Origin of the sequence: Flavobacterium luteolum (genome assembly GCF_027111275.1) — a bacterium.
In the GTDB taxonomy this organism is placed as follows: Bacteria; Bacteroidota; Bacteroidia; order Flavobacteriales; family Flavobacteriaceae; genus Flavobacterium; species Flavobacterium luteolum.
On sequence record NZ_CP114286.1, the window covers coordinates 3,114,259 to 3,171,929 of the forward strand.

47 protein-coding genes and 1 tRNA gene (2 of these 48 only partly in view) are annotated in these 57,671 nt (G+C 34.0%); 25 read left to right on the forward strand and 23 right to left on the reverse strand.

Annotated elements, in window-relative coordinates:
- Together OZP10_RS13430 and OZP10_RS13435 are read right to left on the reverse strand one after the other, a co-directional pair.
- A protein-coding gene (locus OZP10_RS13430) for an exopolyphosphatase (RefSeq protein ID WP_281631336.1) crosses the window boundary here: on the reverse strand, positions 1-280 show its beginning. Its footprint begins 818 nt before the window's first position; the window shows 280 of its 1,098 coding nt (coding positions 1-280); it begins with the start codon at positions 278-280; its stop codon lies beyond the left edge, outside the window.
- Between the two features lie 332 nt (positions 281-612).
- The gene (locus tag OZP10_RS13435) at positions 613-1,149 is read right to left on the reverse strand and encodes a porin family protein (RefSeq protein ID WP_281631337.1); all 537 of its coding nucleotides are present in this window, start codon (positions 1,147-1,149) and stop codon (positions 613-615) included.
- Between the two features lie 433 nt (positions 1,150-1,582).
- Here OZP10_RS13435 and OZP10_RS13440 point away from each other — a divergent pair, with 433 nt between their 5' ends.
- Positions 1,583-2,728, forward strand: a complete 1,146-nt coding sequence (locus OZP10_RS13440) for a helix-turn-helix domain-containing protein (protein ID WP_281631338.1) — start codon at positions 1,583-1,585, stop codon at positions 2,726-2,728.
- Between the two features lie 120 nt (positions 2,729-2,848).
- Here the strand turns inward: OZP10_RS13440 and OZP10_RS13445 are convergent, their stop codons facing one another.
- Entirely contained in the window at positions 2,849-3,613 is a 765-nt protein-coding gene (locus tag OZP10_RS13445; RefSeq protein ID WP_281631339.1) for a ThuA domain-containing protein, read from the reverse strand.
- Positions 3,614-3,881: 268 nt separating this feature from the next.
- Here OZP10_RS13445 and OZP10_RS13450 point away from each other — a divergent pair, with 268 nt between their 5' ends.
- On the forward strand, positions 3,882-4,280 hold the full coding sequence (locus OZP10_RS13450) for a hypothetical protein (protein ID WP_281631340.1): 399 nt from the start codon (positions 3,882-3,884) through the stop codon (positions 4,278-4,280).
- Between the two features lie 174 nt (positions 4,281-4,454).
- Here the strand turns inward: OZP10_RS13450 and OZP10_RS13455 are convergent, their stop codons facing one another.
- Together OZP10_RS13455 and OZP10_RS13460 are read right to left on the reverse strand one after the other, a co-directional pair.
- On the reverse strand, positions 4,455-4,637 hold the full coding sequence (locus OZP10_RS13455; protein WP_281631341.1) for a GIY-YIG nuclease family protein: 183 nt from the start codon (positions 4,635-4,637) through the stop codon (positions 4,455-4,457).
- A 127-nt stretch (positions 4,638-4,764) separates the two neighbouring features.
- Positions 4,765-4,837 (reverse strand) — tRNA-Met (locus tag OZP10_RS13460).
- A gap of 117 nt (positions 4,838-4,954) precedes the next feature.
- Here OZP10_RS13460 and era point away from each other — a divergent pair.
- From era to OZP10_RS13475, 3 genes are all read left to right on the forward strand, one after another.
- Positions 4,955-5,836, forward strand: a complete 882-nt coding sequence (era, locus tag OZP10_RS13465) for a GTPase Era (protein ID WP_177210694.1) — start codon at positions 4,955-4,957, stop codon at positions 5,834-5,836.
- A gap of 242 nt (positions 5,837-6,078) precedes the next feature.
- Positions 6,079-7,389, forward strand: a complete 1,311-nt coding sequence (gene der / locus OZP10_RS13470) for a ribosome biogenesis GTPase Der (RefSeq protein WP_281631342.1) — start codon at positions 6,079-6,081, stop codon at positions 7,387-7,389.
- A 157-nt stretch (positions 7,390-7,546) separates the two neighbouring features.
- Complete coding sequence (locus tag OZP10_RS13475; RefSeq protein WP_281631343.1) at positions 7,547-10,300, forward strand: outer membrane beta-barrel protein; 2,754 nt, start codon at positions 7,547-7,549, stop codon at positions 10,298-10,300.
- Positions 10,301-10,403: 103 nt separating this feature from the next.
- Here the strand turns inward: OZP10_RS13475 and OZP10_RS13480 are convergent, their stop codons facing one another.
- The 8 genes from OZP10_RS13480 to OZP10_RS13515 form a co-directional block, all read right to left on the reverse strand.
- The gene (locus OZP10_RS13480) at positions 10,404-11,147 is read right to left on the reverse strand and encodes a DUF2490 domain-containing protein (protein WP_281631344.1); all 744 of its coding nucleotides are present in this window, start codon (positions 11,145-11,147) and stop codon (positions 10,404-10,406) included.
- A gap of 145 nt (positions 11,148-11,292) precedes the next feature.
- Complete coding sequence (locus OZP10_RS13485) at positions 11,293-13,839, reverse strand: TonB-dependent receptor (protein WP_281631345.1); 2,547 nt, start codon at positions 13,837-13,839, stop codon at positions 11,293-11,295.
- Between the two features lie 248 nt (positions 13,840-14,087).
- The gene (locus tag OZP10_RS13490) at positions 14,088-14,501 is read right to left on the reverse strand and encodes an RrF2 family transcriptional regulator (protein WP_012023964.1); all 414 of its coding nucleotides are present in this window, start codon (positions 14,499-14,501) and stop codon (positions 14,088-14,090) included.
- A gap of 93 nt (positions 14,502-14,594) precedes the next feature.
- Positions 14,595-15,428 carry a TPM domain-containing protein gene (locus OZP10_RS13495; RefSeq protein ID WP_281631346.1) on the reverse strand — a complete coding sequence of 278 codons (834 nt, stop codon included), beginning with the start codon at positions 15,426-15,428 and terminating at the stop codon, positions 14,595-14,597.
- 3 nt (positions 15,429-15,431) lie between these two features.
- Positions 15,432-15,869: a TPM domain-containing protein gene (locus OZP10_RS13500; RefSeq protein ID WP_281631347.1), complete on the reverse strand. Its 438-nt coding sequence runs from the start codon at positions 15,867-15,869 to the stop codon at positions 15,432-15,434.
- A gap of 94 nt (positions 15,870-15,963) precedes the next feature.
- Positions 15,964-16,548: a LemA family protein gene (locus OZP10_RS13505; RefSeq protein WP_111364205.1), complete on the reverse strand. Its 585-nt coding sequence runs from the start codon at positions 16,546-16,548 to the stop codon at positions 15,964-15,966.
- Positions 16,549-16,582: 34 nt separating this feature from the next.
- Positions 16,583-16,915 (reverse strand): MerR family transcriptional regulator, encoded by a 333-nt coding sequence (locus tag OZP10_RS13510; RefSeq protein ID WP_012023968.1) that lies wholly within the window; start codon positions 16,913-16,915, stop codon positions 16,583-16,585.
- A gap of 47 nt (positions 16,916-16,962) precedes the next feature.
- Complete coding sequence (locus OZP10_RS13515; protein ID WP_281631348.1) at positions 16,963-17,940, reverse strand: M23 family metallopeptidase; 978 nt, start codon at positions 17,938-17,940, stop codon at positions 16,963-16,965.
- 276 nt (positions 17,941-18,216) lie between these two features.
- Here OZP10_RS13515 and alaS point away from each other — a divergent pair, with 276 nt between their 5' ends.
- Positions 18,217-20,856 (forward strand): alanine--tRNA ligase, encoded by a 2,640-nt coding sequence (alaS, locus tag OZP10_RS13520; protein WP_281631349.1) that lies wholly within the window; start codon positions 18,217-18,219, stop codon positions 20,854-20,856.
- Between the two features lie 329 nt (positions 20,857-21,185).
- Here alaS and OZP10_RS13525 read toward each other — a convergent pair whose 3' ends face one another.
- On the reverse strand, positions 21,186-22,931 hold the full coding sequence (locus OZP10_RS13525; protein WP_281631350.1) for an ABC transporter ATP-binding protein: 1,746 nt from the start codon (positions 22,929-22,931) through the stop codon (positions 21,186-21,188).
- Between the two features lie 357 nt (positions 22,932-23,288).
- Here OZP10_RS13525 and OZP10_RS13530 point away from each other — a divergent pair, with 357 nt between their 5' ends.
- From OZP10_RS13530 to OZP10_RS13555, 6 genes are all read left to right on the forward strand, one after another.
- Entirely contained in the window at positions 23,289-24,086 is a 798-nt protein-coding gene (locus OZP10_RS13530) for a hypothetical protein (protein ID WP_281631351.1), read from the forward strand.
- A gap of 95 nt (positions 24,087-24,181) precedes the next feature.
- A complete protein-coding gene (locus tag OZP10_RS13535; RefSeq protein WP_281631352.1) occupies positions 24,182-25,141 on the forward strand; it encodes a GSCFA domain-containing protein in 960 nt (319 codons plus the stop codon).
- Between the two features lie 164 nt (positions 25,142-25,305).
- Entirely contained in the window at positions 25,306-30,417 is a 5,112-nt protein-coding gene (locus OZP10_RS13540; protein WP_281631353.1) for a translocation/assembly module TamB domain-containing protein, read from the forward strand.
- Positions 30,401-32,713 carry a translocation and assembly module lipoprotein TamL gene (gene tamL / locus OZP10_RS13545; protein ID WP_281631354.1) on the forward strand — a complete coding sequence of 771 codons (2,313 nt, stop codon included), beginning with the start codon at positions 30,401-30,403 and terminating at the stop codon, positions 32,711-32,713. The genes OZP10_RS13540 and tamL overlap by 17 nt, the downstream gene beginning before the upstream one ends.
- Before the next feature lie 195 nt (positions 32,714-32,908).
- The gene (locus OZP10_RS13550; RefSeq protein WP_198857561.1) at positions 32,909-33,538 is read left to right on the forward strand and encodes a DUF4230 domain-containing protein; all 630 of its coding nucleotides are present in this window, start codon (positions 32,909-32,911) and stop codon (positions 33,536-33,538) included.
- Between the two features lie 271 nt (positions 33,539-33,809).
- On the forward strand, positions 33,810-34,784 hold the full coding sequence (locus OZP10_RS13555; protein WP_281631355.1) for an integrase core domain-containing protein: 975 nt from the start codon (positions 33,810-33,812) through the stop codon (positions 34,782-34,784).
- A 57-nt stretch (positions 34,785-34,841) separates the two neighbouring features.
- Here the strand turns inward: OZP10_RS13555 and OZP10_RS13560 are convergent, their stop codons facing one another.
- The 3 genes from OZP10_RS13560 to OZP10_RS13570 all read right to left on the reverse strand — a co-directional run bounded on the left by OZP10_RS13560 (position 34,842) and on the right by OZP10_RS13570 (position 37,677).
- Positions 34,842-36,605 carry an aromatic amino acid hydroxylase gene (locus OZP10_RS13560; RefSeq protein ID WP_281631356.1) on the reverse strand — a complete coding sequence of 588 codons (1,764 nt, stop codon included), beginning with the start codon at positions 36,603-36,605 and terminating at the stop codon, positions 34,842-34,844.
- 138 nt (positions 36,606-36,743) lie between these two features.
- Positions 36,744-37,190, reverse strand: a complete 447-nt coding sequence (locus OZP10_RS13565; protein WP_281631357.1) for a hypothetical protein — start codon at positions 37,188-37,190, stop codon at positions 36,744-36,746.
- A gap of 76 nt (positions 37,191-37,266) precedes the next feature.
- The gene (locus OZP10_RS13570; RefSeq protein WP_129746285.1) at positions 37,267-37,677 is read right to left on the reverse strand and encodes a group III truncated hemoglobin; all 411 of its coding nucleotides are present in this window, start codon (positions 37,675-37,677) and stop codon (positions 37,267-37,269) included.
- 375 nt (positions 37,678-38,052) lie between these two features.
- Between OZP10_RS13570 and OZP10_RS13575 the strand changes: the two genes are divergently transcribed.
- Positions 38,053-40,470 (forward strand): RICIN domain-containing protein, encoded by a 2,418-nt coding sequence (locus tag OZP10_RS13575; protein WP_281631358.1) that lies wholly within the window; start codon positions 38,053-38,055, stop codon positions 40,468-40,470.
- Between the two features lie 76 nt (positions 40,471-40,546).
- On the opposite strand, the gene ilvA is transcribed toward OZP10_RS13575, so the two are convergent.
- From ilvA to OZP10_RS13595, 4 genes are all read right to left on the reverse strand, one after another.
- A complete protein-coding gene (ilvA, locus tag OZP10_RS13580) occupies positions 40,547-41,791 on the reverse strand; it encodes a threonine ammonia-lyase IlvA (protein ID WP_281634763.1) in 1,245 nt (414 codons plus the stop codon).
- Between the two features lie 343 nt (positions 41,792-42,134).
- Positions 42,135-42,671 (reverse strand): DUF4136 domain-containing protein, encoded by a 537-nt coding sequence (locus OZP10_RS13585; protein WP_111422611.1) that lies wholly within the window; start codon positions 42,669-42,671, stop codon positions 42,135-42,137.
- A 30-nt stretch (positions 42,672-42,701) separates the two neighbouring features.
- Positions 42,702-44,678 carry a urocanate hydratase gene (gene hutU / locus OZP10_RS13590; protein WP_281631359.1) on the reverse strand — a complete coding sequence of 659 codons (1,977 nt, stop codon included), beginning with the start codon at positions 44,676-44,678 and terminating at the stop codon, positions 42,702-42,704.
- Between the two features lie 458 nt (positions 44,679-45,136).
- Positions 45,137-45,322 (reverse strand): C1orf53 family protein, encoded by a 186-nt coding sequence (locus OZP10_RS13595; protein WP_111377387.1) that lies wholly within the window; start codon positions 45,320-45,322, stop codon positions 45,137-45,139.
- A gap of 114 nt (positions 45,323-45,436) precedes the next feature.
- Between OZP10_RS13595 and OZP10_RS13600 the strand changes: the two genes are divergently transcribed.
- Genes OZP10_RS13600 through hemL form a run of 4 tightly spaced genes read left to right on the forward strand, consistent with a single transcriptional unit; the run spans position 45,437 to position 48,969 of the window.
- The gene (locus OZP10_RS13600; RefSeq protein ID WP_281631360.1) at positions 45,437-45,778 is read left to right on the forward strand and encodes a hypothetical protein; all 342 of its coding nucleotides are present in this window, start codon (positions 45,437-45,439) and stop codon (positions 45,776-45,778) included.
- 52 nt (positions 45,779-45,830) lie between these two features.
- Positions 45,831-46,739 carry a 1-aminocyclopropane-1-carboxylate deaminase/D-cysteine desulfhydrase gene (locus OZP10_RS13605; RefSeq protein WP_281631361.1) on the forward strand — a complete coding sequence of 303 codons (909 nt, stop codon included), beginning with the start codon at positions 45,831-45,833 and terminating at the stop codon, positions 46,737-46,739.
- Complete coding sequence (locus tag OZP10_RS13610) at positions 46,732-47,631, forward strand: glucosaminidase domain-containing protein (RefSeq protein ID WP_281631362.1); 900 nt, start codon at positions 46,732-46,734, stop codon at positions 47,629-47,631. The genes OZP10_RS13605 and OZP10_RS13610 overlap by 8 nt, the downstream gene beginning before the upstream one ends.
- 51 nt (positions 47,632-47,682) lie before the next feature.
- Positions 47,683-48,969, forward strand: a complete 1,287-nt coding sequence (hemL, locus tag OZP10_RS13615) for a glutamate-1-semialdehyde 2,1-aminomutase (protein ID WP_281631363.1) — start codon at positions 47,683-47,685, stop codon at positions 48,967-48,969.
- A 45-nt stretch (positions 48,970-49,014) separates the two neighbouring features.
- Here hemL and OZP10_RS13620 read toward each other — a convergent pair whose 3' ends face one another.
- The gene (locus tag OZP10_RS13620; protein WP_281631364.1) at positions 49,015-49,455 is read right to left on the reverse strand and encodes a DUF4890 domain-containing protein; all 441 of its coding nucleotides are present in this window, start codon (positions 49,453-49,455) and stop codon (positions 49,015-49,017) included.
- 286 nt (positions 49,456-49,741) lie between these two features.
- Here OZP10_RS13620 and OZP10_RS13625 point away from each other — a divergent pair, with 286 nt between their 5' ends.
- From OZP10_RS13625 to OZP10_RS13660, 8 genes are all read left to right on the forward strand, one after another.
- Entirely contained in the window at positions 49,742-51,211 is a 1,470-nt protein-coding gene (locus tag OZP10_RS13625) for an MFS transporter (RefSeq protein WP_281631365.1), read from the forward strand.
- 6 nt (positions 51,212-51,217) lie between these two features.
- On the forward strand, positions 51,218-52,267 hold the full coding sequence (locus OZP10_RS13630; RefSeq protein ID WP_281631366.1) for an MFS transporter: 1,050 nt from the start codon (positions 51,218-51,220) through the stop codon (positions 52,265-52,267).
- An 85-nt stretch (positions 52,268-52,352) separates the two neighbouring features.
- Positions 52,353-54,569, forward strand: coding sequence for a molybdopterin oxidoreductase family protein (locus OZP10_RS13635; protein ID WP_281631367.1), 2,217 nt, complete (start codon positions 52,353-52,355; stop codon positions 54,567-54,569).
- Between the two features lie 19 nt (positions 54,570-54,588).
- Positions 54,589-55,158 (forward strand): 4Fe-4S dicluster domain-containing protein, encoded by a 570-nt coding sequence (locus tag OZP10_RS13640; protein ID WP_281631368.1) that lies wholly within the window; start codon positions 54,589-54,591, stop codon positions 55,156-55,158.
- 11 nt (positions 55,159-55,169) lie between these two features.
- Positions 55,170-55,679 (forward strand): QcrA and Rieske domain-containing protein, encoded by a 510-nt coding sequence (locus OZP10_RS13645; protein ID WP_281631369.1) that lies wholly within the window; start codon positions 55,170-55,172, stop codon positions 55,677-55,679.
- Between the two features lie 18 nt (positions 55,680-55,697).
- Positions 55,698-55,949 (forward strand): DUF6755 family protein, encoded by a 252-nt coding sequence (locus tag OZP10_RS13650; RefSeq protein WP_177210660.1) that lies wholly within the window; start codon positions 55,698-55,700, stop codon positions 55,947-55,949.
- Between the two features lie 14 nt (positions 55,950-55,963).
- On the forward strand, positions 55,964-56,983 hold the full coding sequence (locus OZP10_RS13655) for a 2-hydroxyacid dehydrogenase (RefSeq protein ID WP_281631370.1): 1,020 nt from the start codon (positions 55,964-55,966) through the stop codon (positions 56,981-56,983).
- A gap of 27 nt (positions 56,984-57,010) precedes the next feature.
- Positions 57,011-57,607 (forward strand): hypothetical protein, encoded by a 597-nt coding sequence (locus OZP10_RS13660; RefSeq protein ID WP_281631371.1) that lies wholly within the window; start codon positions 57,011-57,013, stop codon positions 57,605-57,607.
- Positions 57,608-57,670: 63 nt separating this feature from the next.
- On the opposite strand, the gene OZP10_RS13665 is transcribed toward OZP10_RS13660, so the two are convergent.
- A protein-coding gene (locus tag OZP10_RS13665; protein WP_281631372.1) for a DUF2135 domain-containing protein crosses the window boundary here: on the reverse strand, position 57,671 shows a 1-nt sliver of it. It continues 2,807 nt past the right edge of the window; just 1 of its 2,808 coding nucleotides falls inside the window; its start codon lies beyond the right edge, outside the window — the gene reads right to left on this strand; the stop codon is cut by the window's right edge — 1 of its three bases falls inside, at position 57,671.

A 57,671-nucleotide genomic window follows, 5' to 3' on the forward strand; every position in this document is an offset into this window, starting at 1 on the left:
GCAATTGGTTGGTAACGATAACACTAGTTTTAGTGATATCTTCTGCAGTAAGTTCTCCATTAGCAGTAATATGGTCAGCAAACGGAATTCTTTCAGTCCAAAAAGAAAGGATTTTATAATCGGCTTTTCTGATGTTGCTTACATCAATAACTGAAACTTTTATGGCTCTACGACCAATTTCGATTCCTGCATAAATGCTTTTTTGTGAAAATGCAGTAACAGAAAAAAATAAAGTTAAAAGGGTAAAAAATAAAAATTTGGGGTTGTGTTTTTTAAGCATTGTGTTGAATTGTAGTTATAATATATTTGTTTTTAAGAGATTATAAAGTTACTTTTTTGTGGTATTGATGTGAAAATCACAATTTTAGAATGAAAACAAATGATTTCATTACGGAATTGCGAATTTAAGAAAACATTTAATAATATAAAATCAGTTATTGAGAAAACCTGATATTAAATTATTGTAAAGAAATAACGGGATTTATTTCGATAAAGTATATTAATAAAAAAAGCTTCAGAGAAATCTGAAGCTTTTTTTAAATCTATACTCATCGGTTATGACAATCTTCTTTTTTGAAGGAGTTCCAAGTATAAAAGCGAGAATATTAAATTTTAGAAAAAGAAGTAGCCAACAGATACTTGAAATACTCCATTTCTATTATCAGTATCAACCTTAGTTATTCCTAAGTTATATCTTGCACCAAAATTAAGTCCGTTTTCTAGTTTATAGCCTATGCCAAAATTAGCGCCAAAATCAAAAGTAGTGTATGAATTTGTTACTTTCACTCCTTCATTTTTAGCAGAAAGCAAAAAGCCAATTTGCGGTCCAGCTTCAAGACTCAATCCTTTTGTTACGTAATATTTTCCCATTAATGGAATATTCAAATAATTCATAGCAACGATATCATTATTGAAGGTATATCCTTGGCGAGAATACATTATTTCAGGCTGGAAGGAAAATTTATCAGATATTGGAATTTCTGATACAACGCCAACATGATAAGATGTTACATAATCAATGTTATTGGTTTTACTTCCATTAACAGTTGAAAAGTTTAAACCTGCTTTAGCTCCAAATTTAATTTCTTGGGCATTAACATTCGCAAATCCTAAAACTGTAAAAACAGCTAGCAATAAAATTTTTTTCATAAAAATTGATTTGAATTATTTGAAGCCAAAATTGATGTAAAAAAAAGTATAAAAGGTTTCAAAAGCTTAAAAGTGGATAAATTGGTACTTATTTACTGATGTTTTTATATCCATTAATGTAATTAAGAAAGTTGTCTCCAGCTAATTTGGTTCTCATTTGTAAAATATAGCCCGCGTATATTTCTAGCTATTCCTTAACTTTTTCTTAGCAACGCGAAACATTGAAATAGAGCTGATTTATTATAGTTTTTAAGCAATAATCAAATGATAACTTGTAATTCAGATCTTATTAATTGTCATTTTGTTTAGTTTTAATTGTAATTCCTTTAACAGTAAATAAAATCAATTAAGTATAGTTTCGTCATGGAAAATTATAGGTAATTACCTAAAAAAAAAGCAGAAACAGCATCGTAACTAAATACCACTATATAGATTGATCTTTACTATTTTTTTTAACACGGCAATTTTTCAAGGAATAGTTCTTGGAGCAATTATTTTAAAATCACCACTATTTAAGAGTAAGGCCAATAGATATCTGGCTTATGCAATATTTGCGCTTTCAGTGCTTATTGCCAATCTCATCTTCGAAATAATTGATCTTTACAGCAGCATGCCTTTTCTGCGTTTTCTGGATGATGTCGAATGGGCATTTCTTTTTCCGGTTCTGATTTTTATGTTTGTTATACATCAGGTAAACCACCCTATTAGAAATTCCAAAAAAATTCTATGGCTGTATGCTCCGTTTCTATATTCAGCTGTTACAAATGTTTTTTATGACTTTGATGCTGTTGCGCATATTTTTACAATTCCGCACTTTTTTAAAAGCATTTTAGAAACTATAGGGAGTTTTGATTTTTATCTTGTTTTGGTATTTATGCCTTTTATGGCTGTTTATACTTTCAGGTTTATTAAATTTTCAAAAGATAAACAGGAAAAGAAATGGATCACTTTTTTATGGTTTTTGGTTTATATATTAATGCTTTCCTGGATGGTGGCTATTCTGATGGGATTGCTTTTTGAATACGATCTTTCATATATTATGCAGATTCTGGCGTTGTTTGCCACATTTTTAATTCATTGTACAGCTTATTATGGTGTGTTCAGATACAGACTGGCTGACAATAAAATAGGAATAGAAGAACGGTTAAATAAAAAAACTGTATTAGATGATGAAATGCTTATCGAAGAAGTAACTCTTAAAAAAGGGAATGATGTAAATGGTTTAGAAATCTTTACAAAAGAAAACCCTTATTTTAAGAGACTGGAAATACTTTGCGAAGAACATCAGATTTATAGAGACAGCAATCTAAACAGAGAAAAAGTAGCAGAACAGCTAGGAATAAGTGCGGGATATGTTTCGCAGCTCGTTAATATGATCACAGGAGATAATTTTGCCAATTACATAAATAACTATCGGGTTGAAGCCGTGAAAGAAATGATTCTCGATTCAGACTATGAAAACTACAGCTTGCTGGCAATAGGATTAGAATCTGGATTTACTTCAAAGACAACATTTCATAACGCTTTCAAAAAATCTACAGGTATGACACCAAATAGTTTTCGGAATACCAATAAATAAGTTCGGATTTCTCTGAAGCTTTTTTGTTATAACTGTGGTATCTGTTTTTAAATTATTATATGCTTTATAAATGATTTATTTGTTGATTAATTTTTCAAGTCTTGCCATCATTTCATCTTTTTATCTGTCAATAGCGTAATTAATTCCTCCAAGCAAATGCTGTAAAAAAAGAGGGTCGCTGTAACTTTCAGAGCTGTGCCCTAAAGCAGTGTAAAATACTCTTCCGCCATCATATTCATGATACCATGCCAAGGGATGATTAGCGCCATGTTTGCCGCCTTTATATGAAGATTCATCAATTTTTATAAGAACGTTTACGTTTGGATTTACACATTTAAAATTGTACCATTCGTCTTTTCGTTCCCAAATTGCAGGAAGATGTTTTGTAGACAAATGTTCATGATCTACAATTATAAGTTTAGCATTTTGTGGTTCAGGATGTCCTTCAAAAATTCCGCCGATCATTTGCGTGTACCAAGACCAATCTGGCTCGCAGTTTGTAGCGGAATGAATGCCTACAAAACCATTTCCATTTTCTATGAATTTTTGTAAAGCCAATTTTTGGTTTTTGTCTAAAACATTACCCGAGGCACTTAAAAATATAACGGCTTGGTATTGCTTTAAGTTTTTTGAATTAATTGCCAGAGAATCTTCGGTAGTGTCTACAATAAAATGATTTTCCTGTCCCAGTTTTTTTATCGCTGCAATTCCAGCAGGAATGCTTTCATGTCTGAAGCCATTAGTTTTAGAAAAAATTAGTACTTTTTTAGTTTTATAAGAAGCGATCTGTTCTGTATTTTTTATATGGAAAGAAACTAGAAAATAGCTTGTTAGTACAATGAAGCTGAATAAAAATGATTTTTTTATTGAAAACGGGTGGTTCATTTTAGAAAAATTTATTTTGGGAAGATAGGAAAAAAATATTTCTGAAGGTTGTATTTACTCCGCTGTCGCAAAATGCTACAAACAAAAAAACAAGTGGTGTTTTTCTTAGTAGCGGGAAGAGGCTCCTCATTTAGTACCAAAAATCATAAATTTAATTATAGTCCTTTTGGCAGTTTGTGGTGGGGAAATTATATATTTGAAAATAAATATTTTGTGAAAGTTATCACACATATAATAAGTTATGTGTAAGCACAAAAAACAGAAACAAATGATTGTCAATACAAAAAAAAGCGATATAGAGAATTCTAAAAAAAGGAATATAATAGTTACAATTTTGCTTTCACTATTTCTAATAGCCGATTTCTATACTTTGAAAACAATTTTAGATTCAAATCCAGATAATGATTTAATTGATCTTGCCGAAAAAATAAATTACTGTTATGTTGTCTTCACGATTCTAGATTTGTTTTTTACATTTTTCCTTTTTAAATGGAAAAAATGGGCATTTTGGGGAACTCTAACAATTAGTGTTTTAACTTTTCTGCTTAATTTATATGTTGGAATAGGAATAATTGTGTCTTTTTTGGGGTTATCAGGAGTAGTACTTTTATTTGTTATGCTTCAATTAAAATCTGGAAATGTTTCAGGTTGGAGAAATCTAGAATAATGAAACCACCTCCAAAAGCATAAAATCCACCTCATAAAAGCACCACAAAGGATTTAGATTTTATCTAATAAAGACTAAAACAAAAAAGCTTCAGATATCTCTGAAGCTTTTTCTCTTAGTAGCGGGAACAGGACTCGAACCTGTGTCCGCCGCGGCGGATATGAACTCGACGGGTTAAATGTTAAGAATTAGATTTTTAATAAACTCTCTTCCAATTCCTGTCTTTAAATATTTTTCTCTTTTAATGGCTTCAAATTTTGAATTGAAGAATTCTACATGAATAACTTCCCACGGCCTGAATTTTGGAGTATAACCTTTTGTTTCAAGGAGGTTATGTGATTTAAATCTTTCAATCAAATTAGAAGTAAAACCAGTATAGGTTTTGTTGAATTTTTCAGCATAAAGAATTTAAACTACAAATTGATCCATATTGCAAATGATATAAAACAAAAAACACCACTTGTTGAAGTGGTGTTTTACTTAGTAGCGGGAACAGGACTCGAACCTGTGACCTTCGGGTTATGAGCCCGACGAGCTGCCTACTGCTCTATCCCGCGATGTTTCGGGTGCAAAGATACGCCGATTTTTGAGAAATCCAACGAAAACTTTAAAAAATGTTTTATTTTCTGTATTGAGTTGATATGACTACCTTTGCAAAATAAATAAAGCAAAAAATGTCACATAAAGCAGGTTTCGTAAATATTATCGGAAATCCAAATGTTGGAAAATCAACATTGATGAACGCTTTCGTTGGAGAACGATTGTCGATCATTACATCAAAAGCACAAACTACACGCCATAGAATTCTTGGAATTGTAAACGGAGAAGACTTTCAATTGGTTTTGTCTGATACTCCTGGAATCATCAAACCAGCGTACGAAATGCAGGAATCGATGATGAACTTTGTAAAATCGGCTTTTGAAGATGCTGACATTTTAATCTACATGGTCGAAATAGGTGAGCAGGACCTGAAAGACGAAGACTTCTTCAAGAAAATCATTCATGCTAAGATTCCGGTTTTATTGCTTTTAAATAAAATCGATAATTCAAACCAAGAACAATTAGAACAGCAAGTTACTTTCTGGAAAGAGAAAGTGCCAAATGCAGAAATTTTTCCAATTTCAGCATTGCAGAACTTCAACGTTCCAGAAGTTTTCGGAAGAATTATCGAATTATTGCCAGAATCACCACCTTATTATCCAAAAGACCAATTAACAGACAAACCAGAACGTTTCTTTGTTAACGAAACCATTCGTGAGAAAATCTTATTGAATTACGCTAAGGAAATTCCATACGCAGTAGAAATCGTAACAGAAGAATTTCATGAAACCGATTCTATTATCCGAATCCGTTCAGTAATTATGGTTGAACGTGACACGCAAAAAGGAATCATTATCGGACATAAAGGTGCAGCACTGAAAAAAGTAGGAACAGATGCCCGAGCTGATTTAGAGAAATTCTTTGGAAAACAAATTCACATTGAGCTTTATGTAAAAGTGAACAAAAACTGGAGAAGCAACGCCAATATGCTGAAACGTTTCGGATATAATCAATAGTTTATAATTGTTTCAAGTTTCAGGTTTCAAGTTAAACGTCAGGTATAAAACTTGGCACTTGAAACCTGAAACTTGAAACAGAAAATAATAAAAACTTAGGTACTAAGAAACTTAGCGTCTCAGCAACTTTTTTTAACTACCTTTGCAAAAAATTTAAATAAGGCATTTTGGATTACAAGTGATTAGGTTTTTAGGAAGCTAAGAATCTGAGATCTAAAGTCTAAAATCTAAAATTCAATAAAATGAGTAATAACATTGTTGCGATAGTAGGAAGACCTAATGTGGGGAAATCAACCCTTTTTAATAGGCTGATACAAAGAAGAGAAGCTATTGTAGATTCAGTATCTGGGGTTACCCGTGATAGAAACTATGGTAAAAGCGAGTGGAACGGAAAAGAGTTTTCTGTCATTGATACCGGTGGATACGTACGCGGAAGCGATGACGTATTTGAAGGCGAAATCCGTAAACAAGTAGAACTTGCTATCGACGAAGCCGATGTTATTATTTTTGTGGTTGATGTTGAAGAAGGAATTACGCCAATGGATGAAACTGTTGCAAAATTGCTTCGTAAAGTAACAAAACCAGTTTTATTGGCTGTAAACAAAGTAGATAACGCAATGCGTGAAAAAGATGCAGTTGAGTTTTATAATCTTGGTTTAGGAGATTATTTCACATTTGCAAGTATTTCAGGAAGTGGAACAGGAGATTTATTGGATGCTTTAATCGATGCTTTTCCAGAAAAACCAGAGGTTGAGGTTAAAGAAGATTTACCACGTTTTGCAGTTGTAGGACGTCCGAATGCAGGAAAATCTAGTTTTATCAATGCCTTAATTGGTAAAGATCGTTATATTGTAACAGATATTGCAGGAACAACTCGTGACGCAATTGATACAAAATTTGACCGTTTTGGTTTCGAATTTAACTTGGTTGATACTGCGGGAATTCGTCGTAAAGCAAAAGTAAAAGAAGATTTAGAGTTTTACTCTGTAATGCGTTCTGTACGTGCAATCGAACATGCTGATATCTGTATCTTAGTGATTGATGCAACACGTGGATTTGAAGGTCAGGATCAAAGTATTTTTTGGTTGGCAGAGAAAAACCGTAAAGGTGTTGTGATTTTGGTAAACAAATGGGACTTAGTAGAAAAAGACACTATGTCTACGCGTGATTACGAAGAGAAAATCAAAAAAGAATTGATGCCTTTTACAGATGTGCCAATTTTATTCGTCTCTGCTTTAACGAAACAGCGTTTATTAAAAGCGCTTGAAGCAACAGTTCAAGTTTATGAAAACAGAAAACAAAGAATTGCAACTTCAAAATTCAACGAGTATATGTTGAAAGTAATTGAAGCGTATCCGCCACCAGCAACAAAAGGAAAATATGTAAAGATTAAATATTGTATGCAATTGCCAACGCAAACACCTCAGTTTGTATTTTTTGCTAATATGCCTCAATATGTAAAAGAACCTTATAAAAGATATTTAGAAAATAAAATTCGAGAGAAATGGGATTTCGCAGGAGTTCCGATCGATATTTACATCAGAGAAAAATAAAAAAAAGAATCCCCTCAAATAGGGGATTTTTTTATGTTTGGTGTCTAGATAATTAAAGGATCAATTTTTTATTGGCATTATATTTGAATAAATGTAAAAAATACAATTAAACCTTTTGCATTTTTTTAAGTCTTACTGATCTAACTAACCTAATTTTATGACCAGAATTTATTCACTTTTGTTGTTTTTAGCTTTTGTATATTCGGCAAATGCCCAAAACAATATCGTTATTAAAGGAACTGTGGTAGATATCAACTCCCAACTTCCTTTAGAACTCGCCACCGTTTATTTTACAACAGTAAAAGATTCAACTATTATTGAATATGCTACAACAGATAAAAACGGAAATTTTATTATCAATACTAAAAAGTATGATAAGCCAGTTTTCTTAAAAGTAAATTATACGGGATACCAAGCTTATTTTGAGGAACAAAAAGGACTTACAGAAAGTAAAGACTTTGGTAAATTGTACATGCTTGAAAATGCGAACGTTTTAAATGAAGTGGTAATTAAAAGTGAAGCACCGCCAATTACCATTAAAAAAGACACTCTTGAATTTAATGCCGGTTCCTATAAAGTTCGCCCAGATGCAAATGTGGAAACTTTATTGAAGCAATTGCCCGGCTTTGATGTCGATAATACAGGAAAAATTACGGTAAATGGGCGAGAAGTCAATCAGGTTTTAGTCAACGGAAAAGCATTTTTTGATAAAGATGGAGCTATTGCCATTAAAAACCTTCCGGCTGATATTATTAAAAAAGTTCAAGTTTCTGATTTTAAAACCAAAAAAGAAGAGCTGGCTAAGCAAGAATCTACTTCTGATTATTCGAGCATAAATATCACAATTGACGAAAAGAAAAATAAAGGCTACTTCGGTAAAGTTCTTGGCGGATATGGTTCGGATGAACGCTACGAAAGCAGTTTAATGATGAACTTTTTCAAAAACAAACAGAAAATAAGTGTATTAGCTTCGGCCAATAATATCAACTCAACCGGATTTGCTATGGATGAGGTTTTTGATAATATGGGAGGCGGAAGAAATACAAAAGGTGGCAGTCAAGGCGCTGGCAGTGGAGGAAAAGGAATTACGCAGTCTACTCTTGCGGGAATTAATTATTCAGATGACTGGACAAAAGATTTGGAGTTCATGAGCAGCTACAATTTTACAAACGCGGTGACTAAAAACGAAAGCAAATCGAATCAGCTTAGTTTTTTACCGACAGGAAATATTTTAACTGAAGCAGATTCTAAAACTAGAAATGAAAATACAGGCAACAAAGTTAATTTTGAGTTAGAATACAAAATCAATCCTACTATGCAGATTGTTTTTGCTCCTAAATTGAATTTATCAGAATCAAATAGCAATTCTTCGTCCTCGACTTCTTCTGAAAATGAAAATGGTGATGCATTGAACGAAAGTACGGCAACATCGCATACTGAAAGTTCTAATACGAGTTTCGCCAACAGTATTAATTTCAACAAAACTTTTAAAAAGCAATCGCGAAATTTAAGTGTAGTTTTTAATAACAATAACACTAAAAATGATTCGAACGGAATCAATATTTCGGAGACTATTTTTTATCAGGACAATAAACCAAACGACGAAAGAAATCAGAATGCAAAAAATACTTCTAAAAGTGATGCTTATTCGCTTGACTTAGAATATACAGAGCCTGTAACGGATTCGCTAAGATTACGTTTTGGAACCGATTTTGATTGGCAAAGTTCGATGAACGATCAAAAGACATTTAATTTTGATGATGCTTCGCAAGAATATTCAGATTTAAATTTATCGTTGACCAATTATACCAAATCAAAGCAAAATTCTATTACGCCAAAAGTGGGTATTACTTGGCAGAAAAGTAAATTTACGCTGAATGTGAATTCGAGAACATCAATTGTGGAGTTTGATAATCATTCTTTTTATTTAAATCAAGCTACAGATTTGAATAAGAGATATATGCTGCCTTACGGAACGGCACAGCTTCGATACAAATTCAACCGCTCTAAAAACTTAACTTTCAAATATGATTATTCTAATGCGCTTCCGTCGGCAACGCAATTAATGCCAGTTGCAGATTTGAACAATCCATTGAATAGTGTAATAGGAAATCCAAATCTAGATCCGATTGAAAAAAACACTGCAGGTATCGATTTTAAGAATTTTGATTTTAGAACGCGTTCAGGTTACAGTTTATTTCTTAAAGGAGATTATTATAATAATGATATTGTTTCTACTTCGATTTATGATGATAGCGGAAAAAGAAATACGACTTATGTAAATATTTCGGGAACTTATTCGGCTTCGCTTGGAGGAAACTGGAATCAGCAAATTAAAAAAGATGCACATACTTTAAGATATGGTCTGCGTTTAAGCGGTAATTATAATTTTGACAAAGGGTTTACAAATGCTGTTATGTATTATGCTAAATCGGTTGTAGTAACGCCAAGTGTTTACGCTTCTTACGATTACGGAGAAGTGCTTTCGATTGCGCCGTCTTATAGTTTATCATACAATGAAACTCGATATGAAAACTATTCAAGAGATGCGACTTCAAACGTGATTCACAGAATTAATTTGCAGACAACATCTTATTGGCCAGCTAATTTAATTTTCGGAAATGATTTCGGATACACTTATAATTCTAATATCTCAGACGATTTCAAGAAGGATTTCTTCCTTTGGAATACGAGTTTATCATACGGATTTCTAGATAAAAAATTGTATGCTAAAGTGAAAGTGTATGATGTTTTAAATCAGAATCAAAGTGCAACAAGAACTATTTCGCCAACTTCTATCCGAGATGAAGAAAATACAGTTTTAAAACGTTATGTAATGTTTTCTTTAGCTTATAAAATTGGAAATTTCGCCGAAAGCAAAAAAGGAGGAAGAAGACAGAGGGGATCTTGATTTTTAGGTTCTAAGATGCTAAGGTTCTAAGGAGCAAAGATTCAAAGGTTTAAAAAATGCCTGTCAAATTAATTTGATAGGCATTTTTTGTATAACTCATAACTCATAACTTTTTCCGATTAATCCTATGATAAACCGTAAATCTGATAATATCACGATCGTAGAAATCTATACCGCTTGCTCGTCTTTGGAGGTTCTTTAAATAACCCAATTCTAAACCAAGATTTGGATTGAAATGATAACGCAAAGCAACGTAAAAACGGTTTTGATCGAAAGTATTTCTTCGGTTGTCTTTTCCGAAATTGAATAAGACTTCATCAGAAATGGTTCCTTTTATGCTTCTTCCTTCTTTTTCCCAAAGAGTAAACATTGATTGTAATCGGTATCTGAATCTGTAAGCAAATGAGAATTCATCTAAAAGTCCGTTTTTGTCTGCTTTTTGAATGAAGCGCTCTTCGAGTTGAAAACGATTATGAAAAGTTATTTTGGCAATATCATTTATTAAAGTAAGATCTTGCTGTGCACGATATTCGGGAATAGAAAAATCAGGATCAATGTTTGGATTCTGGGTATTTACGCTAAAAAAGGCAAATCCAGCACCAAAATCCATCATCTTAGTTGATCTGTAACGAGCTTGAGATCTTATAACAAAAAGATTTTCATGAACAGGATTTACAAAGCTTCGATTATCAAATTCAGAATGAAGAGCCCATTTTTCGGATAATGGAAAAATATTATAATATCGAATCCAGGTCAAAGTCTGCTGGTCGATATTTCTTTGGCTTTGCCCTGTAATGAATTGGCAAACAAAGAGTATGATGAAAAGTAATTTAAAAGATCTGTTCAAAAACTATAAATTCAAGCTGCGAATTTATATAAATGATCTTATTTCTTTCTATTTTAAAATTTGTTTTGAATTTTTTTTTGTGAAATAAAAAAAGAGGCACATTTTTAAATATGCCTCTTTTTAATACTAAAACTAACTAACCACCTTACAGAGAATACTTAAATGTAACTCCGTAAGTTCTTTGATCACCAAGGACTCCAGCATATTGACCTGAGTTACCACCTGCAGGCAATAATTGCTCGTAGTAATCTTTATTTAAAAGGTTTCTTCCCCAAATCTGAATAGATAAACCTTGCGAAGCGCGGAAACCTAAACGAGCATTAAAGATTGCATAACCTTGTACTACTAAATATTTTGAAGCCGAAGGGCTTGAAGAAAATTCAGAACGGGCATATCCGTCAGCAGCAAAGAAGATTTTTCCAGCATTACCAAAGAATCTTGCATTGTCTGAAAGTTCACCTCCAAGAGAACCAGCCCATCTTGAAGCACCTGGCAACTCAGTTCCAGAAACATCTTTGAAGGCAACTGGCGCTCCAGTTTCTTCTAATGGAAGTGGCGCATTTGTAAATTTCACATATTTACCATCTGTATAAGTTGCAGCACCATTAATAGTTAAGTGTGAGCTAATGACAAAACTTGCATCCAATTCTGCACCTCTTACACGCACTTTATCTGCATTCGCAAGATAACCACGGTTTACACCCAATTCAGCTGCTTGAACGTTAGTTTGGAAATCTTTGATATCAGTATTAAAGAACGTTAAGTTGAAAATTGAGTTTTTGAACGGAGAAGTTTTAACTCCAACCTCATAATGATTTACTTTTTCTGGTTTAACTACCGCAAGTTCTGTCATTGGCTGACCAGCTGCATTTGTTGGAAGTCCAGCTACGTTAACCCCAACAGGTTTGTAAGTTTTGGCATAAGTTGCGTAAACATTGATTTTATCAGATGCTTTATAAGTAAGCGTTAAGTTTCCAGAAAAATCTGTATTGTCTGTATTAGAATCAAATGCTTGATCTGAGTAAACTGATTTTTTCAAAGCCAATAAGGCAGGATCTGTAGTTTGAAGACCTCCGTAAGTTTTACGAGAATAACTTGCATCTTTTTTATCAAAATTATATCTCAAACCAGGTAAAATGTGAAATCTCTCTGTAACAGCCCAATCAAGCTGTCCGAATACTGCAGCACTAGAAGCTCTAATTCTTGCATCGGTTTTAATTCCGTAACCTTCAAAAAGGCCTGGTGTTTTCCATAACGGACTCGTTGTACTTTGAGAGAATCTCCATTGTGCATTACCAGATTCTTCTGTACCATCTGTTTGAGAAGTCTGATCGATAAAGAATACTCCACCAACACCACTAATTTTTGATGTCAATTGTCCAGCATAACGAACTTCTTGTGTAATCTGAGTTTGTCTTGTTGGATTCTGAGATTTAGCTAAAACTTGTAATCCTGTAAAATCTCTATCATTTGATGGATCCCAGTTCCAGAAACGCCAAGCTGTTGTAGAAGTAAGGGTTCCGCCTCCAATTTTTGTATCAATGTTTAATGAAACTCCTCCTAAATCTTGTCCAGAACGCCAAGGTGTATCGTGGTCTATTTTACGATCAAAAGCATTTAAACTTGGCAATTGGTAATTTAAATCTTTAATAATAGCATCAAACTGACGGTATGCAGCTCTCTGAGTAGGAGCAACACCAGCAACAACCTGCGCATATCCGTCAGGACGCTGTGTTGTAAGATCTCCTGCAAAAGTAATATTTGTATTTTCAGTAGGAGTCCATAATAATTGTCCTCTAAAACCTTGATTATTCAAAGTGTTTGTTGGTCTTCCAGTAACAATGTTATCGATTAATCCATCGCGTTGTGTTCCAGAGAAAGATAAACGACCAGCAACTTTTTTCCCTAATGCTCCTGTGATAGAGGCTTTAGCTTGTAAAAAAGCATAATTACCATAACTCAATTCGAAATCGGCACCAGTTGTAAAACTTGGTTTGCGAGATGTAATATTGAAAGCTCCAGAAGTTGTGTTTTTTCCAAATAAAGAACCTTGCGGACCACGTAATACCTCAATTTGTTCTACATCGATAAAATCTAAAGTAGTTGCTGCAGGACGAGCATAATACACACCATCTACATAGAAACCAACTCCAGGATCGATACCGTCATTTGTAAGTCCGAATGGAGAACCTAAGCTTCTAATGTTGATTCCGGTATTTCTAGGGTTAGAAGAATACAATTGTACAGAAGGAACCAATTCTTTGATACGGTTTACATTAAATGCTCCCGCTGCTTCAGCTTGTTTTCCTGTTACAACAGAAACGGCAATTGGCACATCTTGTACTTTTTCGATTCTTCTTCTAGAAGAAACAACTACTTCGACAAGTTTGTTTTCTTCACGTAAAGTAACCAATAGTGGCGAAGCTGGGATAGAAGTAATTTCAAGTTCGGCAGTATTGTAGCCAATATATTGAACTAAAAGTGTAACAGGTAATTTTCCTTGTGATTCTATTGCAAATCTTCCTTCAGAATCTGTAATAGCGCTAAAAGTTGTTCCTTTAATTACCACATTGGCTGCTTCTAAAGGAATATTTTGATCTGTAGTTACAACCCCTTCAATTTTTTGAGCAAATGAGATTGAGAACGTTAAAACGGCAAGTATTGTAAAGATATTTTTTATAGATGTTTTCATTTTTATATTAAGTATATGTGATTAGTAGAATTTAAAATTAAATTTTTTTTACCAACACATACACATCATAGATGAAACAGCATTCACGGTTGTGAAATTATAATTATGTTTTTTTTGCAAAAGATTTTGTCCACCTGATTTACTAGAATGTACTTTCATGAGTTAAAATTTTGTAAATGATTAGTTAATTATTTTTGGCAAATATATAATTAATTCTATCGATTTACTAGACTTTAGAAAATATTTTTTTATTTTTTTACCAATGAAGCGATTGTGATGCCTTCCATAGCCTTCAAAGTTTTATCTCTAATTAGCATCAAACCGTGACGCAGACTGCATTCAGACTCGGTTTTACAATCAGAACAAGGCTCGTAAAAATTTAAAGAAGCACATGGCAAAAGTGCAATTGCACCGTCAAATAATCGGTGAATTTCTGCCAGCGTAATGTCATTTTTAGATTTTATCAGATAATATCCACCAAATTTTCCTTGCTTACTGCTCACAAAACGTCCTCGTTTTAGATCTAAAAGAATTTGTTCTAAAAACTTTTTAGGAATGTTAGCGCCATCAGCAATTTCTACCGTTCTAGAAATGTGATTTTCGTCTTGTTCTGCTAAATAAAGTAAGGCCTTAAGGGCGTATTTTGCTTTATGTGATAACATCTATTAATAAATTGTAAAATGTAAATGTATGATTTTTTAAGATTGAAACCTAAACTTGAAACTTGAAACAAAGAAAATTAGAACCAGAATAAATTACCAGCCTCCGCTAGATCCTCCGCCAGAGAAACCTCCACCGCCAAATCCGCCGCCGAAACCTCCGCCTCCGCCGAAACCACCACCAGATGATCCTCCGCCGAAACCTCCAAATCCGCCACTGCTTCTTCCAAGATTACTTAAAATAATAGCGTCAAGCAGACTAGGGCCACCACCGCCATTGTTGCCAGAATTTCCTCCTCCGCCTCTTTTATTTCGAGATAGTAAGATTAAAACAATTACAACAATTACGATAAAAGGTAGAAAAGGAAAGTCTTGCCCTTTTGTTTGTTTGCGTTCGCCTTTAAATTTTCCTTTAAAAACATCAATAATAGCATCAGTTCCTTTATCAAGACCGTTGTAAAAACTTCCAGCTTTAAATTCAGGTATGATAATATTTCTAATGATTGTTCCTCCAATTCCTGCCGTTAGACGATCTTCAACGCCATATCCGGGATTAATTGCAATCTTTCTTTCGTTTTTAGCTAGTAAGATAATAACGCCATTGTCATCTTGTTTTGTTCCTCCAATTCCCCATGCTTGCCCCCATTTTGTAGCTAACTGACTTACGTCTTCTCCCTTTAAACTTTCAATGGTAATCACGACAATTTGAGTTGTAGTCGAGTCTGAATAACGAATTAGTTTCTCTTCTAATTGCGCTTTTTCAGATGAACTTAAAACATTCGCATAATCGTAAACTGAAGTTTGTTTGCTTGGAACTTTGGGAATCTCAAACTGTGCAAAAATAGCATTGCTAATAAATAATGCGATAAACAAAAAAGTAAGCTGAAAAATTCTATTAGAATTTGAGAATTTAATTTGGGAATTTTTCATTGTTTATCCTTTTGAGATTTCGTTAGATAGTTCATTGACATCATCTTCCTGAGAAGGAAAATATTTTTTGAGCTGTTCTCCGGCATTTAAGATGCCATCAACAATTCCTTGTTTAAAATTGCCGGCTTTAAAATGGTTTACCATGATGTCTTTAGTGCAATCCCAAAAATCGTTGGATACGACATCATTAATTCCTTTATCGCCGCAAATCACAAAATTTTTGTCTTCAACTGCAAAATAGAGCAATACACCATTTTTGAGTTTAGTTTCATCCATTCGCAATTCATGAAAAACTTCTAAAGCCCTATCAAAATGGACTTTAGAAGTTGTTTTTTCTATATGTACTCTAATTTCGCCAGAAGTATTATTTTCGGCCATGCGAATAGCTTCAACAATTTCGTGTTCTTCTTCTTTGGTTAAAAAATCTTCTACTTTTGACATGGAAATTATTTTAGTCCCGATAGCTATCGGGATAGATTGTACATTGTATGCTTTTGACTAAATCTTATATTTTAAGAAGCCTAACAGTCTAACTTTAGAATTTTACTTCAACTGGTTTATCAGCTCCAGTAGATGCTTCAAAGTATGGTTTTTCTTTGTATTCGCTCAAGAACCATTTGTTAGGAATAGACAAGATGTAACCGTTGTAAACTTGTACAGCTTCGTTAAAACGAGTTCTAGCCGTTAAAATCTGGTTTTCAGTACTTGCCAATTCGTCTTGCAGTTTCAAGAAGTTTTCATTTGCTTTTAAAGTAGGATATTGTTCAACAGAAACCAATAATCTTGATAATGATGAACTTACTCCGCTTTGAGCTTGATTGAATGCTGCTAATTGTTCTGGAGTTACGTTGCTAGGATCAATTGTTACCGAAGTAGCTTTTGCACGAGCTTCGATTACTGCTGTTAAAGTTCCTTTTTCAAAGTCAGCGGCACCTTTTACAGTGTTTACTAAATTCCCGATAAGATCATTACGTCTTTGGTAAGCCGTTTGAACATTTCCCCATTCTTTATTTACAGCTTGACTGTGTTGTAAAGCAGTATTTTTAATACCAATCGACCAAAATGCGATAATAGCAATAAGTGCTACAATAATTCCTACAGGGATTAACCACTTTTTCATATTTGTTTTGATTTAAGTTTATTTCTATTTTTAATTACAATTCGTTTTTGATGTCGTTCAGTTGCGTTTTTATCGACTCTAATTTACGTATTATTTCGAATTTATCTAACGTTTTCTTCTGACCTTCTTTTAAGTGTGTTTTGGCACCTTCGAGCGTAAATCCTCTTTCTTTTACTAAATGATAGATTAATTGAAGATTGGTAATATCTTCGGGAGTGAACATCCTGTTTCCCTTTGCATTTTTTTTAGGTTTTAGAATGTCAAATTCGCTGTCCCAAAATCGTATCAAAGAGGCATTGACATTAAAAGCTTTGGCTACTTCGCCAATACTGTAATATCTTTTGTCTTTAGAAAGTTCAATATGCATGGTTCGTTTTTTTCTATTTTACATCAAAAATAGTATTTTTTGTACTATTAATCTAATGATTGATTTTCTTGATTTGCCATTTGTGAAATTGCCACATATTCGACAGCCGAAATATTTCCATAATAAAAATTCAACGGATTCACTACTTTTCCGTCTTTATGCACTTCGTAGTGACAGTGCGGACCTTCAGATCTTCCTGTGCTTCCAACATATCCAATCACATCACCACGTTTTACCCTTTGTCCTGGACGACAGTTGTATTTGCTTAAATGGGCATACAGGCTTTCATATCCAAAACCATGCCTGATCACAATATGGTTTCCGTATCCTGAAGCTGTGTTGTCAGCTCTTTCTACAACGCCATCTCCTGTTGCGTAAATTGGAGCTCCTGTATTGGCCGTGAAATCCATTCCATTGTGCATTTTTCTCACTTTCGTGAAAGGGTCAATTCGATACCCAAAACCTGACGCAACACGTTTTAAATTTTCATTTCGAACTGGCTGAATGGCAGGAATGGCTAATAATAAATTTTCTTTAGCTCCAGCTAATTTTAAAATTTCATCTAAAGATTTAGACTGAATTGCCAACTGCTTCGATAGTTTGTCCACTCTTTTTGTTGCATTCAAAACCAATTGAGAATTGTTATATCCTTCTAGAGCTTTGTATTTGTCAGAACTTCTAAAACCAGCTTTTCGAATCGAATCTGGAATTTCAGCTTTGTTAAAATATACGCGATAAATATTATTGTCACGTTCTTCTAATGCCTCTGCGGCATCATCAATTTCGTCCAGTTTTTTATTTAAAATAGAATACTGAAGCTTTAAATTTTCAATTTCGCGTGCCTGTAAACGATCTTTTGGAGTTTCGAAATAAGGGGTGTTAATTAAAAGAACAAAAACTAAAAAACCAAACAGTGCCGATGCCAGTAAAAACAGTAATGCGTAACCTATTTTTATTCTTTTTCTGGTTTTTATTTTTGTATAAGCCAGATTTTCTGGGTCGTAATAATATTTTACTTTCGCCATATTTTAAAATACGCTATTTTTGCACCTTGTAAAATAGGTTAGTCGAATAAAACTGCTAATTGTTTCAGTTATTCGATACTTTTTTACCAGGATTAATGATTAGATATTGGGGCTATTTTATCATTAGATAATGCGCAAAATAGGCAATTTATTGTTTAAAATATAAGTTTTTTAATTTCATTATAAAAAACTTAACGTATCATCAAATGAATAAATTAGTTAATCATCTAGTTATCAAATTGACACATTAAATTGACACATTTTTCTAATTTAAATATGAAATCACAAGACGTACGTAAACAATTTTTAGATTTTTTTGAGAGTAAAGGGCATACTATTGTTCCTTCAGCTCCTATTGTTCTTAAAGACGACCCAACCCTAATGTTCAATAACTCGGGGATGGCCCAGTTTAAAGAATTTTTCTTAGGAAACGGAACTCCAAAAAGTCCAAGAATAGCCGATACACAAAAATGTCTTCGTGTTTCAGGAAAACACAACGATCTTGAAGAAGTAGGTATTGACACGTACCACCATACAATGTTCGAAATGTTAGGAAACTGGTCTTTTGGTGATTACTTTAAAAAAGAAGCAATCAACTGGGCTTGGGAACTATTGACAGAAGTGTACAAGATTCCAAAAGAGAATCTTTATGTTTCTGTTTTTGAAGGAAGTAAAGAAGATAACGTTCCGTTTGACCAAGAAGCTTGGGATATATGGAAGACTTTAATCGACGAAGACCGAATTGTTTTAGGAAATAAAAAAGATAATTTCTGGGAAATGGGAGATCAGGGGCCTTGCGGACCTTGTTCTGAAATTCATGTTGACTTACGTTCTGAAGAAGAAAAAGCACTGAAACCAGGAAAAGGAGAAGTTAATGGTGATAACGCTCAGGTTGTTGAAATCTGGAATAACGTATTCATGGAATTCAACCGTAAAGCAGATGGTTCTCTAGAAAAACTTCCAGCACAGCACGTAGATACCGGAATGGGATTTGAGCGTTTGTGTATGGCATTACAAGGAAAAACATCAAATTATGATACTGATGTTTTCATGCCTTTAATTAGAGAAATCGAAACGATTACAGGTGCAAAATATACAACTAATGATGTAACAGGCATTAGTGAAGAACAAAATAAAATGAATATCGCGATTCGTGTAGTTGCAGATCACGTTCGTGCTGTAGCTTTTGCTATCGCTGACGGACAATTGCCATCTAACACGGGTGCAGGATATGTAATTCGTAGAATTCTACGTCGTGCAATTCGTTACGGATTTACTTTCTTAGGAACAAAAGAGCCGTTTATCTATAAATTGGTTGAAACTTTAAGCGAGCAGATGGGAGATTCTTTCCCAGAAATCAGAACGCAGAAAGCACTTTGTTCTAATGTAATTCGTGAAGAAGAAAACTCATTCTTAAAAACTTTAGATCAGGGATTGATTCTTTTAGATGCTGTAATTGTAAATAACAACGGAGATACTGTTGATGGTAAAAAAGCATTTGAATTGTATGATACTTACGGATTCCCAATTGATTTAACAGCCTTGATTCTTTCTGAAAGAGGATTGAAACTGGACGAAGAAGGATTTCAGGAACAATTGCAACTGCAAAAAGAAAGATCTCGCGCAGCGTCTAAAGTAACTGCTGGTGACTGGAATGTGCTAGTAGAAGATGATATTCAGGAGTTTGTTGGATATGACAGATTATCTCAGCAAGTAAAAATTACAAAATATCGTAGAGTTGAAAGTGCAAAAGATGGTGAAATTTTCCAATTGGTTTTCAATGCTACCCCATTTTATGGAGAAAGCGGAGGACAAACGGGAGATAAAGGATATCTTGAAGCTCAAAACGGAGATATCATTTATATCATTGATACGAAGAAAGAAAATAACCAAACAATCCATTTAACACAATCGTTACCAGAAAATATTACAGCAACTTTTAATGCTGTTGTTGATGCAAACCAGAGAGCTAAAACTTCGTCAAACCACTCGGCTACGCACTTGTTGCACCAAGCTTTACGTAAGATTTTAGGAACTCATATTGAGCAAAAAGGTTCGATGGTAAGAAATGCTTCATTGCGTTTTGACTTTTCTCACTTCGCTAAAGTAACTGATGAAGAATTGGTTGAAGTAGAAAATTTCGTAAATGCAAGGATTCGTGAGAGTTTGCCATTGATCGAAAAAAGAGCTATTCCGAAAGAGCAGGCACTTGAAGATGGCGCTATTGCTTTATTTGGAGAGAAATACGGAGATTTAGTTCGTACCATTAAATTTGGAGACTCTGTTGAATTATGTGGAGGAACGCACGTTGCAAATACATCTGATATCTGGCACTTTAAAATTGTTTCAGAAGGTGCAGTTGCAGCTGGAATCAGAAGGATTGAAGCAATTACTAGTGAAGCAGCAAAAGAATATTTTGAATCGCAAGCGGTTTCTTTAAGTGAAATTAAAGAAGCGCTTAAAAATGCTCAAGATCCAGTAAAATCAATCTTGGCATTACAAGACGAAAATGCTCAGTTGAAAAAACAATTGGAAGCTTTATTAAAAGATAAAGCTAAAAACATGAAAGCTGATTTGGCAAAAGAATTGCAAGAAATCAATGGCGTTCAATTTTTAGCAAAACAAGTTGACTTAAATCCAGAAGGAGCTAAAGACTTGGCTTACGAATTAGGTGGTTCTTATAACAACTTATTTGTAGTTTTCGCTACAGCTCATGAAGGAAAACCAATGTTAACTTGTTACATTTCTAAAGAAATTGTAGCAGCCAAAAACCTAAACGCAGGACAAGTTGTTCGCGAATTAGGTAAATATATCCAAGGTGGAGGAGGAGGACAGCCTTTCTTCGCAACGGCAGGAGGTAAAAATGTTGATGGAATTGCTGAGGCTTTAGCTAAGGCGGTGGATTTTGTGAAGTAATTAAAGATGCTAAGGTTCTAAGAAGCTAAGTTTTTATAAAAGTAAACCCGACAGATTTTTAAAATCTGTCGGGTTTTTATTTGTAGTATTCTCTCATTTTATGTCATTTCGACCAAGGAGAAATCTTCGCGAGAAGCTCGACAAAGATTGGATTCCCGTTGCGGAGTTACTTGTGGAGATTTCTCCTTCGTCGAAATGACAAATAATGTGTGTAAAAGATTACCATTTATAGTATTTTATATTTGTTATTTCGACGAAGGAGAAATGACTAATAAGGCATAAAAAAACTTAGAACCTTAGCATCTCAGAACCTCAGAACCTAAAAAAAACTATTTACGCTCCCCAATCTGCTGGCGCCACATTGCATAATACAATCCTTTCTCCACAATCAAATCTTCATGTTTGCCTTGCTCAATGATTTTACCTTGTTCTAGAACAAAAATTCTATCAGCATGCATCACAGTTGATAAACGATGCGCAATTAAAACCGTAATTCTATTTTTATCTGATATATTTCGAATAGTATCATTAATTTCTTCTTCAGTAATAGAATCTAAAGCAGAAGTAGCTTCATCAAAAATCAATAAATTCGGATTTCTAAGGATAGCTCTTGCGATAGATAGACGCTGTTTTTCTCCACCCGAAACTTTAATTCCGCCTTCACCGATTGTGGTGTTTAAGCCATCTTCCGCACGTCTGAGTAATTTATCGCAACTTGCACGCTTTAGTGCGTCGTATAAATCTTCGTCGGTTGCGTTTGGCTTAACAAATAACAAGTTCTCGCGAATTGTTCCTGAGAATAATTGAGCGTCTTGGGTAACGAAACCAAGTTGTTTTCTTAAGTCTAATAAATCAATTTCGGTTGAATCGATATCATTATACAAAACCTGACCTTCTGCGGGAGTATATAATCCAACTAATAATTTTACTAAAGTCGTTTTTCCAGATCCAGACGGACCAACAAAGGCAACGGTCTGGCCTTGTTTAATTTCGAAATTGATGTTCTCAACTGCCTTAAATTTGGCTGTTTTATGCTGAAAACTTACATTTTCGAAAAGCAGTTTCTGAATTGCACCAATGTGTTTTGGAGTTTTCGGACGGAATTCTTTTGGAGCATTCAATAAGGTTTTGAAATTCTCCATTGAAACTTTAGTCTCATTTAAAGCAATAATAAAGTTTCCTAATTCTTGTAAAGGGCCAAAAATAAAGAAGGTAAAAAAGACCATTGTCAATAAATCTCCAACGATAATTTTTCCTCCAAACAAGAAATAATACAAAGCAAAAACCACACAAGTTCTTAGGAAATGAACCGTTGTTCCTTGGATGAAACTTAAACTTCTAATGAATCTGATTTTCTGTAATTCTAATTGAAGAATCTTAAACGTATTTAAATTTAAACGTTTTTCTTCTTGATACGTCAAACCAAGACTTTTTACTAACTCGATGTTTCGTAAACTTTCCGTTGTAGAACCTGCCAACGCATTGGTTTGATTCACAATTTTTCGAGAAACAATTTTGATCTTTTTTCCTAAATACAAACTCACCAAAGCAATAATTGGCGCTGTAATTAAAAAGATAATTGAAATTCTAAAATCAATTCTTGCAACATATACGATTACGAATATAAATCCGATAATAGTTTGAAAAATTAAAGAGATAGAAAGCGTAATCAGTTTCTCTGAATCGATTCTAACTTTTGTCAATTTGCTTAAAGTTTCACCACTTCGCTGATCTTCAAATTCTGCATAAGGAAGATCAAGAGATTTTTTGATACCGTCAGTATACATTTGCGCACCAGTACGCTGAATAACCACATTGGTAAAATAATCTTGGAAATTTTTGGTAATTCGAGAAATCATGGCTGCACCAAGCGAAAGACCAAGCCAGAAAGCTAAAGATTTTATAAATCCGATTTCGTTTCCTTTGTATTTTGCCAGTCCGACACCACAGTCTTGCATTAATTTACCTGTAATTACAGAGTCAGACAAACTGAAACAAATGTTGATAGTAGCCATTATCAAAGCAAAAAATAAGAGCATTTTGTGTCTGATAATGTAAGTATATAGTAATTTCATATAAGATTTTAAAAAAATGGAAGATGCAAAAGTAAGGAATTGTTTTAGTTTGTGAAGTTCATTTCTGTTATTAAAAATATATTTTTTTACAGATAAAGTTGTCTATGGAGTTTTAAAAGTTTTTTTAGTGTTTCAATTTTTTTATTGAAAATTAAATAATGCATAAAAGCGTAATTTTTTTTTTGAAATACTTGGTTTTTTAGAAAAAAAACTCATTAAATAGTTTTTTTATATTGTTTAATACTAGTGTTTTAAGAATTATCTTAATTGTAAACTGTACTTTGATGTGGAATCACGTAAGGTTTTAATATTTGGTTATAGTACGTTTGCGCCATTAAGAATTTTAACCAAATCAAAATGAAAAAAATTTTATGCTTTTTTGGTGCTTTAGCACTAGTTTTAACATCTTGTTCAAGTGATGATAATCAAGAAGGAAATGTTATTTTGCCAAAAACAATTAAATATTCTAGTGTAGGATATCCTTCAGAAAATTCTACTTATGTAGCAACTTACAATGGTACTAAAATTGTAAGCATGAAAGATGAAACAGGAAGAACTGATTATACTTACGATGGTAACCTTGTGGTAAAAGAAACTAATTATGATACTGAAAGCGGTAAAGATATTATTAGCGACGTAACAACGTATAAATATACAAACGGAAAACTTACAGAGTATGTTTATGCAGAAGGTTTTTCGACAGCATTTCCTAATGGTGAATACAATAGCAGAATAGTATTTACGCATAACGCAGATGGAACAGTAAAAAGAGAGCGCTACAATATAAATGGCACTATAGAGAAAAAAAGTGTTTATTCTGAAGTGTTAACTTTTGCTAACGGAAATCTAGTTAAAAGTGTACAAACAGATTCAGAAACAGGTAGTGTATTTACAGCTCAATATGAATATGACAATAAAAACAGTCCATACAAAAACATTACAGGATTCAATTTGTTAATAGATCATAGCGAAGGTGAAGGCTCTGTATATAGTTCTGTGAACAATATTGTTAAGTATACAGCATCTTATTCAAATGAAACTCCAAATGTATACAAAAGCGAAATCGTATATGATGCAAATAATTTCCTTTCAAAAGTTACTAATTTCAAAAGAGACGGAATCACACCTGCTGAATCTTATGAGTTTACTTATTAATTAAAAGCATTATTATAATTATAGAAACCAAATACTTTTGTATTTGGTTTTTTTATTGCTTAAAATTGATGAAATTCGTGTTTAAATTAGAAATCATGCAATTCAGAACTCAAATACCCGTTTCAAAAAGTAATAATCCGATCAATTACGATTCGAAAATACTTTCTATAGGTTCTTGTTTTGCTGAGAACATGTCTGAGAAATTTGACTATTTTAAATTTCAGAATGAGACCAATCCGTTTGGAATTATTTTTAATCCCGTTTCTATCGAGAAATTATTTGATAGAGTTTTGAAACAAGAATGGTTTGAAGAAAAAGATGTTTTCTTTTATAATGAGCGTTGGCATAGTTTTGAAGTTCATTCAGATTTAAGCAACTCTGATCGTCAGGAATTATTAGAAACGCTAAATAAAGCAGTAACAGAAACGCATAAACAGCTTAAAGAAGCCACGCATATTATTATCACTTTTGGAACTTCATGGATTTACAGAAATCTCGATAAAGATCAAATTGTAGCCAACTGCCATAAAGTGCCTCAGAAACAATTTTCTAAAGAATTACTATCGGTCGAAATAATTCAAAAAAGTATTCAAAACACAATTGAAGCTGTTCAGGCTTTAAATCCTAATATAAATTTCATTTTCACTATTTCTCCGGTTCGCCATATAAAAGATGGCTTTGTAGAAAATCAGTTAAGTAAGTCACATTTATTTACAGCTTTACATCAAGTTTTAAAAACTCATAATTCAAAACTCATAACTTATAGCTATTTCCCTTCCTACGAAATCATGATGGATGAACTTCGTGATTATCGTTTTTATGGCGAAGATATGTTGCATCCAAATCAGATTGCGATAGATTATATCTGGAAGCTTTTCAGTGAAAATTATATTTCAGAAGAAAGTGCTTCCGTGATGAAAGAAGTAGACGAAATCCAGAAAAGTTTGCGTCATAGGAGTTTTAATCCAGAATCAGAACAGCATCAAAAATTCTTAGCAAAATTACAGCAGAAAATAGAAACCCTAGGTGAAAAACTTCCGCATATAAAATTTTAGAAAAACTTCGAGCCTCTGTGCCTTCGTGGCAAAACAACAATAAAATTTTAGAATAATTGCTGATAATTATGTAAATTGTTGTGGTTTAAATTTTACATTTTTGTAAAATGTGCAACCCTGCTTTTTTCAGAAGCAATTTTAATCTAATTCGATTTTATTGACGTATGAATAAGAAACCTGTTTACATTCTTAAAAAAACACTTCGTATCCTAATGTGGTGCGTGGTTTCTGTGATTGCGTTATTATTGCTTTTAATAATCTTAATTCAGGTTCCGTCGGTTCAGAATTTCGTTAAAGACAAAGCAATTACTTATCTTGAAGGTAAGATCAAAACCAAAGTTTCTCTAGATAAAATTCTAATTAAATTTCCTAAAGATGTAGTTCTGGAAGGTTTTTATTTTGAAGACCAAAAAAAAGATACTTTGTTGGCTGGTAAACGATTAGAGGTCGATGTTGATCTGTTTAAATTGGTAAGCAGCGAACTCGAAATTAATTCGGTTTCATTGGAAAACGTAAAAGCTAATATTTCTAGAGATAAAAATGGTGTTTTCAATTTCGATTATATTATTAAAGCATTCGAATCAAAAGAACCAAAAGTTGAAGATCCAAATGCTAAACCCTTTAAAATTTCGGTTGTCAAAGTAAATCTCGATCAGGTTAAATTCAATTTTAAAGATGATTTTTCGAAGAATGATATCAAAGTGAACTTAACGCATTTTGATACCAAATTCAAAAAGTTCGATCTCGATAAAATGGATTTTAATATTCCGAGTATCAATCTGAACGGTTTAAAAGTAGTTTTAGATCAAGATGTTGTGGAGAAAATTGCAGAGGTTTCGGTTAAAACTGTTGATACGATTTCGAAAAGGCCAGATTTCAAATTGGCTTTAGAAAAAATTACTTTATCTAAAATCGATATTTTATACGATAACAAAGATTCTAAACTCAATTCAGGCATTCGTTTAGGTAATTTGAATTTAGCGGTAAGCGAAATTGATCTGAACAAACAGCTTTTGGATTTTGATACTTTCGAAGTTAAAAACCTAAGTGGAAATCTAAGATTAGGAGTAAAAGACAAGCAAATTGAAACTCCCAATTTAGACACAACAGCCATAAAACAAGTGGGTTGGAAGGCTAAACTTAACAAAGTTAATATTGAAAATATTGCCTTCAAGTTTGATGATATGCAGTCAAAACCAAAAACAAAAGGAATTGATTACGCGCATTTAGATTTGAACAAATTCAATTTTAAAGCTGAGAAATTGTATTATGGAAATGATACGATTTCAGGAAATATAAAAACCCTTACCGTAAACGAAAAAAGTGGTTTACAGATTCAGGCTTTTAAAACCGATTTCTTTTACGGACCAAAAAATGCTTCGCTGGATAATCTGTATTTAAAAACACCACAAACTCTTGTTCAAGATAAAGTTAGAGCCGAATACAAATCGTTAGAGTCACTTCAGAAAGATTTAGGAAATCTGGCTATTGATGCCAATTTGAAACAATCTAAAATTGGCTTCAAAGATATTTTATTGTTTGTTCCAGATCTACAAAATACAAATCCATTTAAAAGTAATCCAAATGCGATTTTGTATGTGGATAGCCGTGTTAGCGGAAAAGTAAAAGATCTAAATATTTCAAAATTTGAAATGAGCGGAATTGGTTCTACAAAAGTTTCCCTTTCGGGAAAAATTGCTGGATTGCCTGATGCGCAAAAAGCGTATTACGATTTAAATATTAAAAAGATTTCGAGCACGGCAAAAGACATTAATATGTTTGTGCCAGCGGGAACAATTCCGAAGAATATTCAAATTCCTTCACAACTAAGTTTACAGGGAAAATTTAAAGGATCGGTTCAGAATTTCAAAACCAATCTGTCTTTAAATAGCAGTTTCGGAAATGCAAAAGTTGATGCTTTGTTTGATCAACGTATTAAAAAAAGAGAAAAATACGATGCAGAAGTCTATCTTTTAGATTTCGATTTAGGCCGTTTAATTAAAAACGATTCTATCGGAAAAATTACGCTTAAAGCGAAAGTCAAAGGAACTGGTTTAGATCCGAAAACGGCAAATGCAGCGATTGATGGTTTGGTGCAAAAGGCGGTTTTTAATCGATATACTTATAAAGACTTGGCTTTAAAAGGAAATATCGAAAACGGTTCTTTTGCAGTGCAATCTGGAATGAAAGATCCGAATCTTAATTTCGATTTAATGGCAAGCGGAGATACAAAAGATAAATATCCGACTGTAAAATTAAAACTGAATTTAGACATCGCCGATTTAGACAAGCTCAATTTGCACGCAGGCCCAATGAAACTTCGAGGAAATGTTGATGCTGATATAACCAATAGCAATCCAGATTTCTTAAACGGAAAAGTGTTTTTGTCGAATATTCAGATTTTGCAAGGTGCAGAACCAATAGTTCTAGATTCAATTCGTGTTTTGGCTTTTGCAGATAAAGATAGCAATTCGATTAAAATTTCGTCACAGTTTTTAAAAGCCGAAGTAACCGGAAAATACAAATTGACGACTTTGGCAAACTCACTTCAAAAATCATTATCAAAATATATTGATCTTAAAAATCCAAAAGTCAACGCAGAATCAGACGAACAAAGATTGGCTTTTATGCTTAAAGTCGATAATGACCCCGTACTTTTTAAATTACTGCCAAAATTAACTGGATTAGAGCCTTTTACTATAAAAGGGAATTATAATAATCAGACAGATTCTTTGACCGTAAATGGAACGATTCCGAGAATTGTTTATGGTGGCAACACAATTTCTGACGGAAAAATTAATATAGAAGCCAAAGAAAATGCGCTAGAATATTTAGTTTCTGTTGCAACAATCGAAAGCGGTTCTTTAAAAATTCCGTTTACAAGTCTGTCTGGAAATGTGCAGAATAATATTCTGACTTATGCGCTTGAAGTTCAAGATGCAAAACAAAAGCAGCAATATTTTATAGCGGGTGAATTTAAAGCAGAAGATTCTAAAAATATTGTAAAACTCGATGCAGACAGCTTTATTTTAAACTATGATAAGTGGAATGTCGATCCAGAAAATGCGATTGAGTTTGGTGAAAAACGACTTTATGTCAATAAATTCAATTTGAGTAATAACGGAAACGAATTAAAAATTCAATCTCAAGGAACACAAGACAATGCACCGTTGCAAGTCGATTTTGTAAATTTCAAAATCGAAACCATTATGAATATGGTTAAAAAGGATGAACTGCTAATGCAAGGTCTGATAAACGGAAATGCGTTGGTTGAAAATGTGATGACAAACCCAACTTTTACTTCAGATCTAAAAATTGATGATTTTAGTTTTAAAGGCTCAAAAGTTGGTGATTTAGAAATAAAAGTAGATAATAAAACTGCCAATACGCTTGCTGCAAATGTGGCCTTGAGTGACGAAGGAAATGACTTAAAACTTACTGGAGATTATTTGTTAGATACTGGAAATTTTGATTTTGATGTAGTGATTAATAAATTGAATATTAAAAGTATTCAAGGCTTCAGTATGGGAAATATTACTGAAGGGCAAGGCTTTTTATCAGGTAATTTTAAATTGACAGGAAATACTTCAGCTCCAAAAGTTAATGGAGAATTGATTTTTAATGATGCTGGTTTTAGAGTGACACAATTGAATTCGTATTTTAAAACTAAAAACGAAAAAATCACTTTTAATGATGGTACCATTTCATTTGATAAATTCTCTCTTTTTGACGAAAATGACAATGAATTGTTTGTAAATGGAACTATTCAATCTCCAGATTTTGTCAAATATAATTTCAATCTGTTGGTTGAAGCAGACGATTTTAGAGCGATTCATTCTAAAGAAAAAGACAACGATTTATTTTACGGAGATTTATTCTTAGACACAAAACTGAATATAAAAGGAAACTTGGATAGTCCGGTTGTTGACGGAACGATTAAAATCAATAAAGAGACCAAGTTTACTGTTGTTATGCCACAGTCAGATCCTTCAATTGCTGATCGAGAGGGAATTGTAGAGTTTGTTGATGAAGACAATATGTATTTGAAACAAACGGTTGATATGCAGAACAAACTGAATCAGTCAGAATTGAAAGGAATGGATGTAAATGTGGCCATTTCGATCAATAAGGAAGCAGAATTAACCTTGCTGATTGATAAATCTAATGGCGATTACTTGAACTTAAAAGGAGAAGCAGAATTAGTCGGCGGAATAGATCAGTCTGGAAAAACAACTTTAACAGGGAAATATGAGTTTTCGGATGGTGCTTATGAAATGAATTTCAACGGAATCAAAAGAAAATTTGATATTCAGAAAGGAAGTTTTATTACTTGGAACGGGGAACCAACAATGGCAACTTTAAATATTACAGCTATTTATAAAGTAAACACAGCACCAATTGATTTGTTAGGAAGTCAATTGAAAAGTCAACCTCAAGCTGTACAAAATACCTACAAACAAAAACTTCCTTTTCAGACTTTATTGAAAATGAATGGAGAATTGATGAAACCGGAAATCTCATTTGGAATTGTGCTTCCTGAAGGAAATTACAATGTTTCTTCAGATGTTGTCGAAATGACACAGACAAAACTGAAACAATTAGAGCAAGATCCTGCAGAGTTAAACAAACAAGTTTTTGCGCTTTTATTATTGAACAGATTTGTAGGCGAAAACCCGTTTGCGAGCGAAAGTGGCGGTGTAAATGCAGAATCTTTTGCCAGACAGAGTGTGAGTAAAATACTTTCGCAGCAATTAAATAATCTGGCGGGAGATCTTATTGAAGGATTTGAAGTCAATTTTGATTTAGAATCTACAGAAGATTATACAACAGGAACCATGCAGAACAGAACCGATCTGAATGTTGAAGTTTCTAAAAAATTATTGGATGATCGATTAAAAATTACTGTCGGAAGCAGTTTTGGTGTCGAAGGACAAGAACGTGCCAACGAGGATAGCACCAATATTGCGGGAGATGTAGCATTAGATTATCAATTAACAAAAGACGGTCGATATATGGTTCGAGCTTATCGCAAAAATCAATATCAGGTTGCAGTTGAAGGACAAGTTATCGAGACAGGAGTTGCATTTGTTATTACGATGAGCTACAATAAATTTAGAGAACTATTTCATCGTACCGAAGCAGAAAAACAATTGATTAAAGAAGAGAAAGTCCGTAAAGAAAAAGAGAAGCAAAAAAAGAAAGAGGAGAAAGAAAAAGAAAAACTGCAAGAGAACGAAGACGAAAAAACTATTGAAGGAAATGAGCAAAAGACATAATCATAGAAATATATATTTAAAGTATATCGTGCTACTTTCCTTGTTTTTTGTTTTAGGATGCAGTAATACGAAATACCTTCCCGAAGGAGAGTTGCTTTATACAGGCGGTTCTGTTACCATAAAAGATTCGATCATGAAAAAGAAAGATCGAAAAGCATTGGAAACAGAATTGGAAGGTTTATTGCGCCCAAAACCAAACAAACAAATCTTCGGGTTGCGACCTAAATTATTGATATATAACCTTGCAGGCCAACCCAAAAAAGATAAAGGAACAAGATATTGGCTTCGTAATAAAGTTGGAGAACCGCCAGTGCTTTTCAGTAAAGTTGATTTGGATTATAATGCTTCAGTTTTACGAAATTTTACAGAAAACAGAGGTTATTTTAAAACCCGCGTCAGTGCCGATTCGACTGTTCGAAATAAAAGAGTGACGGCAGAATATACGGTTACGCCTAGAAAACAGTACATTATAAAAAGCGTTACATTTCCAGATGATTCTTTAAAAATGTCAAAAATTATAGCCAAAAGCCATCGAAGAAGTCTCCTGAAAGTTGGAAATCCATACGATTTGGATGTGATAAAAGCAGAAAGAGAAAGAATCGATGCTAGGTTAAAAGAAAAAGGCTATTTCTATTTTAATCCAGATTATATTTTGGCAAAAGTAGACAGCAGCAAAGGCGATCACGAAGTACGAATTAGACTGGTTATAAAAGATGATACGCCTGTAAAAGCTTTGACCGCTTATAAAATTGATAAGATTTTTGTGTATCCGAATTATTCTCTAACGAATGATAGTGCGGTTTATAGAAAAAGGAATATCACACAATATAAAGATTTTACAATAATTGACACGACAGATACTTTCAAACCAAGAATTTACGATCGGACGATTTATTTCAAAAAAGGAGATGTGTACAATCGAAAAGATCATAATTTAACTTTAAACCGATTTGTAAATCTTGGAACTTTCAGTTTTGTCAAGAACGAATTTAAGCCTTCAGATTCTATTCCGAATGCTTTAGATTCTTACTATTTCTTGACACTTTTACCCAAAAAATTTATTCGTGTTGAAGTGATTGGAAAAACCAATTCTGCAAGTTATACTGGTACAGAATTAAATTTAAACTGGAACAACCGTAATTTTCTAAAGGGTGCTGAATTGTTTACGGCTTCTGTTTTTGGCGGCGCCGATTTTCAGTTGGGAGGAACTAATAAAGGGAAAAATATTTATAAACTGGGAGGTGAAGTTAGTTTAACTTGGCCAAGATTTATAACACCTTTTCATATTGAAGGAAATAGTGAGTATGTGCCAAGAACCAAAGCGACTTTGCGTTACGAATATCAAAAAAGAACACAACTGTATGCTTTGAATTCTTTTAATACTTCTTTTGGTTACATGTGGAAAGAAAACATTCGTAAAGAACATCAATTGAATGTAATTGATGTGACTTATGTAAGTCCGAACCATGTAACGCCAGAATATATGGAAGATATTAAGGATGATCCAGCATTAGGAAAAGTGATTGAAAAGCAGCTGGTTTTTGGGCCAACTTACAATTACACTTATACCAATACCATGAAGAAGCGTAAAAAGAATACGATCTATTTTAATGGTGAATTGGATTTGGCGGGAAACTTAACAGGTTTGCTTACAGGTGCAGATTATCCGAACAAGGTTAAAACCATATTTGATGTTCCGTTTAGCCAATATGTCAAAATCAGATCCGATTTCAGGCATTATTTAAAATTGGGAAAAGAAAGCGAATTAGCCAGCAGATTGATTGTTGGAGCGGGATTTGCCTATGGAAATTCGAATACACTTCCAGCATCTAAACAATTTGTAGTAGGGGGAACCAATAGTATTCGAGCTTTTAGAGCTAGAACTTTAGGGCCGGGAAGTTATGTTATTCCACCAACGACAAATGATAATTATACGCCTGATCAATCAGCCGATTTAAAACTGGAATTTAATACCGAATATCGTGCAAAGCTTTTCAGTATTGTAAGAGGTGCAGTTTTTTTGGATGCTGGTAATATTTGGTTGTTACACGCTGATCCGAACAAACCGGGAGCAGAAATCTCAAAAGATTTTATGAAAGAAATAGCTGTTGGAGCAGGAGCAGGTTTACGTTTCGATTTATCCTTCTTGATTTTAAGAACCGATTTAGCTATTCCGCTTCGAAATCCTGCTTTACCAGATGGGCAACGTTGGGTGATTGATGATATTAATTTAGGAAGCAGCTCCTGGAGAAAAGATAACCTGATTTTGAATATTGCTATTGGATATCCATTTTAAATTTATTTGCTGGGATCGATTAGCCACAAATTCACGAATTATTTTTAATTTGTTGGTTAGCTCTAGGCCGAATTTTTCGAATTTGATTTGTGAAATACTTCCATATTTTTAACCCAAAGGAATTAGCGAAAATTCGTGAATTCGTGGCAGAAAAAGAAAAAAATGAAGTAAATTGGTCTAAAATATTTTAGAGGAATGCAAAATTTGATCAAAAGAATTATAGGTGTTGGAGTTATCGTTTTAATAATTGTTCTGGGGTTTAAATATTGCCAGTTCAAAAAAGAAGATGACTCAGATATTCAGTATAATACCAATTTAATTCAGCAACAGATTCTTAACGTTGGAAAATTAGTTGTTACCGAAGGGCATTTTTCAGAAGTCATCACTTATAAAAATCAGCAAAAGTATTTAATGGACATGATTTCTTTTGAGAAAAAAGCACTCATTGTGGTCAATGCAAACGTAACGGTTGCTTATGATCTGCATCAAATGAAATATGATATTGATGAAAAAAATAAAACCATTACGATTTTAAATATTCCAAAAGAAGAAATTACTATAAATCCAGATATTCAGTTTTATGATGTTGAGCAAAGCAAACTGAATCCGTTTACTGGAGACGATTACAATAAAATCAACAAATCGGTAAAAGCGAATCTGGCTAAGAAAATCGAAAATTCTACCCTTAAAACAAACGCCCAAAATAGACTAATAAGCGAATTATCTAAGATTTTAATCATGACCAATTCAATGGGCTGGAAACTGCAGTACAATGGAAAAACTATTGAGTCTGAAACGGAGTTAACGCAAGATTTGAAATTGTAAGATGAGGTTCAAAGAGGCAAAGGAACATAGTGACAAAGTTTTTTTTGCCACAGATTAAAGGATTAAAATGATTTAGCACCAAATTCTTGGATAGTTTTCACAAACAGACTTTCCACAATTTTGTCATTTCGACGAAGGAGAAATCTCCACGAGAAGCTCGACAAAGATTGGATTCTCGTTACGGAGTTACTTGCGGAGATTTCTCCTTCGTCGAAATTGTAAATGTTAGATAATTCGGTAACAAAATTTAACTTTAATAAATTTTGTTACGATGAGAAATAATAGTCAGGATTCGACATTAGAGCGGAACTATTTAGAGAAATATCGTTTTCTAATAAAAGAATATGAACAGGTAAAAAGCAAAACTCATCCGCTTTATAAAAAAGCAATGGATTTTTATACAGCCAATGACACCTGCAGAAAAAGTTTTTTAAAGTATTACAATCGCTATAAGCAGAGCGGAAAGCCAATAGATTTACTGCCCCAAAAGCGGGGTCCAAGATATAAAACCAGACGCCCTTTGCCTTTTATAGAACAAAAAGTAATCGAATTAAGAGAAAAAGGAAACAGCAGATATGAAATTGTTAGTATATTGAGTCCCAAATTAGGAAAGCATACGCCTTCCTATTCAGGAGTTTATAATATTTTAAAACGTCATAAAATAAACAGATTAACTCCGAAGATTAAAAAGAATCATCAGAAAATAATCAAGGAAAGAATGGGACAGCTGGGTCATATTGATTGCCATTATTTAAGCAAAAGCATAATTCGCGGAGAAAACAAAAAGCTTTATTTAGTCTGTGTAATTGATGATTACAGCCGGATTGCCTGGGCAGAATTAGTTTCAGATATTACCAGTTTAACCGTAATGTTTGCTTCATTAAAATGTTTAAATATCTTAAGCAGCCATTATGAAATAAAATTTGAAGAGATATTATCTGATAATGGAGCTGAATTTGGACCTAAAACAAGCAAGGTAAAAAACAATCATCCTTTTGAAAGAATGCTAATGGAATTAGGCATAGTGCACAGATATACAAAGCCATATAGACCACAGACAAATGGTAAAGTCGAAAGGTTTTGGAGAACTCTGGAAGAGGATTTATTGAGAGACACAGATTTTGATTCTCAAGAAGAACTAAAAGAGGAATTGCTCCAATATTTATATTATTACAATCATGAAAGACCACATCAGGGAATTGATGGAAAAAAGCCAATCGAAATGATAAATCCGTTACCGAAATAAGTAACTTTTACAGAAATGACAAACGGTACGTTTTACTTAGTAAAAAAACTTCGCGTCTTAGTGCCTTTGTGGCAAATTATCAAAAATCAAATCCAATCCTCCAGAAATTAAATGAGCAATCTCAGGGCGTTTTTCTTTCAATTGATCCAAATAAACCAAAACTTCCTGTAAAAGCTGTTTCTCATCTGAATCCTTCAAAAGTTCTGCAATTTCAACAGACAATAACCAGTCGTTTGAATGATTATTTTTTAGCTTTTCAAAAACAGATTTTAATTCGTTTTTAGAAGATTTATTCGTTCTAATTTCACGAACAGAAGCATACAAATGCTCCAATTCATCACGTTCATTAGTATGTTTTGCTTTGATCGTTTTCGTTGACGGAACAATATTAATTAAGTCGAAACTATTTACATCGGCAGGTCCTGAGAATGCAGAAATCACTTTTTTACCAATTGCCATATCATAATTACCCCATTCAGGCTGAAATAAAATGGTTTCTCCATGAGTTACGGTGCAATTTCTAAAACTGATTAAAATGATTTCTCCGTGTAAGTTTCGAGATCCTGTGATAATTTCACCTTCCACAATAATATTGCCTTCAAATTCTAGTTTTACAGTTTCATTTTCTACGATACTGTAAGCCTGCAAATCCTTAGGACTCATATCTTCAATTGCGAGATTAAAACCTTTCAATTTCCCAATCGGACTTCCAAAACCATGTGGATGCGTTAAAGTTCCATGTCCAACTAATTCTTTTTCACGGTAAGAAAGAGCCGTTTTTCCAGTGGTCTGAATATAAACTGGTTTTCCTTCTTCTTCAATAACATTTGTAAAAACTCCCGAAATCTGTAAACCTGTGCTTAATTCAATAGTTCCTAAAGCATTCGATTGAATTAGTTTTTGAATTCCAGAAAGCCCTCCAGTTCGTAGAGCCATTTTATTGGCAAATTCTTCTAGAACTAAACTTAAATAAGAAAAATTTGGAGTGACATATAATTGTGGCTGTAATTGTGTAATGTCAAAATTCTGATTTGCAGCCGAAATATCATAAGGTATTTTCTTTACATTATCGGTCATACAGTGGGCACTTTCTCCAATCGAAGAAAGTAATCCAGCGCCATATATTTTCGGGTTTTCAACCGTTCCGATCAAGCCGTATTCAACAGTCCACCAATGCAGGTTTCTTATTTGAGCCATTTCAGACAACTCTCCCATATCATTTTGCAAATCGGCAACCGCTTTTTCAGCTTCGTCGATTTTTTCCTGTGGCGTATCTTCTGCTTCTTTTAAAATAGAAAGCAGACGAATTGCTTCATACATTTGATAATCCTTGTGTGAGGAAATCGCTTTGCATCCAATTTCACCAAAACGTCTCAAATATTCCGCATATTCAGGATTTGCAATAATAGGAGCGTGGCCAGCACCTTCGTGAATAATGTCTGGAGCAGGAGTATATTCAATATGTTCCAATTGTCTAATATCTGAAGCAATAACTAGAACATTGTAAGCCTGAAATTCCATAAAAGCATTTGGCGGAATAAATCCGTCAACGGCAACTGCTGCCCAACCAATTTCGCTTAGAATTCGGTTCATGCCGTACATGCTCGGAATAGAATCAATTTCGATTCCTGTTTTACGTAAACCTTCCAAATAAGAATGATGCGCTACTTTAGAAAGATAATCTACATTTTTACGCATAACATATCGCCAAACCGCCTGATTGATAGGAGTATAATCGCTATAATCTTGAGGTTTAATAAATTGCTGTAAATGTTTAGGCAATCGCTCTAATAACGGATTGGTTTCAATGTTTGGATTCATTTCGAAAACGTTGTAGATTAAAATGTAAAATTACGAATTTACGGCTCGTTTTTTTATCATCCATCACAAAATTTTTATTCGAAATTGATTTTTATTGCATTTTTGTAGATTTTGAAAAAGTTGAAATAAAATGATTTACTAGCAATCATTATTTTCATAATTCACTTTTTCCATTGTTTTCTCGAAGTTTTCAAGCTCTTTTTTAGTCATCGAAGCTTCTTTGAGATCCACTTTTAATTGTTTTTTAGCATCAGGGCTAATCCATAAACCAGTAAAAGAATTTCCTAATTTTTGTAAAATCAAAACACCACTAAATCCTTGTTCAACTAAAACAAATTCATTTTCTTTTTTTCTGTTTTGAGTAACATTAAGTTGAATCCAGTTTTTTGATTTATTCTGACGATACATGGAAGTATACATTAAATCGGCTGTACAAGGATTTTCTTCTGTTTTAATGTAAACTGTTATTGGTGTTTTTCCGTCAACGGTTCCTTTATATAAATTAGAAGCTGACGTTTGTGATTGTGCTGATAATTGATTTAAAAATGAGAAACAGATTGTAATAAAGAAAATTACTTTTTTCATAAATAAAAGAATATAGATTTGGGTTTAATTCATTTTATCAAATATAAAGTTCTGCTTTTTATTTGAAAGAAATTTTTTAAGATTTTTTTATTGCATTTCTCATTTCATTTTCTGCATTTCTAAAATACTCAATTTTATGGCTGAACATAAAAGCCATATTGGTGGCACGCATTTTAGCTTCTTCTGTTATTGGACCAGCAAATTGCGAATCGATTGTCGAATTAAAAATGGCAATCCAGCGGTCAAAATGGGTTTTGTCTACTGGTAATTGTTTATGTGGAGGAAAAGGTGTTCCAGAATAAGCGCGAACATCAAATAGAATAGTCTGCCAGAAATTGTACATTTTTTGTAAATGAGGTTCCCAACGGTCTTGTAATTTATCATTAAATATCGGCCCGATTAAATCGTCCTTTCTAACATTTGCATAAAAGCTGTTAACCATTTGCTGAATGTCTTCTATTGTCGATATATCTTTTAAAGCTGTCATTTTATTGTATTTTAAGTAAACTGCAAAAATACAATATATCTTTCTTTTACGTCCCTGATAATTGTCATATGCCCTTTAATTGCTAGATAAAATCAATTTTGTAAGGATTTGTATAGATTTTTTATTTTATGATGAGTTATTTCGATTTTAACAGGTAAGTTTTTTATTATTTTTTGTTTTTTAAATTATTGTTTTTCAGTATTTTGAAAAACAATAAGATTGGTTTTTGTTATATCTGTTTTTTTAATTTGATGTGTATTTGTAAAGTTAAAATAATGAGAATGTTGTAAAAATACTCATAATATTGTGATGTTTTAGTAAAATAAAACTGAATAAATAATAAAAAACTAATTATCAAACCAAAACCACAAAAGAATGCACAAAACTACTCAAACACCTACAAATCGGGTAAGTAAAGCGTTGAAACTATTATGTTGCGGATCGCTTTTATTCATGAACAGCTTAAATGCTCAGACGGTAACTCCTTTTATGACTACAGGAGATCAAACTAAATTATTACAGCAGCAGGCAACAGTAAGTTTCGGAACCAATTCTGGAACCAATCCTTCTACTGTAACAGTAACTGCAGGAACAACTTACCAAACTATGGACGGATTTGGTTATACTCTTACCGAAGGAAGCTGTGAAGTTATTTCTGGAATGGCAGCCACTCAGCAAAACCAATTGTTGAATGATTTGTACAATCCAACAACGGGATTAAATGCAAGCGTAGTTCGCATTAGTATTGGCGCTTCAGATTTAAGCAGTTCTTCTTACAGCTATAATGAAACGTCAGGAGACACCAACATGAACAATTTTAGTTTGAACGGATCTGATTTAACGTATTTAGTTCCAATCATTAAAAAAATCTTACTGATTAATCCCAATATCAAAATTTTAGCAACTCCTTGGTCAGCACCACGTTGGATGAAAACCAATGGGTCTTGGGTTGGAGGTTCATTGCAAACACAATATTATGCTGCTTATGCGAAATATTTCGTAAAATACTTTGATGCTATGAAAGCACAAGGTATTAATATTTGGGGAATTACACCACAAAACGAACCAGAAAATCCGAACAACGAACCAAGTATGCTGATGAATTCTACGGAACAAAAGAATTTTATCAATCAACAGCTTGGACCACAAATGGCTGCTGCGGGCTATGGAAACATAAAAATTATTGCTTTTGACCACAATTGCGATAATACAGCTTATCCGATTGATGTTTTAAACAATAGTTCTTATGTTGATGGAGCGGCGTTCCACTTGTATTTAGGTAATATCTCTGCTATGTCAACAGTAAAAACTCAAACCAACAAAAACGTGTATTTTACAGAACAATACACTGGTTCGGGCGGAAGCTTTAGCGGAGATTTTGGCTGGCACATGCAAAACGTTGTTATTGGAAGTACAAACAACTGGTCTAAAACAGTTCTAGAATGGAACGCTGCAAACAATTCAAGTTTAGGGCCTCGTACTCCTGGCGGATGCAGTACTTGTTTAGGTGCTATTACAGTTAATAATAGTACAAGTTATACTAAAAATGTAGCGTATTATATTATTGGCCAGATTTCTAAATATGTGAAACCGGGCGCAGTGCGAATTGGTTCTTCAAGCACAAGCGGAAGTATTTCTTCAGTTGCATTTAAAAATCCTGATGGGTCAACCGCACTTGTAATTTATAATTCAGGCGGATCATCAAATACGATAAAAGTAGTTTCCGGATCATCAGCATTTAATTATGCAGTTCCAGCATCTTCTGCGGTTACTTTTACTTGGGGAACATCAAATCCAGTTGCGGTTACAGGAGTTAGTGTAAGTCCGACTTCTGCAACACTCACAGCGGGTCAGTCACAGCAATTAACAGCGACAGTTTCTCCTAGCAATGCTACAAATACTGCAGTAAATTGGAGTTCAAGTAATACATCTGTTGCAACTGTAAATTCAAACGGATTGGTTTCTGCAATTGCTGTAGGAAATGCGACAATTACTGCAACTACTGTTGATGGTGCTAAAACAGCAACAAGCGCAATTACTGTAACGGCTGGCTCAACAGGATTTCCTGGATATTACAATATTATTTCGAGAAACAGCAACAAAGGTTTAGATGTTGCAGATAATGCTACGACAAGCGGAAGCAGAATTCAGCAGTATGACATTACAAATGGAGGAGGAAGTAACCAAAGATGGAAATTTGTTTCTGATGGAAGCGGTAATTATTATATCATCGTAAAATCGACGGGAATGTATTTGGCAGTTGAAAATAATGGAACAGCTGACGGACTGAAAGTACAGCAGAAAACTTTTTCATCTTCAAACGAATTTAAATGGACAGTAACAAGTTTAGGCACTGGTTATTATAAAATTATAAACGTAAACAGCGGTAAATCGCTTGACGTTGAAAATGTCTCTACAGCAAATGGCGCCAATATTCAGGTTTGGGCTTATACAGGAGGTTTAAATCAGCAATGGCAATTGGTGCAAGTAGAATCTTCAGCAGCAAAAAGTGCTTTAGCCGCGCAAACGCCTGTAGTTGAAAATACAAGTTCAAACGATATGACCATTTTTGTAAATGAAGTGGATGATTCTTTAAAAATTGATACTAATCATGAGGGAGATGCTGAAGTGCAGGTTTTCAATATTACTGGACAACCAGTTTTAAAGAAAAATGTAAAATTTGTAAAAGGAAATCAAGCTGAAGTAGAAATTTCTAGACTGCCAAAAGGTGTTTACATTGTAAAAGTTACTGATAACAAAGGTTCCTATTCGAAAAAAATATTAAAGCAATAATTAAATCCAAACATTCAATTAGTAATTTGATTTGATTTTAAAAGGCTGTCGTCCCATCTGACAGCCTTTTTTTATTTTATCCGATTAATTGAGTAAACAAATCCTGATTGTCATTTAGATATTGAAATTCAAAACCGTTTTCGGTCATTTTCAGTTTAATTGGCATAATATCATTTTTGTTTTTCAATTCTAAACCAACAACTACAGAACCTACTTCGCGGCTATTTTTCTTCGCAAATTGAAAGTAAGTGATGTCATCATCTGGCCCTAAAATATTATTTACAAATTCTTTCAAAGCTCCTGGACGCTGTGGAAACTGAATCATAAAATAATGCATTAAACCTTCATATAATAAAGATCGTTCTTTTATTTCGGCAGTTCTTTCAATGTCATTATTGCTTCCGCTTACAATACAGACTACATTTTTGCCTTTAATTTTATCTTTATAAAAATCCAAAGCAGCAATTGTCAACGCACCCGCAGGTTCAACCACCATTGCTTCTTCATTATACAATCTTAAAATTGTGGTGCAGACTTTTCCTTCTGGAACTAGAATAATATCTTCTAAATTATATCGGCAGATTTCAAAAGTTTTATCGCCAACTTGTTTTACAGCTGCGCCATCTACAAATTTGTCTATAGTTTTTAGAGCCGTATTTTTATTTTCTTCGATTGAAGTTTTCATCGAAGGAGCACCTTTTGGTTCAACTCCAATGATTTTTGTATGCGGACTTAAATGTTTAAAAACTTCAGACAATCCCGATGCTAGTCCACCACCGCCAATTGGAACAAAAACGTAGTCGATTGGTTCTTTAAAGCTTTCAAGAATTTCTAATCCGACAGTTCCCTGTCCAGCGATTACTTTTTCATCGTCAAAAGGATGAATAAAGGTTTTATGATTTTTGATCGCGTCTGCGGTTGCAGAAGCATAAGCATCATCAAAAGTATCTCCTGTAAGAACAATTTCAACAAACGATTTCCCGAATAATTGTACTTGTTTTACTTTTTGTTTTGGAGTTGTTTTGGGCATATAAATTTTGCCTTTTATGTGCAGTAAATTACAGGAATAAGCAACACCTTGCGCGTGATTTCCAGCACTGGCGCATACAATTCCGTTTGCTTTTTCTTTTTCATTTAACGACGAAATCTTATTGTAAGCCCCTCTAATTTTATACGAACGAACAATTTGCAAATCTTCTCTTTTTAATAAAATGGTCGATTCAAATTCGTCTGATAGATTTAAATTCTGGGTTAGAGGTGTTGCAGCAACTACATTTTCGAGCTGCTTTTGGGCATTAAGTACTTCGTTAAATAAACTCATCATGTTTTTGTTTTTAATTTTTTTGCCACAGATTTAAAGGATTAATATGATTTTTTAATCTGTGAAAATCTGTGAAATCTGTGGCAAAAAAATATTTGTTTTAAACTTTCTTAAAATAAAAAACCTCCCAATTGGGAGGTTCTTATAAATTATATTTTACAAACTTATATAGCACCTCGCCATTATTGCTGAATTGCAATAATGCTAATAATAGCGATAATAATGTTGTTAAAGTTTGTCATTTTCTTTACTGATTGAAGCGCAAATGTATTAATTATTTCTGAAAAGTTCGCAACTATTTAAAGTTTTACAAAAACTAAAAACTGACAACTGCGACTGAAAACTATTTTTTAACTGGCGGATATTGAGCTAAAATTTTGCCTACAAACTCGGCAATTTTTTCATCTTTTTTATCGATGTTTCTTGTTAGAGTTCCAACACCTTCACCTTGCCAGATCATTTCTTTCTTTTTAGCATCGATTAAATCAATGTATAAAGTTCCTTCTGTAGAAGTAGAAACTGTAGTCTGTCCTCCGTACATCATGTAAGGATTCCAACCCCAGCCCCAACCATAACCCCAGCCAGCGGTAAATTGGTTTACATCTACTTGCTCTCTTGATTTTGTAAAAATGTTTACCAGCAAGTCAGGATTTTCACTTTTTGTAAAGCCTTTAGCTTGCATTTGATCATCAATAGCGCGTAAAATTCTTCTTTTATCTAAATCTGATATTTCAACCTTGTCAATTCCTGGCTTAAAGTAGGCGTACGTTTTATAAGGCGTAAAATCGACAGTTTTGTCATAATCAGAATAAACGGTCACGGTACTGCAAGAAGTAAGTATCAGCAGTAGCAAAAACGGAATTAACTTAAGTGTTTTCATATATCTAAGAATTAATGTTCTCAATTTTAATTAAAGCAAACTTTCATCGACTAGATTAGGTAAAGTTACTTTCAATAATGGCTCAACTTCCATGGCTCTTTTTATAGCAAAAATAGCCCCATCATTTCTGGCCCAGCTTCTTCTTGAAATTCCGTTGTTAACATCCCAGAAAAGCATTGAAGCTAAACGCTTTGAGGCCTCTGTAGAACCATCAAGAACCATACCAAATCCGCCATTTATAACCTCTCCCCAGCCAACTCCGCCGCCATTATGGATAGAAACCCAAGTTGCTCCTCTAAAGCTGTCTCCAATCACATTATGAATGGCCATATCGGCAGTAAAACGGGATCCATCGTAGATATTTGACGTTTCTCTATAAGGCGAATCAGTTCCAGAAACGTCGTGATGATCGCGTCCTAAAACCACAGCGCCAATTTCGCCTTTTGCAATTGCTTGATTGAATGCTTCAGCGATTTTAATTCGTCCTTCAGCATCGGCATATAAAATTCGAGCTTGAGAACCTACAACCAATTTGTTTTCTTGCGCGCCTTTAATCCATTTGATATTATCCTGCATTTGCTGCTGAATTTCATTTGGAGCAGTTTCTGCCATTTTCTCTAAGACTTCACAAGCAATAGCATCAGTTTTTAATAAATCTTCTGGTTTTCCTGAAGTGCAAACCCAACGGAAAGGTCCGAATCCGTAATCGAAACACATTGGACCCATGATATCCTGAACGTAACTAGGATATCTAAAATCGATATTATTTTCTGCCATTACATCTGCTCCTGCGCGAGAAGCTTCTAGTAAAAAGGCATTTCCGTAATCAAAAAAGTAAGTTCCTTTTGCTGTGTGTTTATTAATTGCATCTGCGTGACGACGTAAAGTTTCCTGAACTTTTTCTTTGAATAATTCTGGATTATTTGCCATTAAATCATTTGCTTCTTCAAACGAAATTCCAACCGGATAATAACCCCCAGCCCAAGGATTATGAAGAGAAGTCTGGTCTGAACCTAAATCGATTTTGATGTTTTCTTGATCAAAACGTTCCCAAACGTCGACAACATTTCCTAAATAAGCGATAGAAACAGTTTCTTTATTGGTTTTCGCTAAAGCTACTCTGGCAACTAATTCGTCAGTCGAAGTTACCACTTCATTAATCCAACCTTGCTCGTGACGGATTTTAGTAATTTTCGGATTTACTTCGGCGCAGACCGTAATACAACCTGCAATATTTCCAGCTTTTGGCTGTGCGCCAGACATTCCGCCAAGACCAGAGGTTACAAATAAACTTCCTTCTGGATTTTGTTTTATTTTTCTGAAACCATTTAAAACCGTGATTGTAGTTCCATGTACAATTCCCTGCGGGCCAATGTACATGTAACTTCCCGCTGTCATTTGTCCGTATTGTGAAACTCCTAGCGCATTCATTTTTTCCCAATCGTCTGGTTTTGAGTAATTAGGGATTACCATTCCGTTGGTAACCACAACTCTTGGTGCTTCTTTATGCGAAGGAAATAATCCCATTGGGTGCCCAGAATACATCGTTAAAGTCTGCTCATCTGTCATTTCAGACAAATACTGCATTGTCAATAAATATTGTGCCCAGTTTTGGAAAACAGCACCGTTTCCGCCATAGGTAATCAATTCATGCGGATGTTGCGCCACAGCATAATCCAAATTGTTCTGAATCATGTGCATAATCGCTTTTGCTTGCAATGATTTTCCAGGATATTCTTCAATCGGTCTTGCGTACATTTTGTAATCTGGACGAAGACGATACATATAGATACGTCCGTATTTTTCTAATTCTTCTGAAAATTCAGGAATTAATTCGGCATGATGTTTTGGATCAAAATAACGCAAGGCATTTTTAAGCGCCAGCTTTTTCTCTTCTGCCGAAAGAATTTCTTTTCTTTTCGGAGCATGATTAATTGCTGGATCGTACTCTTTTTTTGAAGGTAAGACAGACGGAATTCCTTGTTGTATTTGTTCTTTGAAAGTCATTTTTTTTTAGAGATGCTAAGGTGCTGAGGATCTAAGATGCTAAGATATTGTGCTTAGATTAACAGCAGATTAATTTTTTGTTTTTTTAATTATGTCGCTCCTCTGGAGCTTAAATGTGACTGATGGTTAATTGGTTCTATAAGTATTTAGCTCCTCTGGAGCTGATAAAATAAAGCCTTAGAAAGGCGAAATATTTATAGAAAAACAGTAACCACAATATAAAAGCTCCGGCGGAGCGAAATATTAACCGACGAAATTGGAATTTAAAATTTGGAATTTATTTTAATTGCCTCATTGGCAAATTGTCACATTTTCTAATTAAAAAACTAAGGATAGCGGATATCCGACCTGTGATAGGACTTGTGGATTTTAATCCTGAATTTTCTTGAATGGATATCCATATTAATATTTTAGATTGTTGATTTTAGAATTATCTAATTGACACATTTTCAAATTATCTAATTCGTTTTTCTTCTTATTTCGCCCGTTCTTTTATCGAACCCATAAGGACAGTGGCGACAACCGCTTTTGCAGCAATAACCACGTTTTAAATGATGTTTTTCGGTAAAGCATTTATAACCTTCAGGCGTATAGTAAAAATCTTCGCCTTCGATTAATTTATTTTCATTACTTTGCTCTTTCATAAATCTGCTTCGCGTTCCTTTTCGAATAATCAAAATCAAAAATAAAAAGATTTGATTATGATTTTATTGAAATCGAACAATTTTATAGCTACAAATTTATAAATTTTACAGCCAATGTTTCTGATTGTTGCCAAATATTTAATTCCGAAAGGTTATCGAGGAATGGCTGTATTTCCGTTTGTTTTGGTAAAATATAATTTTGATAAAACAAATGAGGTTTTTGTTAATCATGAAAAGATTCATTTGAGACAGCAATTAGAACTTTTAGTAATTCCGTTTTTTGTCTGGTATTTTTTAGAATATCTAATTCGTTTGATACAATATAAAAATGGGACATTAGCATATCGAAATATCAGTTTTGAAAGAGAAGCTTACACAAAAGAAACGGATTTAAATTATTTAAAAAATCGATCTTTTTTTCGGTTTCTAGGTTACATAAAAAGCAACAAGCAATAAGCTTAAAAAAAAACAGCTATGAATTGTCATTTTTGACTTTCAACTTTTAATAATGAATCCAGTTTTCAATCAAAATATAAATATTCAGTTTCCGAATGATATTTCGTTGACAATTAAGCGAGAAGATTTAATTCATCCGTTTGTTTCAGGAAATAAATTCAGAAAATTAAAATACAATTTACTTCAAGCGAAAGCCAAAAATAAAAAGACGCTGCTGACTTTTGGCGGCGCTTTTTCCAATCATATCGCAGCTGTAGCTTATGCAGGAATGGAACAAGGTTTTAAGACGATCGGCATTATTCGCGGCGATGAGCTTTTAAATAAAATAGAAGAAAATCCAACCTTGAAATTTGCTCAGGAAAACGGAATGCAGTTTGAGTTTGTTTCAAGAGAAGAGTACCGTTTAAAAAACGAAGAATCTTTTATACAAGGGCTGAAAGATAAATTTGGCGATTTTTATTTAGTTCCGGAAGGCGGAACAAACGAACTGGCTGTAAAAGGTTGCGAAGAGATTTTGACAGATGAAGATGCGGTTTTCAACTATGTTTGCTGTGCTGTTGGAACAGGCGGCACGATTTCGGGATTAATTAATAATTCGCTGCCAAATCAGAAAATTTTGGGGTTTCCAGCGTTAAAAGGTGACTTTTTAACCGATGAAATTCGTATTTTTGCAAAAAAAGATAACTGGAATTTAATTTCTGACTATCATTTTGGAGGTTATGGCAAGATAAATTTAGAATTAATTGAATTTATTAATGCTTTTTTTGAAGAAACAAAAGTGTCCTTAGATCCAATTTATACAGGAAAGATGGTTTTTGGCGTTATAGATTTAATCGGCAAAAATTATTTTCCTCCACATTCAAAAATTTTACTCATTCACACAGGCGGATTGCAGGGAATTGACGGAATGAATGTAAAGTTGAAGCAGAAGAAATTACCAATACTCAAAACCAATGATTAAAAAAATTGTATTACTTCTCGTAATATTAGCTTTAGCAAGCTGCTCTTCTAGTAAGCCTGCGATCGCGACGACTAAAAAAGCGGCAGCAGTTCAAGCCAGAACGGCTTCGACAAAAAGAGGCACTCCTGTTAAACCAATCGGTAAAAATTATCCTTCTACAAATAATACAACTGAGGTTATTCAATCTACATCTAAAACAGTTGTTACCAGTGATCTGATTAATAATTATGTGTTGCAGTACAAAGAAATTGCAATGGGAAACATGAAGACTTACGGAATTCCGGCGAGTATTATTTTGGCTCAAGGAATTTTAGAATCTGGTGCAGGAAGAGGAGATTTGGCTGTAGATGCTAATAATCATTTTGGAATAAAATGTCATAATGATTGGTTAGGAGAAAGTGTTCGCCATGACGATGACTCGGCTCAGGAATGTTTTAGAAAATATCCTCAGGCATCAGAATCATATAGAGATCACGCTTTATTTTTGGTTGGAAAAAAACGATATGCTAGTTTATTCACTTACGAAAAAGATGATTACAAAGCTTGGGCAAAAGGGCTTAGAGCTTGTGGATATGCAACAGATCCTAAATATCCAGATAAATTGATCAGTTATATTGAGCGATACAATCTACATCAGTATGATTGTCAAGTTACAGGAAGAAACTATGTGCCAATAAATACTTCGGCTCCAACAAAAAAATCATCTTATGACGTCGCTTCTGATCCAAAAATCAATATGAATCAATATGATCCGAATTTATATGAGGTTCAAAAAGGAGATACGCTATATTCCATTTCGAAGAAATTTAATTTATTAGTTGAAGATTTAAAAAGAAAAAATAATCTGACTGATAATGCTATTTCTATTGGGCAAAGGTTGAAAGTGAAATAATTATTAATTGATAATTGACAATTAACAATTATCAAGAAATCTAAAATAAGAATGTTATATAAAAGAAGTAGTCAGCTTTTTGCTGAAGCAGAAAAAGTAATTCCGGGAGGAGTAAATTCACCAGTTAGAGCGTTTAAAGCAGTTGGCGGAACTCCGATTTTTGTAAAAAGTGCTAAAGGTGCTTATTTATATGATGAAGACGGAAACAAATTAATAGATTATATCAACTCGTGGGGGCCAATGGTTTTAGGTCATGCCTATCAGCCAGTTGTTGATGCGGTAATCGAAAAAGCAAAACTTGGAACTTCATTCGGAATGCCAACAGAATTGGAAACAGAAATTGCAGCTTTGGCTGTTTCTATGGTTCCAAATATTGACAAAATACGTTTTGTAAATTCGGGCACAGAAGCGTGTATGAGCGCAATTCGTCTAGCTCGCGGATTTACAAAAAGAGATAAAATCATCAAATTTGCAGGCTGTTACCACGGACATTCTGATTCATTTTTGATTCAGGCAGGAAGTGGCGCTGTGACTTTTGGATCTCCAAATAGTCCAGGAGTTACAGAAGGAACTGCAAAAGATACTTTATTAGCGAAATACAATGATTTAGAAAATGTAAAAACATTGGTTGAAGCAAATAAAGGAGAAATTGCAGCAATTATTATTGAAGCAGTTGCGGGAAATATGGGGTGTATTCCGCCAGCAAAAGGTTTCTTGCAAGGTTTAAGAGACTTATGTACAGCAAACGGAATCTTATTGATTTTTGATGAGGTAATGACAGGCTTCCGTTTGGCACGCGGAGGAGTTCAGGAATTATATGGAATTGATGCTGATATCGTGACTTTCGGGAAAGTTATCGGTGGTGGATTACCAGTGGGGGCTTTTGCAGCTCGTGAAGAAATCATGAACTATTTAGCGCCTCTTGGACCAGTTTATCAGGCAGGAACATTATCTGGAAATCCATTAGCAATGGCTGCAGGATATACGATGCTGAAAGCTCTTGATAATGATAGAGAAATTTTTACTCGTTTGGAAGAAAAAACAGCTTATTTAGAAGCAGGAATTGATAGAGTTTTAAAAGCTAACAATGTTGTTTTTACAATCAATAGAGTAGGTTCTATGATTTCTGTTCACTTTGATGCAAATCCGGTAACCGATTTCCAAACTGCTGCAAAAGGTGATAACGAAACGTTTAAGAAATTTTTCCATGGATTGTTGCAGGAAGGTGTCTACATCGCACCATCTGCATACGAAACGTGGTTCATTACAGATGCATTGACTTATGAAGATTTAGATTTTACAATCAATGCGATCGATAAAGTTTCGAAAACATTTTAAATAACAAAAAAGAGGCTTTAAAAGCCTCTTTTTTTATGCATCAAATTAGATTTTATCTTTTTTGTGCTCTCTCATTTTATCCTTCATTTTGTCTTTTTTCTCTTCTTGCAGCGCTTTCCATTTTGTGTATTGGTCAGCTTTTAAGATAGATTTCATTTTAGCATCATTTGCTGCAATTTCGTCTTCCATTTGTTTTTTGAAAGCCGCTTTTTCTTCAGCAGTTGGTTTTGTGTTGCTATCTTTTTTTTCTTTTCTAGCTTCTCTAAATTTTTCGGCTTTTGCACTTCTATCTGCTAAAAGCTGCTTTACCTGTGCTTGCTGACTCGCATCTAAATTTAATTCTGTAGTCAGTTTTTGAAGCTGTTTCTCATTGCGCTGTTCTGGAGTCATTCTTTCTCTTTGCTCATGCGCTGGTTTTTGATCCATGTCTTGTGCAAAACTTGCTATTCCAACAAATAACATAGCTGCGATAAATAATTTTTTCATATTCAAGTTTTTTAATTGTTTATAGATTAGACTTTATTATTTAAAACTGGTTTAATCAGTCTTTTAAAATTGTGCTTTATTTAACAGATTGATTTACATTTTTTTAAAGAATGAATTTAAATAAGATTATTATAACGCTAAATATTTGACAGTAAGTATCTTGCTTCGAATATTTTTTTTTAACTTTAGGAAACTATTGCTTTTTCTGTTGTTTATGAAAAGCAATTTCTATGATTCCCATATTTCAGTAATAGATTTTCAAAAACACAATTTAATACTTTATTCTATGGCAGATCTTTCCCAAGCCCACCGCATTCTTTTTTTAAACACTTTGGCATTTGCAATCTGTTTTGCATGCTGGACCCTCAACGGAGTATTGGTTACATTTTTAGTTGATAAAGAAATTTTTAACTGGAGCGTTGTACAAATTGGCTGGCTTTTGGGGATTCCTGTTCTTACGGGATCAATTATGAGATTGCCAATGGGAATTTTAACTGATAAGTTTGGTGGTAAAATTGTGCATTCTGCTTTATTGATTTTGGCTTCTATCCCTTTATTTTTATTGCCATTTGCAACTTCCTTTACGGTTTTCGCTATTTTAAGTTTTCTATTCGGAATGGTAGGAACCAGTTTTGCTGTAGGGGTTGCATCAACCTCTGTTTGGTATCCTAAAGAATGGCAGGGAAGAGCTTTGGGAATTTTCGGAATGGGGACTGCAGGAGCTTCTATAACACCTTTTTTGGCACCTTCACTTTTGAGTACATTTTCAGAAAACGATCCTGAAAATGGATGGAAATGGCTTCCTGTACTTTATGGTTCTGCTTTACTATTAATGGGAATTGTATTTTTGATTTTCGCTAAAAACAAAAAAAGTGAAGCACAATCTAAAACGGTAAAACAATTATTGCAACCCTTAAAGAGAGTGCGTGTTTGGCGTTTCGGAACTTATTATTTCTTAGTATTTGGATCGTTTGTGACTTTCTCGCAATGGCTTCTGCCAAATTTTATGAATGTATATCACACAACTTTAGTTTTAGGCGGAATCTTTACTTCTTGTTTTAGTTTACCTGCGGGTGTCGTACGCGCTTTTGGAGGTTTTTTGTCGGATAAATTCGGAGCCAGAAAGGTAATGTACTGGGTTTTGAGTTCTTCGGTCGTATTAAGCTTTTTATTATTGTTTCCAAAAATGGACATCACTACTTCAGGAAGTGGTCTCTTGGCCAGTAAAGCCGGAACTGTTACAGCGGTTTCGCCAGATAAAATAGTGGTTGATGGTAAAGAATATGCTATAAGTCAGAAAGATGAAAGTCAGCCGCATTCTAAGTTTTTTCCATCCAAAAAAACATGGCAGGAAGTGGTTGTAGAGCAAAATCAAAAAGTGCAAAAGAAGGATTTATTGGCAGAAGGAATTACACAAATTCATTTTGAAGCCAATATGTGGGTGTACTTAGTTTTGGTTATTCTAATAGGAATTTCGTGGGGAATTGGTTCTGCCGCGGTGTACAAACATATACCAGATTATTTTCCCAATGAAGTAGGTGTAATTGGTGGAATGGTCGGACTCTTAGGCGGTTTAGGCGGATTCTTCGGACCCATTATTTTCGGGTATTTATTATCATTTACCGGATTCTGGACGAGTTCTTGGCTTTTTATTCTGGCATTATCATTAACCTGTCTGATTTGGATGCACCGTGTAATTGTAAAAATGACAAAAGAAAAACTGCCTGAAATGGCTAAAGATATTGATCGAAAATAATCTGTCATGAAAGAAAAAACATTTAATACGAAAGCTTTATTAATTGCAACGGCAGCTTCGGTTTTTATGGTCGTATTGGTTTTTTATGGATCAAGAAAGTTGCAGAATTTTGATGCGGCCTTAGTTACCTATTTATTCGGAACTCTGTTTGCATTTTTCGGAGTCGTGTATCGCTATACAGTTTGGCTGCAACGACCGCCAACTTGGATGTATTTCAAGCGCGGAATTCATTTTCTCTTTACAGGAAAAGTATTTTCGCATTTGTGGTTTTTAGGAAAAGAATCGGTTCAAAATATTGCTTTTCAGAAGTTCATTTACCCAAGAGGAAAGTACAGATGGCTGGCTCATTTTTGTATTGCAATTGGCTGTTTTTCTGCTTTTGCAATTACTTTTCCGCTCACATTTGGTTGGATTCATTTTACTTTGGCACCAAATTCCATTTCAGTTTACGAAGCTCACTTTTTTGGTTTTAAAGTAATGGATTTCAGGTTGGATTCTATTATGGCTTTTTTGACTTTCCATGCCTTAAACTGGTCTTCCTATCTAGTTATTTTTGGATCACTTTATTATTTAAGAAGACGTTTGACAAATCCAGGGTTAATTGCCACACAGACTTTTGAAGGCGATTTACTGCCACTTCTTTTATTAATTGCAATCTCGGTTACAGGTTTGTGTCTGACTTACTCTTATCAATTTATGAAAGGATTTGCGTATGATTTTCTCGCAGTAGTTCATGCCGTAACGGTAATTATGTTTTTGATATGGATTCCGTTTGGAAAATTCTTCCACATCATTCAACGACCGGCTCAGATTGGTGCGCACATTTACAAAAAAGAAGGAATGAAAAAAGGAATGGCAATCTGTAAAGAAACAGGAAAACCTTTTACAACTCAGCTTCATATTGATGATTTAAAAATTGTAACCAAACAATTAGGTTTCGATTTTAGTGATGATCAAGGAAATTCACATCTGGATTTAAGTCCAGAAGGAAAACGCGATCGTTTGGCCAAAGCGCATTTAAAAGCAAGAATCGAAGGCGGAAATTTATTTGGATAAAATTATAGTTTCAAGTTTCAGGTTTCAAGTTTCGTCGCAGAAGATGAAACATGAAACCTGAAACCAAAAAATAACAAAAAAAATCATGGCAAAACTACCTGTATCAACCGAAAAAATAATTGAAGCATTTGGTCCGCATCTGAATTATACGCCAAAAGAAGGATATCCAGGACGTGATGAACCAGATAAAACGGTTAAAACACATTGCTGTTTTTGCGGCATGCAGTGCGGAATTCAATTATCTGTAAAAGACAATAAAGTGGTTGGTTTTGAACCTTGGATGGAATTTCCGTTCAACGAAGGCCGTTTGTGTCCAAAAGGTGTTCAGCGCTATATGCAGAACAATCATCCCGACCGATTATTGCACCCCATAAAAAGAATAGAAGGCAAAGGTTTTGAACAAACTACTTGGGATGAAGCTATGGATAAAACCGTTTCTGAAATTAAAAGAATTCAGGAAAAATACGGCAAACATGCTTTTTCGATGTTATCTGGAGTTTCGCTTACAAACGAAAAAAGTTATTTGGTAGGAAAATTTGCGAGAGTAGCTCTAAAAACAAGAAATTTAGATTATAACGGACGTCTTTGTATGGTAAGTGCTGGTGCAGGAAACAAAAAAGCATTTGGTTTAGATCGAGCTTCAAACAATTATTCGGATTTAGAATATGCTGAAGTTATTATTGTTGCGGGAGCGAACATTAGCGAGACGTTTCCAACATTAACCCATTGGATCTGGAAAGCGAGAGATCGCGGCGCTAAATTAATTGTTGTCGACCCACGAGTTATTCCATTGGCGAGAACTGCTGATGTCCATTTAGATGTACGACCAGGAACCGATTCGGCTTTATACGGCGCAATGCTTAAATATCTTGTAGATCACGATATGTTAGATCATGATTTTATTGACAATCATACTTCTGGATTTCAAGATACCATAGATGCTGTAAAAGATTATACTTTGGAATGGGCAGAGGAAATTACAGGAATTTCAAAAGAAAAAATCAAAGAAGCTGCCGAGTTATGGGGAAAAGCAAAAACAAGCTTTTTACTGCACGCACGAGGAATCGAACATCACTCAAAAGGTGTCGATAATGTATTAGGATGCATCAATTTGGTTTTGGCAACAGGAAGAATTGGAAGACCATATTGCGGTTACGGAACCATTACTGGGCAAGGAAATGGTCAGGGCGGAAGAGAACACGGTCATAAATGCGATCAATTGCCTGGAAATCGTGATATCGAAAATATGGAACATCGCAAATACATTGCCGATGTCTGGAAAATTAAGGAAGAAGATATGCCACATAAAGGTATCACAGCTTATGAGATTATCGAAGCAATCCATAGCGGTGAAATAAAGGGATTGATTTCGATTTGTTTTAATCCGTTAGTGTCTTTGCCGAATAATAATTATGTGCGTTCTGCTCTTGAAAAATTAGAGTTTTATGTGGCAATAGATTTCTTTTTGAATGAAACAGCGCGTCATGCTGATATTGTTTTAGCAGGTTCATTGCAGGAAGAAGAAGAGGGAACGACAACTTCAGCCGAAGGACGTGTTATCCGAATTCGTCAAGCTGTAACACCTCCAGGCGATGCAAGAACAGACACTTCAATATTATTAGAAATAGCAAAGAGATTAGGCGAAGAAAAAAGATTTACTTACGCAGATAGCGAAGCCATTTTTAATGAACTGCGTGTCGCTTCAAAAGGAGGAACTGCTGATTATAACGGAATTACTTATAAAAAAGTAGAGGATAATATGGGGGTTTTCTGGCCATGTCCAACCGAAGATCATCCTGGAACGCCAAGATTGTGGGAAGATAAAAAATTTGCTACACCAGACGGAAAAGCACATTTTAATCCTGCTCCTTATAAACTGCCCGGAGAGGTTACAGATGAAGAATATCCAATAACATTAACAACTGGTCGTGTTGTTTCTCAATATTTAAGCGGAACGCAAACTAGAAGAATAGGAAAACTAGTAGATCAATTTCCTGAACCTTTGTTGGAAATTCATCCAGAAATGGCACAGAAATATAATATTCAGCAAAGGGAATTAGTAAAAGTTTCAACCCGAAGAGGAGAAGGAATTTTTCCTGCCAATATTGTAGAAACCATTCGAAAAGATACCGTTTTTATTCCCTATCACTGGCCAGGGAAAAAATCGGCCAATCAGTTAACGCCTGGAACATTAGATCCGATTTCTAAAATTCCAGAATTTAAAGTTTGTGCTTGTAAACTCGAGCCATTAGGAGAAATCAAAAATTCATCAGACAAATCAGATGCTTATGCAAGTGTTTAATCTATAAAAAGCAACAATTATGAATGTAACCAATTATAATAAGAACGAGGAGTTTTTTGTAGACTTACAAAGATGCATAGGCTGCAAAGCGTGCGAGATGGCTTGTTCGGAATGTGAAACGAATGGTCAGGAATCCATGATTCATGTTAATTATGTAGAGCGTGCCGTTACCATTCAGACCACAGTTCAGGTTTGTATGCATTGCGAAGATCCAGTTTGTGCAAATGTTTGTCCAGCTGATGCGATTTCGCAAGATGAATTCGGAGTAGTTCATACCGCAAATACAGAACGCTGCATTGGCTGCTCCAATTGTGTAATGGCTTGTCCGTTTGGAGTTCCGAAGAAAATGGAAGAATATGATTTGATGATGAAATGCAATATGTGTTACGATAGAACCAGCGTTGGTAAAAAGCCAATGTGTGCAACGGTTTGCCCGAGCGGCGCGCTGTTTTATGGAACTCGCGCTCAGATTGAAGAAATGCGTCCAAACAGCACTCCTGTAAATTCATTTGTTTTCGGGAAAGAACGTGTCAACACAAAAGTGAATATCATGATGCCAAAAGGAAGCAACGAATTACGAATATTCTAAATCTAAGATCCATGTCTAAAGAAGATAATTTAAGTGAAAACTGGAAGAAAGATTTTCCATATAAAAAGCAGGAATCGACACAAGTCAGCCGTCGTGATTTTGCCAAGTTTCTTACACTAGTTTCTGGAGGCTTAATGGTAGGAAGTGGTTTGGTCGCAGCAAAAGCCTATTTGTTGCCTGGCGAAGAAGTTGTTGGAGAACATTTTGTGTGTGAAATAAAAGATATTCCGTTAGGCGGAACAAGAGGTTTTGTGATTGAAGGAAGTACCATTCCGTATATTTTGGTGCATTTAGAAAGCGGCATGTTTCGAGCCTACGAACAAAAATGTACGCATCTTTCTTGTGCCGTTTATTACAAACCCGGAACAGGAATAATTCATTGTCCATGCCACGAAGGTTCTTTTGATGCTTTAACGGGAGATGTTATCGCTGGACCTCCGCCGAGAGCGTTGCCTCAGTTAGAAGTGCTTTTAAAAGGGGATAAAATTTTCGTAAAAGCATTCGAAAATAAAGAAAGTTAATAGTTTAAAATAAAAATTATGAGTACATTTAGAAAAAGCCAAAATCAAGCAAATCCTAATAAGTTGAATGTTATTCTGTCTACTTTAATATTTGTTTTAATCTTAAATGTAAGCATTCAGATCTGGTTATTGTATGCCGCTTTAAACAATGCATTAGATAACAATAAAGAAATTTTAATTCCTGCTTTTATAGGCTCGCTTATTTTATTTTTGATTGGTTTTGGATGGCTGTATTATCTGCCAAAAGGAAATTTTAAAAATAACACATAAAAAAATAAGATATCATGAACTCAAATCCAGATGCAAGAAAAATTGCCTTTTTCTCTACTCAGCCATACGATAAAACGTTTTTCAATAAATACAATGAAGATTTTGGTTTTCAGTTGAACTTCTTTGAAACACAATTGAATCCTCAGACTGTAGCTTTAATTGAAGAGTGCGAGATTGTTTGTGTTTTTGTAAATGATATTGTAAACGAAACCGTTATTAAACAATTAGCAGAAAAAAAAGTAAAAATAATTGCCTTACGTTGCGCTGGATTTAACAATGTCGATTTGGAGGCAGCTAAAAAACACCACATAAAAGTTTGCCGTGTTCCCGCATATTCTCCGCAAGCAGTTGCCGAACATGCCATGGCAATGATTTTAACTTTAAATAGAAAAACACATAAAGCTTATAATAGAGTTCGCGAGCAGAACTTCTCTTTAAACGGATTATTAGGTTTCGATTTATTCGGAAAAACAATCGGAATTATTGGAACTGGAAATATCGGAAAAGCATTCTCCAAGATAGCATCAGGTTTTGGCTGTAAAGTCTTGGCTTATGATATTATAGAAAATGAAGAAATGAAAAAAGACGGTGTTTCTTTTGTCGGCTTGGAAGAGATTTTTAAATCTAGTGATATTATTTCGCTTCATTGTCCGCTGAATGAGCAAACAAAACATGTTGTCAATGCTACTTCTATTTCTTTTATGAAAAACAGTGTTATGATAATCAACACCAGTCGCGGTGGATTAATAGAAACGTCATCTGTTATTGAAGGTTTGAAAGAAGGGAAAATAGGTTATTTAGGTATTGATGTTTACGAACAGGAAGAAAAATTGTTCTTTAGAGATCTTTCGGCAGATATTATTCAAGATGATGCAATTCAGCGTTTAATGAGTTTCCCAAATGTTTTGGTAACAGCACATCAGGCATTTTTTACCAACGAAGCTTTAACTCAGATTGCTTTGGTGACTTTTAACAATATAAAATCATTGCTGACTCAAAATGATATTGAAAATAAAGCGGCATTGCTAGTGTAAATTATAACGAATTTAAAATATCAGAATATGAAAAATAAGGTTTTAATTCTAATCGCAATTTTGGCACTAGGCTCTTGCCAGAATAAAGACAATTCAAAAAATATTGTAAAAACAGTTGTTCAAGACACGCTATCTAAAACATTGGGCGGAACTGCAAATCTAAGTGAATCGACTCCAAAAGAAGACAAAGCAGTAGAGTTAATCCGTAAACAGTTATTGGTTTTATTAAAGAATGATATTCCTGCCCTGACCAAAGACGAACGTTATTTTTATTATGAGGCTTTCGATTTAAATAATGATAAGAAAAACGAATATTTAGTTGGTTTTGCAAACCCTTATTTTTGCGGAAGCGGAGGGTGCTCGGGTTATATTTTAAAGAATGATGGTACTGTAATCAATCGTTTCACAGTAACCGATTTCCCGATTTATGTAACCTCTTCAGCAACTGAAAAGTTTTATGATTTGATATTTGAAAGTGGAGGAAAATTTCATCTTCTAAAAATGAAAGGCGGAAAATATCCATCCAATCCATCTGTTCAAGAAGTTATAAAAAGCGATGTTCCAAAAGAGAGTACAAAGGTTTTGGATATTCAAGGAAAGAAATTGGAGAAATATTCGTTTTAAAAATAAAAAACCCGACAGATTTTAGAACCTGTCGGGTTTGAATATTAGTAAGCTTTGTAATTTC

Bases quoted from the DNA above. Each gene is read 5' to 3' on its own strand.
- hemL (WP_281631363.1), top strand. From the start codon at position 47,683: ATGTTATATAAAAGAAGTAGTCAGCTTTTTGCTGAAGCAGAAAAAGTA.
- OZP10_RS13650 (WP_177210660.1), top strand. From the start codon at position 55,698: ATGAGTACATTTAGAAAAAGCCAAAATCAAGCAAATCCTAATAAGTTG.
- OZP10_RS13555 (WP_281631355.1), top strand. From the start codon at position 33,810: ATGAGAAATAATAGTCAGGATTCGACATTAGAGCGGAACTATTTAGAG.
- OZP10_RS13560 (WP_281631356.1), bottom strand. From the start codon at position 36,605: ATGAATCCAAACATTGAAACCAATCCGTTATTAGAGCGATTGCCTAAA.
- OZP10_RS13600 (WP_281631360.1), top strand. From the start codon at position 45,437: ATGTTTCTGATTGTTGCCAAATATTTAATTCCGAAAGGTTATCGAGGA.
- OZP10_RS13500 (WP_281631347.1), bottom strand. From the start codon at position 15,869: ATGTCAAAAGTAGAAGATTTTTTAACCAAAGAAGAAGAACACGAAATT.
- OZP10_RS13655 (WP_281631370.1), top strand. From the start codon at position 55,964: ATGAACTCAAATCCAGATGCAAGAAAAATTGCCTTTTTCTCTACTCAG.
- OZP10_RS13485 (WP_281631345.1), bottom strand. From the start codon at position 13,839: ATGAAAACATCTATAAAAAATATCTTTACAATACTTGCCGTTTTAACG.
- OZP10_RS13565 (WP_281631357.1), bottom strand. From the start codon at position 37,190: ATGAAAAAAGTAATTTTCTTTATTACAATCTGTTTCTCATTTTTAAAT.
- OZP10_RS13595 (WP_111377387.1), bottom strand. From the start codon at position 45,322: ATGAAAGAGCAAAGTAATGAAAATAAATTAATCGAAGGCGAAGATTTT.
- OZP10_RS13475 (WP_281631343.1), top strand. From the start codon at position 7,547: ATGACCAGAATTTATTCACTTTTGTTGTTTTTAGCTTTTGTATATTCG.
- OZP10_RS13445 (WP_281631339.1), bottom strand. From the start codon at position 3,613: ATGAACCACCCGTTTTCAATAAAAAAATCATTTTTATTCAGCTTCATT.
- hutU (WP_281631359.1), bottom strand. From the start codon at position 44,678: ATGACTTTCAAAGAACAAATACAACAAGGAATTCCGTCTGTCTTACCT.
- OZP10_RS13525 (WP_281631350.1), bottom strand. From the start codon at position 22,931: ATGAAATTACTATATACTTACATTATCAGACACAAAATGCTCTTATTT.
- OZP10_RS13625 (WP_281631365.1), top strand. From the start codon at position 49,742: ATGGCAGATCTTTCCCAAGCCCACCGCATTCTTTTTTTAAACACTTTG.
- der (WP_281631342.1), top strand. From the start codon at position 6,079: ATGAGTAATAACATTGTTGCGATAGTAGGAAGACCTAATGTGGGGAAA.
- OZP10_RS13610 (WP_281631362.1), top strand. From the start codon at position 46,732: ATGATTAAAAAAATTGTATTACTTCTCGTAATATTAGCTTTAGCAAGC.
- OZP10_RS13510 (WP_012023968.1), bottom strand. From the start codon at position 16,915: ATGCATATTGAACTTTCTAAAGACAAAAGATATTACAGTATTGGCGAA.
- era (WP_177210694.1), top strand. From the start codon at position 4,955: ATGTCACATAAAGCAGGTTTCGTAAATATTATCGGAAATCCAAATGTT.
- OZP10_RS13505 (WP_111364205.1), bottom strand. From the start codon at position 16,548: ATGAAAAAGTGGTTAATCCCTGTAGGAATTATTGTAGCACTTATTGCT.
- OZP10_RS13530 (WP_281631351.1), top strand. From the start codon at position 23,289: ATGAAAAAAATTTTATGCTTTTTTGGTGCTTTAGCACTAGTTTTAACA.
- OZP10_RS13640 (WP_281631368.1), top strand. From the start codon at position 54,589: ATGAATGTAACCAATTATAATAAGAACGAGGAGTTTTTTGTAGACTTA.
- OZP10_RS13620 (WP_281631364.1), bottom strand. From the start codon at position 49,455: ATGAAAAAATTATTTATCGCAGCTATGTTATTTGTTGGAATAGCAAGT.
- OZP10_RS13630 (WP_281631366.1), top strand. From the start codon at position 51,218: ATGAAAGAAAAAACATTTAATACGAAAGCTTTATTAATTGCAACGGCA.
- OZP10_RS13645 (WP_281631369.1), top strand. From the start codon at position 55,170: ATGTCTAAAGAAGATAATTTAAGTGAAAACTGGAAGAAAGATTTTCCA.
- alaS (WP_281631349.1), top strand. From the start codon at position 18,217: ATGAAATCACAAGACGTACGTAAACAATTTTTAGATTTTTTTGAGAGT.
- OZP10_RS13490 (WP_012023964.1), bottom strand. From the start codon at position 14,501: ATGTTATCACATAAAGCAAAATACGCCCTTAAGGCCTTACTTTATTTA.
- OZP10_RS13540 (WP_281631353.1), top strand. From the start codon at position 25,306: ATGAATAAGAAACCTGTTTACATTCTTAAAAAAACACTTCGTATCCTA.
- OZP10_RS13550 (WP_198857561.1), top strand. From the start codon at position 32,909: ATGCAAAATTTGATCAAAAGAATTATAGGTGTTGGAGTTATCGTTTTA.
- tamL (WP_281631354.1), top strand. From the start codon at position 30,401: ATGAGCAAAAGACATAATCATAGAAATATATATTTAAAGTATATCGTG.
- OZP10_RS13435 (WP_281631337.1), bottom strand. From the start codon at position 1,149: ATGAAAAAAATTTTATTGCTAGCTGTTTTTACAGTTTTAGGATTTGCG.
- OZP10_RS13635 (WP_281631367.1), top strand. From the start codon at position 52,353: ATGGCAAAACTACCTGTATCAACCGAAAAAATAATTGAAGCATTTGGT.
- ilvA (WP_281634763.1), bottom strand. From the start codon at position 41,791: ATGAGTTTATTTAACGAAGTACTTAATGCCCAAAAGCAGCTCGAAAAT.
- OZP10_RS13585 (WP_111422611.1), bottom strand. From the start codon at position 42,671: ATGAAAACACTTAAGTTAATTCCGTTTTTGCTACTGCTGATACTTACT.
- OZP10_RS13660 (WP_281631371.1), top strand. From the start codon at position 57,011: ATGAAAAATAAGGTTTTAATTCTAATCGCAATTTTGGCACTAGGCTCT.
- OZP10_RS13495 (WP_281631346.1), bottom strand. From the start codon at position 15,428: ATGAAAAATTCCCAAATTAAATTCTCAAATTCTAATAGAATTTTTCAG.
- OZP10_RS13605 (WP_281631361.1), top strand. From the start codon at position 45,831: ATGAATCCAGTTTTCAATCAAAATATAAATATTCAGTTTCCGAATGAT.
- OZP10_RS13450 (WP_281631340.1), top strand. From the start codon at position 3,882: ATGATTGTCAATACAAAAAAAAGCGATATAGAGAATTCTAAAAAAAGG.
- OZP10_RS13575 (WP_281631358.1), top strand. From the start codon at position 38,053: ATGCACAAAACTACTCAAACACCTACAAATCGGGTAAGTAAAGCGTTG.
- OZP10_RS13570 (WP_129746285.1), bottom strand. From the start codon at position 37,677: ATGACAGCTTTAAAAGATATATCGACAATAGAAGACATTCAGCAAATG.
- OZP10_RS13535 (WP_281631352.1), top strand. From the start codon at position 24,182: ATGCAATTCAGAACTCAAATACCCGTTTCAAAAAGTAATAATCCGATC.
- OZP10_RS13515 (WP_281631348.1), bottom strand. From the start codon at position 17,940: ATGGCGAAAGTAAAATATTATTACGACCCAGAAAATCTGGCTTATACA.